Source organism: Nitrospirota bacterium (assembly GCA_040756155.1).
GTDB lineage: Bacteria > Nitrospirota > Thermodesulfovibrionia > JACRGW01 > JBFLZU01 > JBFLZU01.
The window spans coordinates 1-51,236 of the sequence record JBFLZU010000065.1 but is presented as its reverse complement, the minus strand read 5'-3'; the positions used below and the strand labels follow the sequence as shown (position 1 = coordinate 51,236).

Below are 51,236 nucleotides of genomic sequence, written 5' to 3'. Positions count from 1 at the left end.
TCATCTGAAACTCTACCAGGTTAAACATTATCTGGACAACGAGTTAGCCGAAAATTCGGGAAAGATGACAACTCCTTGATTGATAACAATAAAAAGGTATTTTTAGCCGAAAATGTGGGAAAGTCTCGTAATTTTTAATTGACATACTTTAATTACTGACTAACTTATCCCTTATTTTTGATAATCTTACCAGAGAATTTGAATTTTTAGAATAAAAATGATATAAAGAGATAAGATGAAAGTTGAATAGTAGAATATATTCAAATATAGTCAAAGAGGAGGTGTGAGATGCGAACCTTAAAAATTATATTTATCGCAATTGCAATAATTTTGATCTCAATCCTATCCTGGACTGGAAAAACAGAATCCTCTGGATTATATCGTTACCTCATAGTCATATCAGTCAATGACTTTAAAATAACTCTCTGGCAGATAAATGGAAGCCAGAAAGAAATACAATCCTACACAAAAATCAGCTCATATCCCATTGGCGCACCGACTAAAGACTATTATCTCCTACCAATGACTGGAGAAATAGAAAGAATTGAGTTAAATCCATACTGGTACCCGACAGCGAATATCCGTCTTGCTTATCTTCAGGATGGAGAAATACTGCCTTTAGCGATCAAGCCAGGAGATCCCCGCAATGCCATGGGGAAAGTTAAATTTATAATAAAATTTAAGAATTTTAACGAGCCTGTGAGGATTCACGGGACAAACCAAACAGATTCAATCGGTAAACGAAGCAGTTATAAATGTATTAGAATGTTTGATTCTAACGCTATGGAGATTGCTAAAATCATAAAAAATTCCTTAACGAAAATAATCATAAAAGAATAATCCTCTGTAGAGCTGCAACGATTTCAAAAATATCAATTTTATAGTGCCTTGCCAAGAAAAAGTAACAAATTTTTAAAAAATATTTCAATTTGAAATTTTTTTATTGACATTTCGAAAAAGAATTAGTATAATATGAAAACATGATGCTGAGAAAATCTTTTGTTATTAATGGGAAAAGGTTAACCTTGAAGATAAATCATTCATACATTCAAGCCCTCGGGGTCATTGCTAATATGCGTAAGAAAACCCTAAAGAAGATGCTAAAAGAGATTGTCAGTGAGAATGTAGACATTACCAAGCGATATAAAGGGAAGGATATAGAGATTGCTATATTGAATCTAATCAGATTAGAACTTGAGAAACACTCGAAAATGCATAGCGAGTGAAAGCGAAGTGAAGGGAAATACCCCATGAAGGAGTATGTTGAGAGTTATAGAAAGATTGATGATTATCTTTCAATACATGAGAAAAAACCATTAAATCTCCTGACAGAAGAAATAAAATCACTGTACCAGCAATACAATTTACTTCTTTATCGCTCTCGTATAAATCTGGTCGAGTTAGGGATCCGTATTATTGTTGCAAAGAATAAGATGGCGATAGAAGGAGGCAACTTTAAAAGATGGCTTGAGGAAGAGGTTGGTATTACGGTCCAGACAGGCTACAGGATAATGAACGCGGCGGAAAGGTCAATCGAAGAAAATTCAGAGAATATTCTTGAAGAAATCGGTTATACAAGATACTCTCTGCTCGACCATCTTACTGCAGAAGAAAAGAGAATATTCCTGGATAGTGAGCATGTGGTGGTATCGAGTGGCATTGTGAAAAAAGGGAAAGACTTGAACCGAGCAGAACTTAAAGAAGTAATCAAAGAAGGGCAGGGGATGCCCTATAATAGCACGGGAAATGGTCAACATATCAAAGTAAAAGATAATAAGGTAATGAGAGATGATGAAAAAGATAAGAAAATCGAAGAATTAAGCTGGATTATCGCTGAGAGAAACGATGAGGTTAACGGGTATAAAAACGAACTGAAAATAAAAACAGATAAGATTAAAGATTATGAAAAAAATATGGAGGAACAGATAGAGAAACTTGTAGCGGTATTTCAGCGTGAAAAGGATGGTCTTGTTAATCAAATAAGTGAACTTCAAAAAATAATTAATAAAAAAGATGCAGAACTTACAAGAAGGTTAAATGGAACATCGTATCCACCGGACTACGAGAAAGTAAAGAACCACTTGAAGACGGCTATTGAAAGGAATAAATCCCTTGAGATAATAGATAGATACAGGCATATCCATGTATTATTTGATGATGTCCACGATAAACTTTCTAAGGTTAAGTATTTGCTTGGCGAAAAAAAGATAAAGGTAGAAGGATTAAAAAGATTTAAAGACGAGATAAAAAGGATTATTGATTTTTGTACAGATATTGATGTCTCAATCGACTCTCTATTGAAAATACAAAGCGAGCGCATTAGCGAGCGAATTTAAATAAAATAATTTCTTACATTTCAAAGATTTCCTGTAGCTTGCTACGATGAATCTCAATGAATGGATGAAAGATGAATGATGATGCTGATATTATAACATTCTTAAAAGAGAATATTGGGCTTGTCAAGAAAATAGCTAAGTTATATACCCGTAGGGCCAGGTATCTGGATATGGACGACTTCCTGAATGAATCATTTATAGCCTTCAGTAAAGCAAGAGATTACTATAATCTAAATTGCTACGAGATCAATTATAGGGAAAAGAGAGGGTTACTTAAATATAAGGTAAGAAAAGTTAAATTTACTGATATCTTTTACTGGTATCTGCATAAATCATTTTCAGAGATTACAAAAAAAGAAGACAACATTTATGCTTGTGTCAGTCTCGATGATGACAGACTGAATCTCAGGGCTAAAATTGGATCTTTTGGCATAAGGAGTAACGGTGCCAACTACAATACCCTGATATTACTATCTGCACAACAAAGGAGAACTGTCTGCAGGCTATGGGGGATATGTGGCTATGTTGTGGAATCTCCTGATAGGGTTGCTGAGAGTGAAGGCTTAACCGTTGAAGAGGTAATAGAGATTGAGAAAAAGGCATTGAAATTGATAAATGGCGATTTCATAGAAGAATTAATAAAGCCATTACCACTGAGGTCGCAGAACATACTGCGTTTACTCTATAGTTTCAGTTTTGATTACCATAGGGTTGCAGAGGTATATGGATTGACAGTAACGAGGATACGACAGATAGAAAAAGAGGCAATCGAATTTCTCAGAGGGTATTTCTTATGAGAAGTATTGTTTTATCTTTGATATTGGTGTTTAGTTCTGGATGCACTTACCTCCCCTATCTTTTTGAGAACAGAGATCAAGAACATAGGGTCCATTCAATTAATGAAAATGCTCTAAAAGATAAAAAGGCGTTTGTCTGGAAAGAGCCTGTAGTTCAGAATGTGAGATTCCCCAATATGGTTATAGGTGGAGTTATGATTCCGGCACATGAAACCCCTGTTGTTGTATTCCCTGGAGAGATTAAGTTCCAGCACGTTCAAGAAGTTGAAAAGACTTCTCCTTCGAAAGAGGAAAAGAAACCCGAAGAAATTAAAGTGTCTGATAAGGCGGATATACACATGATTGCATACAATACATACACAAAAAAAGACAAAACAGATGTTGTTACCCTCGAATCGGTAAAGCACTTGGTGAAGGGCAGTCCTCACTCGATTATCGCTTTCTCAAATGGTGATATCCTTATTATAAATGACCATGCCTACAAAATCAGAAGGGATTCCACAGATTATATTGTAGAGACTGTGAATGATAAATATATTACAAAACTTGCTGTAAGGAAAGGCGAGGGTATCTTTACAAAAAACGGTCTGATATTTAAGTTTCTGGATGATGGGAAATGAGGAATATCCTGCTATTTTTCATGCTGGTTTTGTTTAGCAGTTTTGCCAACTCGGTCTGGGGTGACGATATTTATAAAAAAATCAGGGAACTTCAGGCTTATTACGAATATCTTTTACTCAGGGTCAACAATATAGAGCATTCACAACAAAAATTGATTGCAAGGCTGGATAATGTTGAAAAGATATCAGTTATTTACAACAATCCAGAGAATATAACAAAAACCAAAGGCATAGTTCCTGTAAAGGAGAATACCATTGTTTCAGTGTTTTTTCCTGAGGCTGGATATTCTTTGAGTGATTACGCAAAGCTGACTATTAAGTATGCGGCTAATAAATATAATCTCAAAAACTCAAAAAATAAAGTTGTAGCAGTTGGATACTCAAGTCCTGATGGATCGGCTCAGAGAAACACTAATTTAAGGACAAAAAGAGCTATGGCAATCGTTAACTATTTGCGTTTTCTTGGAATAAATACACCTATAGATATTGAAGCGAGAGAAAGCAATACTGCAGATAAAGAGAGAGATAGAAGAGCGGAGATAATAATTTATGAGTAGTTATTAAGTTAAGAACGATGAAGTTAAGACCAACTGAAATAATTATATTAATAATCGCTGTTTTTTTATTTACTTCCTGTGCAACAGTTGAGAAAGTTCCACATGAGACATATCAGTCTTCAGCTGAGGCTGTAAAAGACCGTGAATTCTCAGGAGAAAAACCTATTATCATCAAAGAAGAAAAACCAATACGCGTAACAAAAATAGATACACAGAGAAAGGATAAGGATGGAGGGTCGCCAGAGATCGGTGATGTCGGTCTAAACGAAACAGAAGTTTCAGAAAAATCTCGCCATTATGAAGAAAGGATGGTTGATGTAAACTGTGCGTCATGTCCATTAAGAGATATTCTCTCAGCAATAGCATCAGATTACAACATAATTTACGGCGATGGTGTTAATGCTCAAAAGCCTGTTGATGTGAACATAAGAAATCTTCCAGTATCCAGAGCGATAAGGTCAATAGTAGAGAGTGCATCGTATTTTGTGGATATCAATGGTAAGGAAAAAGTCATCACCGTATCAAAATACCTCACAAAGACATCTAAGCTTCCACTTGCAGTTTTTGACCAAAGTGGTGGTTCTGTTAAATACGATGTATCAAACGATGTGATTTCATCATCTTCAGGAGGAACATCCGGTACTACAAGTTCACAGGGAGGCACACAGTCAAACATCAAGGCACTATTTTCTGTATCAAAAGAAGACAAAGAAGATACAAAAAAGACATTTGAGTCAACGGTTAAGATGTTTATCTCTCCTGAGGGCAGGGCTGTCTTTGACTGGATTTCGGGTAACCTGATTGTAACTGATTATCCTTCAAATGTTGCATCTGTTGAATCTTATCTGAAACGATTCAAGGATGAGATGGGGCAATTGCTTTACATAGAGGCAATGATTGTAGAGGTGACACTTTCTGATGCATTTAAATTTGGAATTGATTGGAGCAAGCTGGCTCAGATAGAAGGGGGCAGGCTTACAGCCTCTCAGAGTGGTGCAACGAAGATAACTACTCCTTTTATAACGATTGAATACAAAAGGGATTCGAACCATTTCTCTACGATATTAAAAGCCCTTGAGGAGCAGGGGTTAACAAAGGTTCTTGCTCAACCAAGACAGCTTATTATAAATAACATGCCAGCGTCAATAATGTCCACAAAATCAACTCCTTATGTTTCCAGTGTCCAGCAGACATACAGCACTGCAACTACTGGAACAACGCCTGTTACAACTTCATTCAACATTGAAAGGGCGCAGGAGGGGGTGTCTCTGTGGGTAAGACCTCATGTCGAGGAAGATGGAGAGACCATAGGTCTTACCTTAATACCGATACTTTCAAACATCGAGTCTTTTAAGGAGGTTACTATTGGGAGTAATACAACAGAAAACCCTATTTTAACGCTTAAGCAATCCTATCAGCAGTTAAGAATTAAATCTGGAAGCACTATAGTTATTGGAGGGGTTCAGAAAGAAAGCGCCTCCAGGACAACGCAGGGTGTTCCGATACTTTCAAAGATACCGATATTCGGAGAACTTTTCAAGAGTCATAGTGACTCCATTGTAAAATCAGAACTTGTGATTGCTTTAAGGGTAACAAAACTGACTGAAGGGATACCGTTTAGAAGTGAAAAAAATGAGAAATGAGAAGTGAGAATGGTTCTATCCTTATAATCTTGGTTTATATCTTGTTTTCTGTAGCAGGTGGCGCATTGATATTCGCTCTACTTTATGAACCTAGGGTTATAAAAGAAGACAAGATGGCATATCTGAAAAGTCTTAATGGATATTATGAGAAATACTATAAAGAGAACGCAAGAGAGATTGACAGTCAGGAAGGGGTTGTGAGCCTTCCTGTAGTGCCGTCAAAGAAGTACAGGGTAAGGACTGCTTCGACCGGAAGGCTTAACAGGACAGGTATTTATTATCATAATTTTGTGTTGATACTTCTGGAGGATGATAAAACCACAGTTAACCAATCAACAGGGGAGATATCAACTTCTCAGGATTATGTTCTGGTGGTTGATGGCTTTAAGATACAGAAGGAACTCTATGAGCAGACGAGGAGATATGCAGAGGATATTGCATTTAAACTTGAACAGTATCATAAGGCAAAGTATTTAGCAGACCCATATCATGATTTTACAAAAAACTATTTTAAGAAGAACACATGTAATGGTGCTGGAGAGTTTAATTGCACAGCATTTGCAACCCTTGAAGACACAAATGTTTGCACTGTTCTTAAGATTAACTGCAGGAAGACAGGATGGAATACATCGTATTTCTTTGATAATTTCTCTTCATCTTTAAGTCCTGTTCCACCGTATAACTGCAGGATTGGCTTTGATACTCCATGGGGTGAAAGGGAATGGGTATATGCGGTTCAGGAATATTAAAAATAGTTTAAGCCTGTGGATAATAGCCCATTCAGGCTCAATATGGTAGTAATAAAAAGAAAGGAGGACGGCTAAGCGTAAAGCCGTATATGGGGTATGCTAAAGATAGACATTAAAAAATACAAAAAATATGCTTTTGTTTTTCTTGGTATTATAGGAGTTTCATCGCTTGCAACTATAATCTACATAAATTCCCAGATGAAGAGCGTCCCTGAAAGACCGCCTCTTTTTACAAAAAGCGATAAGGGTTTTCCTGTAAAGGCTGAACCAAAACAGCCATCAATCCCTGAAAGGAAAGAGGAGGCACCACAGACAACAGTAAAAATACCTGTGACCAAGGTATACGACATCTTCAGGAAGGAAGATATAGAAAAACAAGAAAGAAAGGAAAGGATATCTAAGGCGGAGGATGAAGCAAAACTCGAAGCTATAATGACCGAGATAAAGAAAAAGAAAAGAGAGGGTGAACTAACTGAGGTAGAGGCAAAGGTCAAAAAAGGAACACTTGAAAGCAGTCTGATCAAGATTCAAGGCTCTATCGCCCTTCCTGGCTTTGAAATGAAAGAAGAAGATAAAGAGCCTGTCCTTGAGGTATCTGGCATCATAAATACAGGGAAGCGGATGACTGCCATAGCGGTATATGGTAGAAGAAGGTATAACATTATAGATGGTGCTCAGATAGGGACATATAAAATAAAGAGGATTACTTATGATTATGTCCTTGTCGAGAAGGATGGAATGGAAAGGATGATACTTCCCTCTGCATCTATGCGTACTTCAAGTCCTGAGCAGAGGTATGCACCAGACGGTACATACCAGAGGCATCCCCAGAGGGTACAGCCATTTCCATTTCCAATAGAGAAGGGCAGTATTTCTCCTGTGCCATCAACGATGCCATAAGATGCCATAAATAGTGAACAGTGAATAGTGAGATGTATCTTGTAATTAATGAAGAACCTAAGACGATTATCATGTTTGATGGAAAAGATGCAGAAAGTGTAGGAGATATCCCTGAGAGAGCGACTGTTCTTTATTTCTCCGGGGATACATCCTGCACGAGAAATATCTACAAAGATATATCTATCGAGATTGGTGATCTTGTTTATTCTGAAAAGTCAAGTGAGATGTTTGAGGAAGTAAGACAGAAAGAGTGTTTTATAACGAATCCATTGATATTTTTTAAGAGAGAGCCATCTACGCTTACTGGTGTATGGTTTAAGGACATCGAGATACTGCTCATCAGCTATGTAAACTCAGAAGGTGCAATAGATATCACGAGATACATGGTAAATGTGGGAGATTCAATCGAGGGTGAGATCGAAAATACTGTTTCATATCTGAGGCTGGGTAAAATACCAGAGACGCATATATACGGATATAATATACCGTTTGAGCAATTTTCGGATTCAATAAAAAGGGCTGGGAAGGAATATTTTTATAGGAATCCTTATATAGAGAAAAAGAGAAGGATAAAAAGGATAATTTCTGCTGGCATTGCTGGAAATGCCATTTCTTTCCTTGTGCTTTTGAGCCTTCTTATATCCATCTCGAATTTGAGGTCTGCTGAATTGAACCTCCATAGCGATATTTATTCAGAAGAGAACAAACTCGAGAGACTGATAGCTGAAAGAGGTGGTTATATTATTAAAAAGCAGGGTGTATCTTTTAAAGATGTGTTAAAGACCATTGAGTTTTTAAAGACTTGTAAATATGACTCGATAGAGGTTGTTGGCAAAAGGAATAACCTTGAAGTTATTATGAGGTTTAAGGATTCTGCTGATTTCATAGGTGCCTTTAAGGTAGTAAAAAGGGAGGTAAAGAATGCGAATGCCTTCTGGGAAGGGACAAGCAATTCCCTTAAGATTAAGTTTTCGACAAAGACTCATCGCATGGACGATGCTATTTACAGTATTGCTGATAGGTCAATTGCTGGTTATAAGTAATCTGATAAACAGCAAGTACAAACTCAGAGAAGAATCAAGTCTTCTAAGATACCAAATCTCGGAGTATAGAAACCTTAGTGATAAGGTCAGGCAACTTCCTGTTAAACCCGTAGTTCTGTTTGGAAGCGAAAACAGTTATTCTGCTTTTCAGTATGGTGTAAAAAAATTATCGTCGATTTACAGACTCAAGGCCTCACCAAAAAATCAAAAAGTATCAAGTATAAAAATAACTGATATGGCAAGAAGGGATGGTATTGGAACTTTCATTCCATTGCAGTTTGAGGTTGCATACAATACACTTTCAGAACTTGCAAGATTTCTCGAGCTTATCGAAGAGATATTTCCTGTCTCAGTAGACAGAATGGAGGCAAAAGAAGGAAAACTAATATTCGATTTTAAGCTCTATGTGAAGGAAAAAGAAAGGAGGTAAAGCGTTATGTTTATAAGTAAGGATTCGGGATTGAAGATTAAGGATAAAAGAGGTTTTACACTGATTGAATTGATCTTTGTGATAGTAATCATCGCTATTCTTGCAGGAACGATAATTACTCTAATGAACACAAACAGAGCAAATTCGGCTGCTCTTATCACGAAGGCTGAGCAGTATGCAGCGGCAGAAGAGCGGTTCAAGATGGATACAGGAACCTATACATCTGAAGATGATATAAAGGCTCTATGGGATAAGGACGCTGCTCAGAATACCCTTATGGGCGTTGATGTTAGAGATTACTGGAGAGGTCCGTATATAAAAGGCGGAGGAAAACTGATCAGTAACAACCCTGCCACGGGGATTGCAAATGGCTATATATCCTATAAGAGGAGTGTAGACCTCAATGGCAATGGGAATGCCTATGACCACAATATATATGTGACCAATGTTCCATCAGACATTGCAAATGAAATAGATAAAGCCATAGATAAAGAATCCAGCCCATCTACGGGAAGGGTAATAATTGAAGGCACAGGAAATCTTAAGACCGTAAGGTTCATCTTCAATGAGGAATATTAAAGACATGTCTTGAGTGGAGCGAAAGAATGGAACTCATGGGATTCATGGAAGAACTGCAACAGTGGATAAGATAGGTAAGATACTTATCAGGATGGGTGTTCCCGAGCAATTTATAGATGCTGCCCTTTCAAGACAGAGGGTAGCAAGAAAACCCCTTTGTGAGATACTCGTTGAACTGGGGCTTACCGATCCAGAGGTCATTGCTGAGGCTGTCTCAAAGCAATCAGGATACCCTTACTTCTCACCTATAAATATTGTAGATACATCGCTTCTTTCATCATTTCCTGTGGATTCTATAACAAAAATGGGAGTTATCCCCCTTTATGAAGCCTGTAGTGAGCAAAGCGAATCTAATGGAACTGTACACGTAGGATTTACAAATCCTAATGATATAAAATCAATAGATTTTGTAAAAAGATACTTCCAAAATAGACAGATAACTCTTCATGTTGTCTCTACCCTGATGGTTGAGAAATACTCAAAGTGGAAATCCATACCTGTCTCTGAGATTCATCATAAGATAGATACATCAAGGGATGGGCTTGCTATAGGCACGATGATAATCAAAAAGGCTTTTTACGATGGTGCAACAGATATACACTTTAATCCAGGGGTATGGATGGTAAGTTTCAGAATTGATGGGACACTGAGAATCATAATGCATTTTTCAGAAGAGACCTACACGCAGATAATAAATGCGATATTTTTAAGGTCTCACATATCCGAAAATGACAGGGAATTGCCAGGCGACGGTAGCTTCAATGCAGGTGTGCTTGATCCTGACCTCTCAGGAGTCGACTGCAGGGTCTCTGTTTATCCTGTTGCACTTCCAGACAGGCAGGAGAGAGCCCAGTCCATGCATATAAGGCTGCTAAAACGCTCAGTAGTTGGGAGTATATCCTTGGATGCACTTGGTTTTACGCCTGAAGTACAGAAGACATTGATATTCCTTGTTAGAGAGGCTCAGGGGATGATTATAGTTACAGGTCCTACAGGGAGTGGAAAATCAACTACACTTCATTCTATGATGAAATATATAAATACATTCGAGAAGAACCTCATTACAATAGAGGATCCTGTTGAATATAGGGATCCATTCAGGGTGCAGGCTCAGGTAAATGAACTGAAGGGTTTTACCTTTTCAAAGGCATTAAGACATATATTGAGACATGACCCGGATGTGATACTTATAGGTGAGATAAGGGACGAAGAGACCGCAGAGATAGTTATTCAATCAGCAAATACAGGTCATTTAGTTCTTACCACACTCCATTCTAATTCCGCTGCTGAGGCAACAATGAGGCTTAGACATCTTGGTATAGATAAAGAGGATGTCGCATCAGAAGTGAATTCAATCATAGCGCAGAGACTTGTACGGGGACTCTGTTCTCACTGCAAGAAGGAAGACAGAGGAAATCTAAATCTTCTAAAAGATTCAGGCTTCAATACAGAAGTTATTTACAGGAAGAATGAATCAGGCTGTGGATACTGCAATAACATCGGATACAAAGGTAGAAAACCAATAGTTGAGGTATTAATTTTTGACGATGAGGTTGTAGAGGCGATACTTTATAAAGATGTGTTCGCTATAAAGAAGATAATGAAAGAACGGAAGAATATCTTTATGGATGGATTAAGGCTTGTTGCTGAAGGCTATACATCGGTTGATGAGGTGAGAAGCGTAGTAAAGACCAATTAATTTTTTATGATAGAAAAAACTCTCAAGATAAACGACCTTCTTATAATATTTGAGGTTATGGCTGATTCAGCACATAAAGGAGTGCCATGGGAGATAACCTTTGATAATCTTAAAGACATCGTTTCAGCAGATGCATCTTCAGTTATTGAAAAGATAAAAGATGGTAGAGTTAAAGGCTACTCGCTATCAAAATCCCTTAAAGATGCCGGGATATCAGATATACTATGCTCCATTGTTGAGGCAGGGGAGGAGCACGGAAAACTTCCAGAGGCGCTTGATAGATGCAGGGAGATCCTTAAGCATGAGAAAAGCATGAAGGATACAATAAAGAACATTACAATATACCCAAGAATTGTTATGTTCGTGGTTTTCGCAATAGTAATCCCTGTCCTCTTATCTTTCGTATTCCCGAGATTCAGAAAACTTCTTGATGTTGTTCCTCCAGAGGATGTGCCATCAGTACTTTCGTTCATGGTAGGTGTAAGCGAAAAGTTTGCAGATTATATATATGCCACCGTTCCGATTTATCTCACTATATTATTTATCCTCTATAGATTCGCTACATCACCTTTAGCATGGAGACTTTACAGGATGGTGCCTCTTGTTCAGAGGATTGAGCGAGGGAAGGACTATACCCTGTCATTCTTTATGTTCAGCCTGATGCTTGCTACAGGAATAATGGTAGATGAAATAGCAGGTGCGGTATCCAAAATAGTCAGTAATCCTGAGATAAAAAGGAGGTTTGAGAGGATGGTGGTGCTTTTGAGACGGGGTATACCACTGCCCAGAACCGCTAAAGAGGTTGGCTTTGAGGGTCATATTGCATCTCTTCTGTCAACAGGTGAACTTACAGGGAATCTCGAATACTATCTAAATATGATAGCACATATAAAACAGAAAGAGGTGGAGATTCTTACAAATAGATTATTGAATTACTTACAACCTGTGTTGATAGGAGGACTTGTGATTATTATCGGCAGTATCGCAGGTGCGATAATTATTCCTACGATGAAGGCAACGATGGCGATAAGATGAAAAGAGAGAGTGGTTTTACTGCCCTTGAGGTTATTTTTGTCCTCACGGCAATAACTATAATTTTCGCATTTGTGTTACCTGACCTATCAGAGTTTTATCGCTGGCAGAAAAGAAAGGAGAATGAAAAGCAGGTAGAGAAAATAAGATCTGCCATTGAGCGTATATACGACATGTATGCCTATGATGTTGACTCTTACGATGGGCAGGAGTTTAGATTTGGCTCTAACACAATAACGTCAGGGACGACAGGGACAAGTTTTTACTCTGTATCTTCCTATGCTGGTATGTCACAGAAGGCAGTTGGTCGTGATGTATATAACATGGAGTATACCGCTTATGTAAGTAACAGGCTTGCCAGCACAACAAGCCCGCAGGTCCAGTATCATGTCATAGCCTTTGTATCAAAATCCACAGATTCTAAACTATCCTCTTTGTTCGATGCGAGTGAAGGAAAGCTTACCTGCGGCAGTGATGATATCTGTGCAGAGGTAAGTGGTCTTGAGATACAGGTTTCAAAATACAAAGAGACACTGAAAAAGATGGACGACACAGGGAATACCTTCCAGTCTTATTTCACCACCCTGTATCTTGCCGATCCAAACCATGATGTGAATGTTGACAGATTTGCAAAGACTGATAGAAATGGGGCATCTGTTCCTACAAAGTGGGATACTAACAGTCATCTTCTTAACTCATGCACGGTAGCAGATGACTGTATCGCTACTCTTAATGATATAAATGCCATATCCACCCTCAAATTTAATCCTGAACAGATAAAGGATGCATGGGGGAATGAATTCAGGGTGGATAATGGGTCATCCTCTACGAGAAATCCGGATAATGGAGAAACATCACCTTATTCAATTAGGATTTTGACAACCACACCGTGGGGTGAAACAATAGTGAAAACTGTCTTCGGGGTTTATTAGAGAAAAGGAAGGGATCGGATTTTAACTCCAGAGTAATATATAGTAGTAGAAGATATAAATAGAGGATTTTATGAGAAAGAAGTGGTTTATGTTTGCAGTTGTGGTTTTATTTGTATCTGTGTCTGATGCTGCTGAACTTCCAAGAAGCAGACAATTTCTTTATATTTTTGAACTTGAGGGGATTGAATCACAATACGATGCTACTATAAGAAAAGGACTTGTAAACGATATAACTGAGATAATCTCAGGATACGGCAAAGATACGGCAGATTTTAACTATAAAATTAGCTCTCCACCATCAACAGATTATTCCTCTGCTACATTAGCACTAAACACCATAGATTCTTTCGTAAAAGGGAAAGTACCTGATATAGTCCCGATGGCAAAGGACTATATGGAAAATAAATCCCTCGATTATACCAGTATAGATTACTACTTTTCTTTTACCGAAAATGGATCTATTACAGATAAATGGATATACATGCCTGTAAAGATAGACAAATCAGGAAACATTACATATCCCGGAGCAAGGATTATAGTAAAACCAAGGTATTCCTTTGCTTACTACAGGTATATAACAAAGAAAATAGACTCTGTGCTTCCATCTACCTGGTCTATTTCTGGGGCAGGCATACTTTTAAGATATTTCCTTGACCTTAATGGCAACGTCGCTGTTCAGAACTCTTTTGATGTTGGTGGTAGATATGATGCCCCTGAATCTCAAGACGATGTGGTTATTGATAAAGAGTCGGGGTTAAAAGTTCTTATAGATGAACGGATAAAAGTGGATTTATCTAATGAAGGAATCCCTTACGCTCTCCTTGATTATGCCTATGCTACCGAGCCTTTATGGGAGACGCAGAGTGATGGAAGTCTTGTGCCTGTGATAGGGGTTAGTACTGTAATTAGAAAGTTTACTCGGTTTGTAACAAATGTATGTTCATCTTCTACTTCAACAGTCTACACTACTACCCAATTTTGGGAATACGAGTGTAGGGAATATAATACGCCTTATACTGGTGAGCATTGCAATAGAATGGGATGCTCATACGGATATTGGAATTGGAGGTGGACTACCTGTCCTACTGGTGATGGTTCTGAGATATCAGGATATAGTGGAGTTACATGTTATAACTGCCCTCAAACTACAACTACTTATACATGTTCATCACAGAAAGATCCTAATAACGGTACCTATTACAACAAACACGAGATAGGCTGGATGCTCTCTATGGATTTTAACCGTTACTACATAACCCCAAGCGGTAGCTACAGTCCCATAGACCAGTCAAATGTAAGTGGTATATCACCTACAGAGATAAAGGGGAAAACTGTGACCGTTTCCGATACATCATATGCCACTCTTTCGACAAAGATAATAGACCCATTCAATACAACGACAATTTATGATGTCAATAATGATGCTGTAAATAATCTACCAGCAAATAGATATACATATCTTGCGCCGATTGAGGTAGAGTGAAAGAGTGAGTGTGGAGTTGGAGTCCACAGAATTATCGCTGTCATAAAGATGGGCAATCCGAGCTTACGTCGACAAAAAGAGGATGGTTCTTGCCTATGAGGTATTAATGAATACCCTGCCTGTGCATCAGGTGCTGACAGGTAAAGGGAAGGATATGGCAGCAATCCTTTCAGGGATAAACAATTACATCGAGTCAGGCTCAGAATATGGAATGGTATCGATGAGACAGTGTATTGAGAGACTCAAGATGGATAAAAGGATTTAACCTCAAATAGTGCTAAAGAGCTGAAGGCATGGATGGTAATGTTTAAGGTGGTAATATTTACAGTTTTGTTTTTGTTTTTCTCTGCAGGTCAACTTTTCTCAAGTGAGACAATAAAGTTTATCTCTGAGGATTTGCTTTCACTTCCTTTTGGTGAACGCATAGAAACATTCATTCTATTTAAGTATATCACAATGGTGAACCCAAAACAGGACATCATGCTCTCCTATGCTGTCGCCAGGAGCATAGTTCGTGAATCAAAGGAATTTCCTTTTCCATTGGAACTGATTGTTGGTATAAGCAGGATTGAAAGTGGTTTTAATCCCTTTGCAAGAAGCCACAAAGATGCAAGAGGTCTTATGCAGGTGCATTATCCGACATGGAAAAGATATTTTGACGGGCAAAGACTGCTTAAAGATCCCTTCTACAATACTAAAGCAGGGCTGAAAGTTTTAAATTACTATTATAAGGTTAACAACGAGAATCTCAAGCATGCAATATACGATTATTACGGTGCAAAGAGTAAATCATATCTAAGAGCTGTTTTGAGAGAGACGGAGAGGTATAAAAAATTCAGAAGAGGACCACGATAATGGGTTATTTCTTTAAATAATTTACCCCGTTAGAAAGTCCCGACCTTTGTGCGAGGATGGAACCTCTACAAATTTGATAGCGAAGGCGAGGTCTAATGCCCCATCCAAATTTTCTAACGGGGTTTACAGAAACAGCAGACTCTTTATATAATAGCCCTATCAAGAAAGACTGTTTCAATAACAAAAGGGCTTTTAATGTTATGATTAAAAAAACAAGATGACAGGGAGGGATAGCAATGAAAAAGACAGATATATTGATAGGGCTTTTTATACTTATAGCGAGTATGATAGCTACCACAGATATTCTGGCAGAGCAGTATAGTCCAGATGATTACGGTAATGTTGCCATAGACTTCTGGATAAAACAGATAGAAAAACGGGCAGGAAAACCAATCTCTTTAAAAAGGGATATTTTCTCAGTAACAAGCGTAACAGATTTTAAAGAGATTCCTAACTTCAAGGCAGTCCGACTTACAGTCGACCAGGGAATGATGAAAATTCCTTTAGTGCTCTATATTTCAAATGACAAGAAGGTCTTGATATCTGGTGAGATCTTTAGAGACGGTGAAAATATTACACAGAGGCTTGCAGGTGATGTTGAGTTCAAGAAGATCGATATCAAGTTGAGAGAGAAGGACAGGATTGTCTACAACCCTGAAGGTAAAAAAACCATATTTATGTTCTCTGACCCTGATTGTCCAGCATCAAAGCGGGCATTAGAAGCAATAAAGGCGTATAGAGGCAAAGATTACAGGGTGGTGATAAAGCACTATCCCCTTGAATCTATACATCCAGAGGCAAAGAAAAGGGCTATTGAAGAGCAATGTAGATGGCTTTCAAAGAATAAACCTGTCCTGAGCAAAGCCGAAGGAAAAGAAAGATGTAACAGCGAACTGAGGAAGATAGCCACAAAGATGGTTACAGAAGATATAGAAGAAGGCAGGAAGATAGGGGTAACAGGAACACCAACATTCATTATGGACGGAACAGTCATTCCTACTCTTCCATGGGTGATAGGTGAGCAGGAAGGTGGTTGAAAATAATAACAGGCACAGGGTGCCTTGGGGGTGTAAAGATGAGAGGATTAATAGTATTATTTTTAATGATATGTATTGTTTTTATCTTTGTCACGAAGGTGGCAGCTGAAGGTGAACTTGCGAGGCTCGATGCATCCGCCCAAAAGATTACAGATAACATAAAGGAGATTACTAAGGGTAAGGTTGGCTTCATGATATTTCTTGTTGCCTGCGTTTCAGGAGTCATCGCCCTGCTGACAAGGCATCCCAAGATTGCCCTATTTGCCTTTGTTGGAGGGTTTCTGCTTGCCTCAATCTATGAGATAGCCCAGTTTCTCTGGCAGTCATTCGGAGGAACCATCCATAAGTGAACTGGGCACCAAGATTTATAGACAGACCTGTAGAGATATTCTTTACACTCGATGAATGGATTGTGATAATACTGACATTTTTCTTCACAGGAGCGATATCCATATTGATTGGACTCCCGGTTATCCTCTCCCTGATGCCACCCTTAATAGCAGGTATAAAACTACGGACTATAAGAAGAAAAAAGGGAAGGGGCTATATACTCCAGAATATTGTTTACAGGATTCTCTTTATGCATAATTTCTTCCCATTGGTTGTAAAAGAGCCTCATAAAAACAGGAGGTTTTCTCCTTGAAGTTCTGGGATTATGGAGAAGACCTGAAGGTAATAAACAGGAGGCTTTCCATCATTGCTATTGGTGAGGCAGGATTGATAGTGATCCTTATAATTGCGATACTCGTTATGACCTTCAGGATAAATATCACTTACATAGATGTTGATAAAGTTGTAGGAGAGACAGTGGTTGGACATATTCCTGCTGGCGTGCCATCTATCTTCGTAAGGTATTATTTTTATCAAAAGAAGAATGTGAATCCTGGAACTGTTGATGGGCAATACGCGCTGGCATACAGACTTATGACATCTCGCTATGCCTCTGAGCAGAAGCCAACACTTCTTTCAGAAATAAACAGGATAAAAGAATCTCAGCTTGCATATACATTCACACCAGATGGAGAACCTGATGTGGCTGAGAGTAGCAACGGATATGAGATTACGATAAAGGGTGACCAGAGGACTTATATCGGGGGGAAGGAGTCAGGGATAAAGAATATTTTATGCAAGGTTAAAGTAGTCAGAGGGCGATATAAAACGCCATTGAATCCTTTTGGGCTGGAGATTGATGATGAAAACTGCAGGGAGATACGATAGGCAGATTTCAGATTTTAGATTTGAGATGTCAGGTTTAAAATTATTCTGTCCAATCCTGCTCTTAGCCCTTAGTTCCATGATCTTAGCTTTATACTCAATTGTGACTGCAACTGAGATTATCGAGTATAAAGGGATACAGACTATAAGGCTCTCTGTAGGGCAGGCTACCTCTATTGAGATGCCATCAGAGATAACAACATTTATAACAGGGATTGACCAGAATCTGCTGTCCATGGAGTATTCAGGAAAGAGGGTTTATTTGCAACCGCTCTCACTTATCTCAGGAGACCTGTATGTAGTTACCAGAGATAACAGACAGTATGTTTTCAGCCTGATTATCGTGCCACCTGAACAGAGGCATAAAGAGATAAGGCTCGTGAGCCATGTTATTGGGGCAAAAGAGCGTATTGAAAAGTTAAGGGCGCTCACGCCACTCGGATTGATTAAATCAATGACGAATAACGAGGTTCCTGAAGGGGTAGAGGTCTCGGAAGGTGGATTTATCTTATATAAGGATGAGGATTTTACCGTAAAAGCCCTCAAGGTCTATAACGCAATGAGCCTGCAGGGACTTGTTATAGAGATAGTAAGGAAAGAGGGTTCAATAAAACCATTTCCGATAAAGGATTATTACCTCGAAGGTATTATAGCGATTTCCCTTAAGGATAAATTTCTTAAAGGTGGAGCCACACATGGCTACATTGTTAGATACAATCAATAAATTAACAGACTTCATAAAAAAGCACCCCACGATACTTATAGCCCTCACACTGATTATTGCTCTCCTCTTTTTTGTAACTCCCGGTAAGACCCCCAAGAAAACAGAAAAGATAATAGATGACGCAAAACAGCAACAGAAGGGGAATGTAAATCCTGTAGATGAACTTAAAAGCCAGATACATACCCTTAACACAGCACTTCAGGAGATAAAGAAAGAAGTTAATGGAATAAAAGAAATGAAGAGGACAGAAGTGAGACATACGGATGAGGTGTCAAAAAAGGATGAAAAGACCCTGTATGAACTCGAAAATGAGATAAAGAAGAAAAAAGATAGGATATCTGCCGTCGAAGAAGGTGCCGCTGAACAAGAGAAACCTGTCCTGAGCGGAGCCGAAGGAAAGGTATCCATGACTCCAAGGATAAAAAAGATTGAATTGCCTCCTGTTGATAATTCCTCTCCACCCCAGTCAAAGAAGGCAGATCCATACCTCCCTTCAGCATCCTTTACGGATGCTACCCTTCTTTCAGGGGCTTATGCCCCACACAACGGAGAGCCCATGCCTGTGAGTTTGAGTATAGATAAGGCGTTCTCAGGTCCGATGGGCTCTCCTGTGCCCCTTAAGGGATGTCTTGCAGTAGCAAAGGCTGTTGGTGACATTGGAACAGGGAGGGCAAAGATTCAAGTTGAGAAAATGTCATGCAGATGGCAGGATGGAGGTTTCTTTGACGAAAAGGTAAATGGTTATCTCACAGACGAAGATAACATTTTCGGGATAAAAGGGGATGTTAAAAGATACACAGGTGAATTCTTAAAGACTACAGGGATAAGCGCATTCCTTCAGGGGCTTTCTCAGGCATTAGCCACAGCACAGACCACAACACTGGCAGTGGCAGGAGGCACAGGAGGTGTAGCCACAGCAACGAATATTACCGGTGATGTGGCGACATATACATTTGCTGAGGCATCAAGACAGATTGCGTCTAAGTCAGGAGAGTTTTACGCTAAACAGGCAGATGTGCTTATTCCTGTTGTCGAGGTGAAAGCCGGCAAGAAGGTTCATCTCTATATAGTTGATGGAGTTACCCTGAAAGGAGGCGGCAGTAGATTTGAGAGTAAAATCCCTTATATTGACCCTATCAATCTCTCTAATAATTATTAGTGGTTGTGCATCCCTCGGCATAAATAATAATAAGTCAGGGACTCTACCACCGCAGGAGATATATGCGAAGGCACAGGGGAAGACAGATGGTTTGAAGGCTCAGATAGCTCCTGTTATCACTGAGAGAGCAGACATACCTTTCTTCCCTGTTGTTACACCTCCTGAGGTACTTGAGGTATGGGTCTATGACCATATCACCCCTACGAACGACCTTGTAATGGGGCATACTGTGTTTATCTGGCTAAAGGATGCAAGGTGGTTTCTTCAGGACTTCAGAGGAACAATAAGCATGCCTAAGCCCGCAGTGAGCGGAGCGAATCTGAAGGATATTCCAATCAAGAAAATAGAACTCGGCAAAGACCCTCTCAGTAAGAATGGCAAACCTTGACATATAAACAGTGAGGTGATACATTACAAGAGAAATACTCATTGAAGAATCAAGGATAACAAGAAAGGTTACAAAGTGAAAGAGGCATTAAGATATTTAAACAATGCAAAAGAGATATTAAAGTCTGTCCCTATAGAGGATAACATATATACAGATATAAAGTCTGTAAGGGAAGCTCTTGGAACAGCATATCTTGCAGTTTTAGAGGCTATAAATGAATATCTCAAGACTAAAAAAGGTCTTACAAAAAAAGAACTTCCAAAATCAGTTGATGCGTACAGGAAGGCACTACAGAAGTATATAGCAGTTCATAATGGTAAGCTTATGAGGGAATTTGAGATGCTTTATGATGCTCTTCACATTGCGGGTTATTACAGAGGCCTCATCTACGATGTAGATATGGTCAAAGATGCCCTTAAGGCTGCAAGGTCATTTATGGAGAAGATTAGATAGAAAATTTAGTTTTTACAGAGTCATAGGCGACCCATCACTTTCCCCCCGATGACTTTCCTTTATTTTTGGAAATATTAGAAGATTTTTTGTTTTTAACTCAAATGTAATATATGAGTAAGAAGAACAAAAGAGCAAGCATGTATTATAAGACAGGCATATACTTCAGAATAATCTCAGCAGTGGTAGCATTTGTTTTCTTTGTCTTTGAGACGGCAGTATCATTTGCTGGCTCTGTAGGATATCTTAGAGACGGAAGTCCTGATTCTCTTACCTCATGGGCGCGTGTGGCTGGAAGGGAGAATGTAGTCATGCTAAAGATACCCTCACGGGAGATTACAGGGCAGATCCAGTCTTTGAGGCTTCCAAGAGAGGCACCTGTGATGATACTTGGGAAATATTCCCCCTCTTTAGGCATGGGCTATATAGCAAAGATGCACCTTGCCTACGGGCTTGATGAGGTCTCGTTGGTTCTTGAGCCTATAAAGCCATCAACAGATACTCTTTATATTTCTCAGGGATGGGATTCAGGGGATGTAGAATTCAAGAATATCTCCATGCCTGAGTTCATGTGGATTATGGCAGCTGAGATGAAAAAGAACTTCTCTACAATTGCCATCCTTGCAGAGGAAGGGATAAAGCAGGACCACTTCCAGAAATGTTCCCGAAGTGGCTTGAAAAAGAAATGCACCTCAACTGTCCAGGTTTACCTTTATCCAAAGGACTACTACATGGCTATCCCTATGGATATGGGTCCAAGATTTGTTTCAGATGCTGCAGGGATATATGAAGTTGGAGGTGTCAGATGGATAAAGACCATGCCAGGCCATAATTTCTCTCAGGAGGCGATAAAGATATATGAGAAATCAGTGGAGATGAAGGGCTGGCTTGGCTGGGTGGTTGTTACCTTCGCTGCACTTATGGCGATTGCAGCATCGTATGCTATTGGAGCTATACTTGGTCAAATAGGTGTAACCAGTGCAATTACAGGAACATTGACTGCAGAGGCAGGGTCTTCAACTCTCTTCGGTGCAATAGTTGAAGTGGTCACAGGGGTGGCGATTCCCCGTGGTATTGAATTGGGAATCACCGCTGCAACTGGTGCAGGCTCTGCTATTGCAGGTGGAGTGGATAATTTTAATGCCCCATATAAAAAACTTCTTGATCCGGCTACGCTTTCACCTGTACCTTTTTACCCTGAGAGTTATTACCCAAAGATAACATCTCCAGATGCTGGCTCATCTCCTGTCCATGGAGCGATAAAGAACTGGGTTACCTCTGAGCCAGGGATAGAGGGTGGAGGGGCTGCAAATACCTTTAACAAAGAAAACTACGGAAGAAGACTCCTCGGCGGAAGAACAAGGGTAACCGGTAACGATGCCTATAGAATTAAGAGAGAGACCCAAAGATCCCCGTCAGAATCCCTTATGGAAGGGGAAGACCCTATTAGATGGCAGGAGCCAACAATGCCAACTGTCATCTGGGGAACAGGTAAATAAACAAATAAGAGACGAAGGGTGTGCTATCCCTTCTTCTCTTTTATCGTGCCCTTTTTAATAAGGAGTTTGTAGATTTCCTTAACAAGTTTTTCAGAGGCATTTTTGTAAGAAGCCCATGCACTATCTTCAGGCCAGCCCCCATAAGTCCCCCATGCCCTTACCTTTAGTTTTTCGCTCCAGTTGTTGTTTATATCCGTGACTGTGACATAATATGTGACATGAGACGTATTAGCAGGCCATGGGAAGTATCGCATTTTTGTTTTAGCTTCTACCTCATCTATCCAGATTTTTACCACAGCAGGTGCATGTATTCTTTCTTCTGTGTTGGTATCTAATGTTTTGATATTATAATCCTTGAATTTCTCTATAAGGGCGTTTCTAATGGGTACGCCCGTATCTCCAACGTACGTCAGAGATATAATATTCTTATTAAATGGATTACGAACAATCTTGTTAATTACATACGGCGGCACGATAAAAACAATCTCTGGATTCTGATGATTTGGTAGTGTCAGAGCCTTTTCGCTGAAATTGACAATCTGTGGTTTTGTTGTGCAGCCCACAAAAACTGTAGATGCTATGATTGATAGGGTTATAATAATTATGGTGACTTTTAAACTTCTGTTCATATCTATTCCACCCATCATAAAATTTAAATTTTAATCAAATCAATATTTCTTTCCAAAATCCTGCCTTGTAAACACCCTCTGGTTACTCTGTAAGAAAACCTATACGCTTTTTGGGTTTTTCGGGTGGTTCTAATAGATGTTTTTGAGGTGCCAAAATGGAACCTCAAGCTATTAAATTCTTCCTTTGATAGCTGAAACATAAAATCCTCGCCCTTAATAATTCTTCGATATGGACGACTCTGCCTTCCCTTTGAAGTTCTTTTATGTTTGCAAATTTCATATTCACACCTCGTATATTTTTTGTATATACAAAAAAATTAATTTGCGAGATAAGTCAACACCTTTTCTGCTGTTATTCCACTTCTTACTTCTCTCCAAGAGTTGCAGCACTAAAGCCCCGTCCTACAATGGTTTTTGAGATTGACACATTTTTGGACTTAATTTTACCCCGCACCACGCCAGAATGCCCCGCCTTTTAAGGCGGGGATGAATGGGATAAAAGTTTTCCTCTTGCAAGGGCGGGGTCTAAAGCCCCGCCCGCGCAGTCCCCGCAGCCCGCGTGGGCGGGGTGCGGGGTTTACTCTAAAAGTAATATTCCATAAAGAAGAAAATATGAGTATAACCCTTAAGACATGGAAGGCGTTTTTTGATACAGGGGAATCATTTACTTCCCTTTTCACCCCTGTTGATTATGAGGATGGGAGATTCATCCTCAGGGATGGCTCAATAGGGCAGGTCTGGGAGGTGGGTGGATTTCCTGTTGATGGAAGATCAACCTCTGAACTTGAAGGGTATTCTTTTAAATTGAAAAATTTTCTAAATTCCCTGCCTGAAGGGTTTCTCTATCAAGTGATAACTGTTGGATTCAGGGGGAATGAGCGTATAAAGAAAGAGATAAGAGACACCCTGAAACCGGATAATCCTGCGATGAAAGAACTTCTTGATTTTAATCTCGAGATGTATGAGAAATCTTTATACAGGGGATTCTTCTCTTATAATGAGATTAACTTTTATCCAAAAACGATAACTACACTTTTCACTGTAAGATACTTCCCCTTCAGGGATAATGGCACATCAAGAATATCTGTGCAGAGCAGGGTTGATGAAAAGATAGAGTCCACATTTACGATGAACAATATCTCCCATAGAAAATTCTATCCTCAAGATATGATAAATCTCCATTACCGGTTATTAAATCCAAGAACAACATTTAAAAGACCTCCACCTCTGGATAACCATCTGCCTCCAATCTGTAACAAGTTCTTATTCAATTCGCCTGAACTGAAGAACTGCGAATGGGTCTTTGAGGGGATAAGGACGAGGGTGATAACATTTAAAGAGCCTCCAGTGGGGGCAAGACAGAGAGAGGAAGCAGGTGAATTCAGAACCGTTTTTGTGACAGAGCCCAATATGCTTTTTGAGGAAAAACCAGACGGGATAAGCCTTTATGACATCACAGATAATTTTATCTTTGCTGTAAATTTTTTCAAACCTTCTCAGACTCAGATGGAATCTTACATGAAGAGAAGAAAGGCGTTTGCATGGCTTCACAGCGCAGGACTGATGGGCGATGTTGCTGTTGAGAAAGATATAATCAAGAAAGAGTGCGATAGCCTGATTGATAAGACCTATTCATCAGGTGATAAGTATTTTAAGGCATCTTTTATCTTTGTAATCCTTGGAGATGATGAAGAGATAGATGCAAAATCTACAAAATTTGTAAGCTTCCTTGAGTCTGCTGGCACAATCCCTATTGTGGAGGATATGAATTCTCCTGCGATGTTCCTTCAAGCATTACCGCTTAGTTATGACCCAGAACTGCCATCAGAAAAAGATGTCCTTAAGAAGACATTTACATTTCTTGGTTCAAACATAGCAGATCTGCTTCCACTGTACAGGAATTCATCTGGCTCAAAATCGGTAACAGATTTCTACTATAACCGAAGGGGTGAGATAATCTATCTTGATCTGTTTGATAGCTTCACATCATCCACCGCCCCTCATTGCCTTGTAACAGGGATGACAGGGGGAGGAAAGAGCGTTACCATGTCAAAACACATCATGATGGCACTTGCAAGGGGCGGTATAGTCTTTGTCATTGATAAGAAAGACACATACGAAAGACTCACAAGATTTGCAGGTGGTCAGCATATAAGATTTGAGGGGGAGATAGACTTTATACTCGACCCTTTCAGGGGTGATAGGGATGATGACCACAGAGTGTTTCTCACGCATCTCCTCTCCATGATGGCTACAGGAGGGACTGAGGCAATTACAAGGGAGGAAGTGGCGGTATTGAGTGAGTCTGTCCTTGAGTGCTTCCGTTCATCAGAGAGTCCGTCTATAGAGACAGTTGCAGAGATACTTAAAAGGAAGGATGATATCGGGCTCAAGCTTTCAAGAAAGATAAAACCGTTCTACGGCGATGGTCAATATGCACGGTTTTACAGTGGGGATAAGCCACCGCTTGACTTCAAGGGGAACAGGCTTATAAGTTTTCAGCTCGGCGATATTGACCTCTACAAAGATTTCTTTGCAGTGAATGTGATGCTTCTTATCTATTACATCAAGCAGTTTGTCAAAAAGAATCCTGGCGTAATGAAATACCTCATAATAGATGAGGCATGGCAACTCTTCAATGACCCTATCACCCTCATGTTTCTTGTTGAGGTTGTAAAAACTTTTAGAAGTTTTGGATGTGCTGTTATCTTTGTTACTCAACAGCTCGATGACTTCAAAGGTGTAGCTGAGGTGCTTAAGGATAACTGCCCTAATAAGATACTCCTTACGCAGAATGTAGACACTATTGAGAGAAACAGGGAAGCACTCGGTCTTTCAGATGGGGTTTTGTCGTATTACAGGACGCTAACGAAACAGAGGAACTTCAACGAGATACTTATAAAGACGGAAGGATGGTGCACAATTGTGAGGGTTCTGCTTGACCCATTCAGTTACTGGGTAACCACATCAAGAGACCAGGATAAGGCGTATCTCAGCAGGCTTGAGAAGGAATACGGGCTAAGAGATGCAATAATGACCGCTGCAAGAGAGAATCCATATGGGGTGTCATACTGATTAGATAAATTGAGTGATTTTTATCCCCTTTCCCTAACCCTTCCCGCAAGGAGAGGGGAATTGTATAGAGATTCCTCCCCTTGACGGCGGAGGGTAAGGGTGGGGGTGAATACATTGCAATTTAAGAAGAAAATAGCCGAGGCATCCTGCCTCGGATGTCAGGCAAGATGCCTGACCTATTTTTCTTTTTGGTTCAGTCAAAAATGTTCCTTGAGATAATTAGAAGATTTAATGTTGTATTTATAACTCTAATATTTACCATACCTTTTGATGTTATTGACATCGGCACTGAAGGGTTTACCTGCAGGGTTAATAATATCCCAGATCTCAGAACTCAGATTACAGATGCCAGATTTCAGATAACAATAAAGTCTGTACAATTACGCTCTTTATCGCTTCCTCAGGCAATAAAATCCAATATTAGAAAGATTCCTCTCTCCCACGAAGTTCCCCTCACTGGCAAGTTTCTGTTTTTCTCTAAGAAAGAAATTTCATCACTCAAATCTAAAATCTCAAATCGTTCGACTGAGCGCTCACGACGAAGTCTCAAATCTCATTTATGGTATGGCTACTGCGTTGACTGTGGACTGAGACCTGACATTGTCTCTCTTGAAATTCCCGTGCAACCAGCTACTATAGAAATTCTTAAGATGTATGGAGTAACACACACCCCCTCCCTTGTAGAGGTAACAGGCAAGGAGTTGATTATTTATGAGAAGGATTTTGATTAACCTCAGAACGCAAGCTCTGAAGGCTGAAGTGCTAAAGTCCTTAGTGTGCTTCGGCACTGTAGTTCTTCAAATCTTCAGCACTTCTTCTGCCTATGCGGTTGATATAACTTCTTTAGCATCAGCACTTAATGTAAAGAGTTGCCTTGAGTATAAGGTGGCTGGACCATGCTGGCTTGATAAGAAGAAACTCTTACCTGGTATAAATATGTGCTACTGGTCTCCTGTATTACTTATCGAGACACCGAGGCAGCCATTCAGCAGTTCCCTTTCCATTGTTAATACCCTTTTAGAACCTTTAAAAGAAGCATCATCTCTTTTTGGTGGAGCAGGTGGGGCGAGTTCATTCTATCAGACGAATTCCTTCTACCATGAAGCCCATGTTGTGACTTTTTCATTTCTCGGATATATAAAAAATCCTGTTCAGGCAATATTCGGACTGTGCAAAAAAGACCTCACACTTCCTTATGCTGTAAATTATCTCTCAGAGGTAGATATTGTTAACTGGAGGACTGGTGCTGCTGATTATTTTACATTTAAATGGCTTGCATCTGCTACCGCAGGTGCTTCTCAGATTTGTTCTCTAAGCGGGATTCCATTAATTGGAGACGCTATATCAGTTGAAGATGCATGCATGGGGACATGGGGTGCGACATATCCGAGAACTGGACTTATGATTGCCAATAGCAGTGCAGTTGCAAGTGCTGCAACCTGTTTCAGGGCTGTAAGTGTTGCATCAAAACCCTTTGTTACAGGTAGAGTAGGGTTCATTCCCCTTCACTTCCAGCCCACCCAAGATGATAAATTGCAGATGGTCTTTCCACGATCTTCTGGGTGTATAAAGATAGGACAGAGCCCTGCATCGTGGGATTTTGCCACAGCATTACCACCAGAGGTAGGAGGTTATATATGGGTTTACTGGCGAAAGGTCTGTTGCTGTGTTACGCCTGGCTCTTTTACTGGTGTGCCTTTACTATAGATATTACACATGCGGATATCTTTACTAATCCTTTAGTAAAAAGTCAGAAGTCAGAAGTTAAAAGCAAGAAATCTCAAATCTCAAATCGTTCGGCTGAGCGCTCACGACGAAGTCTCAAATCTGATTCTCAGGTATCTCCACAACAAGAGGTTGATAATCTTATAAAAGATGCCCAAAGGGAGTTTCTGAAAAGGGAAATTCAGGAGAAGAAGATACTCTATGTATTCGTTGGTGATTGTCCTTACAGCATTGGTGCTATAAAGACAGCAAATGAATTTTCAAAGAGTCATCCTGATTACGATGTGAAGATATTCTCAACGGTGTTTGATGGGAAACGATTTATGGAACTTAAGAAACAATGGGGTGATGATATGGTTATTCATATCCCTGGGGAGGAGATCGAGATGTTTAAGATTGAAAAGATTCCAGCCTTTGTATTTGTCAGAGATGGTAAGTTTCATAAGGTTTATGGACAACCGAAACTTGGAAGGTATCTTCCATAAAGGACAGTTACTCTAGTGATGTCCTAACCAGTATGACTCTTTTTACATAGCTATGGCAAAGATACTTGATATTCCATTACCCCCCGATCTCTAAAGTTAACTGCACAATAACTTGAAGACCTCCTTACTCCGAGCAATTCCTCCTACATAAGCCAATTATTCTTCCTTTACATCTTTAATTTTGTGAGTATAATTATAGCAATAAAAGGAGAACTTACAAGAGTTTCATACAACCTTTAGGTTATACAAAATGGCGATGCTTATATAAGATGTAGAGAAAGGTTATTAGCATGGAACCTGAGGAGAAAGCACGGCGACATATCGACCAACTGCTTGAGATGGCAGGCTGGAGGGTTCAGGACTTACAGGAATTAAATCTTGGTGCTTCTCTTGGCGTGGCTCTCCGTGAATTCCCACTTGAATCGGGACTCGCAGATTATCTGCTTTTTGTGGATAGAAGAGCTGTTGGAGTTATGGAGGCAAAGCCTGAAGGTACCACATTAAGCGGTGTTGCTGAGCAATCTGAAGCCTATCTGTATGGTCTTCCTAAAGATTTACCACATGTTCACGAACCCCTTCCCTTTGCCTATGAGAGCACAGGTATAGAAACCTTTTTCAGGGATTTGAGAGACCCTACCCCACGCTCTCGAAGGGTATTTGCCTTTCATAAGCCTGAAACACTTAACGAATGGCTTTCACAGGGCAACACCCTGAGAGCAAGGCTTACGAACATGCCTATTTTGATAACTGAAGGCTTAAGGGATTGTCAGATTGAGGCAATTCAGAACCTTGAAAAATCCTTTGCAGAGGCAAGACAGAGGGCGCTCATCCAGATGGCATCAGGCGGAGGAAAGACTTATACTGCTGTAAGTTTCATTTACAGGTTAATAAAATTTGCGAATGCAAAAAGAGTGCTTTTCTTAGTTGACCGAAACAATCTCGGTCGCCAGACGAGAAAGGAATTCCAGCAGTATATAACCCCTGATGACGGCAGAAAGTTTACAGAGCTTTATAATGTTCAGCACCTCACCACAAACACACTCGACCCTGTAAGCCGGGTGTGCATTACAACCATTCAAAGGCTTTATTCCATGCTCAAAGGGGAACCTGAATTTGACGCCGAACTTGAAGAGCGATCAATATTTGAATACGATAGGGATGTGGTCAGCCCGCCCCTACAGGTTTTATACAATCCTCAGATTCCAATTGAAACCTTTGATTTTATCATTACTGATGAATGCCACCGTTCTATCTATAACTTATGGAGACAGGTTCTTGAGTATTTTGATGCCTTTATTATAGGACTTACTGCGACTCCTTCAAAACAAACCCTTGGGTTTTTCAATCAGAACCTTGTAATGGATTAAAAATGTAGGGGCAACCCTTGCGGTTGCCCAAAATAATGAAATAACAAATAAAAGGGCAGGGGCAAGCCCTGCCCCTACATTAGGAAATATCGTTGGTGTATTTAAATCAATGGTTTCAACCGAATATTTAAAATGGATAAATCAAAATAATGTGGAACGGTCGGCTATACTCTGGCAACGCAATTATTACGAACACATAATTCGCAATGAAAATGAATTAAATTCTATCCGTGAATACATCAGATATAATCCCTTGAAATGGGATGAAGATGAGGAGAATCCGAACAGAAAGAAATAATCTAAGGGCGTATGGCAATACGCCCATTGAAATGGCAGGACAAACGGATGTAAGGGCGAACGGCCATTCGCCCTTACGAAAGAAAAATATAAGGGGGAATAAAACTTCTGCTATAATATGAAAAGATAAAAGGAGGTTACCATGCCTAATATATTGGAAATAGACAAAGATATATACAATGCCCTCGTAGAATCCTTTGGTGAAAATGCGCTGAAGGAAAAAATAGATGATATTCTTCTCTCTGCAATAGAGAACAGGATAGAGCACTATACCCGTGAGATACTGAGATTTGAAGAGAAATATGGTGTCTCTTTTAAGGAATTCGAAAAGATGTGGGATGAAGATAAGATTGAGAATAGGCACGGTCATGAGGTAGAAGGAGATTTTATAGATTGGGAAATGTTAGAGATGGAGAAAAGGGAGTTATTATCAGCACTGGCAAAACTTAAAGGCTTTAAGAAAAAATGAAGAGCCTTAATGTTGATGCCTTCCTTTCAGAAATAACAACTTCTCTCAAAAAACATTTCGTAGAGTATAAGATCGAATTCCTTTTAAGAACCCACAGATCTCTTAAATGTAATATCCATTTTGGTGAAAACCTTTTCCTTGCAGTGCGATATAATGCAAGAAACGAGCGCATGGATTTTGCATTGATACAGAATGATCAAAGAATCTTCGGATATGATAATTTGAAGGAATGGCACTATCATCCATATGAAAATCCCTCAGGACATATCCCCTGTAAAGAGCCTTCAATAGATAAAATCATATCCGACATTAGAGCAATTTACGCTACGATCAAAACTGGTAGAGGACATCATGCCTAATGAATCTTCAACAATAGTTCAAAGACTCTGGAATTACTGCAATGTCCTCCGTGATGACGGGGTAAGCTATGGCGACTATGTGGAACAGCTCACATATCTCTTGTTCCTCAAGATGGCCGATGAGCAGACGAGGCCGCCCTTTAACAAACCCCCAACAATCCCGAAGGGTCTTGACTGGCAGAGCCTTCTTGAAAAAGATGGGGATGTCCTCGAAGTCCATTACAGACATATCCTTGAGTCTCTCGGTAAAGAAAAGGGCATGCTTGGGGTTATCTTCCAGAAAGTCGCAGAATAAGATTCAAGACCCTGCAAAACTCAAGAGATTGATAATGCTCATTAATGATGAGACATGGGTAGGGATAGATATTGATGTAAAGGGAGAGATATACGAAGGGCTTTTGCAGAAGAATACTCTGGATATACGATTTAAGAACAAACAAGCACTTTACTCTCAAGACGAACCCATTGCGATACGAAGACCTCCAGGATTTTATCAGATGCTATAACCAGGATAACCGCTTTAACAGAAAAGAGACGGAACGATTCAGAGCATTCACTTATAACGAATTGATCCAACGGGATAAGGTAAGTTTTGATATTTTCTGGCTGAAGGATGAAAGCCTCGAAGATTCTGAAAACCTTCCAGATCCGGACTTGCTTGCGAGAGATATTGCTGAAAATCTTGAATCTGCTCTTGATCAATTTAGTAGTATTTACCAGGACTTAGAAAAGAAATAAACCTTTTTCCTGCGCTCTAACATACCACCTTTTTCTTCCATGCAAAAGTAATATCATATATGTGAACAGAAAAATACTTATAACCTTAATATTGCTGTTATACCCGAGTTCCATTTTTGCAGAAGATAGAGGGGTATCCTTCTTTGACTGTAAAAAGATTGTCTTTTTTTCTGAGTGCAAGGAAGAAACTAAGAAAGCACCAGCACCATCCTCAAATATGAAATCTCAAATCTCAAATCTCAAGTCTCAAAAGGAGAGCCTCTGGATTGAACCTGTTATATCTCCTGATGGCTCCATAAGATACTATGTACCTCCAAAAATAGTCCTTGATTTCCTTGAGGATCCTACAGAAGAGAATGCAAAGAGGTATCTTGAGTGGAACAAAGAGAAACTCAGAAAGATAAATGCAGCACAGGAAGTCTTAAACCAGATTGCAGTTCAAGAGGATGTTGTTAAACAAACTAATTCAGAGAAGTAATATTTTAATTAAATGGGTAAATTATGCGTAAACTGATTGCTCATATAATAGGTTTTCTCCTTTCAATAAGTTATGTATCCTCAGTCTCTGGAGACCTGTTTGAAGACTCAAGGGATAAGGCATTTGAGACCTACAATGATTATTCAAGGAGTGATAAAAGTTTTTCTTACAGCGGTGGTATCAGGGCATTTCCAAATAAGTCGTCAGGAGGAGATATGCTTCGATTTCAACTTGATGCTGAGAGAAGAGGCTGCAGTGCCCTTGACCTTGCAGGAAATATAAAGGCTATGTTCAATCAGGAGGCTTTAGAAAGTTTTGCAAAAGGACTGGCAGGAACCGCTATTGCTGCAGCACCTCTTGTCCTTATGTGCTATGCTTCGCAACAACTCTGCGATGCATACAAACATTTCAAGGCGATGACAAATATGATGTTGACGCTGAGAAATGCCCAGTGTGCTCAGTTGGAAGAGGGTGCAATGAATATCGGTATGATGCTTCAGCACAAAGGTCTTTATGAATGTATAAATCAGAAAGTGTCTACGGGTATGGACCTCAATTTAGCTATGGATAAATGCAGGAGTGAAAAAAACATTAAAGATCCATGGGGAGGATTCACAGAAGGTGAGATCGATCTGATTGATAAAGCCCTCAAGCATGCCGGAGCATCTCCTGCTACAGAGAATATCGCAAAGTTGCTGATTGGAGATATGAGGTATAGTGGTGCTGGAAGAGCGGGGGCAACAAAGATTGGTATGAATGCGGTTGAAAACCTCCATGCGGATTTAAAAGAGGACTATGCGAAAAACTTGAACTCCCTTATGGACAGATACCTGAAGGGTGAGAATATTTCGATTGATGACATAAAGAAGGTATCCACACCTGAATGGCAGGTGACCATCGAGATACTCAAGACACTTCATATGATGGATTCGGCTACGAGGACGGTGGTGATAGACCATATATCCACTATCCAGTCAATAATCAAACTACAGTATAAGATTATAGAAGTTCACAATATACTTGAAGCAGAAGAGTCGAACCCGAGACTCAGCAAAGGTGAGATTGCTGAACTCGAGAGAAAAAGAAAAAGGCTTCTGAACCAGTATAACTTTCTTATAGAGAAGGCAAAGATTCAGAAAGAACTTATAGCTCCACTCTTTGAAAGGCTCATAAAATACAATCCTGATGTAAGACTTCCTGTTCTATCTGATGAACAGATTGGAGGGATACTTTTTAAATCCAGGGATATCAAAAGGAGATGATTCATGTTTAAGGAATATCCCTATGATGTGATGATGCTTGAGATGTTGAAATCAGTAAAGGATTCTATATTTATTCCACCTGTGACACTGCTTCTCTTTGTAATAGTTGTGTTAATTGGTGTTACGAAATATTTCTCTGCGATAAAAGGAAGCGAATCTCCTTACTTGTATGCGGGTGAATATATTCTCACATCTGTCCTGATATTCTCGATATTTTCAACAACAAGCGTCTGGGTAAGATGCACAGACTTTATTAACTCCCTCGCATTCAAGATTAGCGAGATTGCAGTGCCAGACTACAAGGTGGATGCGATATGGATTACTGCCAAAGAGGGTGAGCTCGGGATGGCTGCAATAGAGCAAACCTATCAGAACCTGAGTTCAAATGATAGGTCTGATATAAGAAATTTTTATAACATCTGTTACAAAGAGGCGAATGTTATAGGAGAAAGAAAAGGTAAGACTGTAATTCCAAGTAAGATGGATTACAGGACAGAAAGCGAAGAAGGAGTTATATATTTCCAGAGAGGAATCCTGGGTGGTGAGGATCTCTCATGCGATGAAAAGAAAAGGATACTCATCGAGAAGGTTGGTAATGCATACAGACATGCATACGCAGGATTACAGGGCCATGCGTTAAAGGGTATCAGAGATTTAACTCTGAATGAAAGACAGAAGAAAATAATAGAGGAATACAGAAGGAGATTTAACAGTGATGGCTGGAGGGATGAAGTATTTGATGCCCTGATCTTAAATGAAAAAATTAGAGAAGATAAACTCAGAGGTGGGAGAACAGAAAATGAAGGGTTCTGGGAATCCGTCTGGAGAAAGGTTGGTGGTTTTGCAGGGTCAGTTGTAAATCTTCCTTCGAGGTTTTTGTTACTTCAGATGTTATCAGCGATATTCTGGTTTATCAGAGACCATCTTCACGATTTTATTGGTTCAGCCAAGGTCATACTCTCAGCATCATATCCTCTTACTGTTCTTTACGCAACGATATTCGGATTCTCAATCCTGGTAAGATACTTCGGGATGTGGATGTGGCTGAATTCATTGTATATCGTAGAGGCAATATCCAGTACGATAAGGGATAGAATATTGGGAACTACCGATACTGTTGCAGAATCTGCCATGACTGCATTTTCCCTGTTTACAGGGATTCAGACAGATGCAATCCACGCTGATGTCTCTACACTCTTCATCTTTCTTGGCATAACCATATTTACTACATGGTTTACATGGTATGGTATCAGCGGTCTCAGTATGTGGATGACAAGCAGGTGGAGGTTTGTAACCTTTAAGAGAAAATAACATGTTTGAGACAAAGAATATTTCCGTTATCCTGGCGATAATGTTTATCCTTATCTCTTACACTGTATATAAACTCTATACAACTGCAAGAAAAACAAAGTCCAACATAGACACTGGCAGATGGGCGACACGGAGGGAGATCTTAAGGTTCTATGGAACCGTTACCCCTCTTGTGAGACGTGTTTCGTTTTCAGCAATGGTTTCCTTTATGATTGTCATTCTTGCATATTTCTATGGCAGAGCAGGCATGATGAATGTTGCAGCAGGATTCAGTGTTATAGGCGTCTTTATATACGGTTCTATCTCCATATGTTCCAAGAGGTATGAAAGATTAAGAAGGTTTTTAGGTGACAAGGAAAATTTTTACCATCTCGGTAGATATAGAGGCAGAAGGATATCACTTCCCCGTGAACAGAGATTTATGCACACACTGATAGTTGGACCCACAGGTATTGGAAAGACTTCATCACTTATAATTCCTCAGCTCCTGTATGACGCTTATGGGAATATAAGTGCAGTTGTTATAGATGCAAAATCTCCCGAACTATACAATAAAGTTGCAGGTGCATGGATGGAGAATGGCAAGAAGGTTATCCTTTTTGATCCATGGCATCCTGACTGCTGGGGATTCAATCCACTTTTAGAGGCAACAGACGATGAGATACAGACAATCGTAAATGCCTTTCTTGGGGATCAAAGGAGGGTGCAAAAGAGAGATGAATTCTTTGAGGGAAGGTCACACGATTTTCTCGAATCTCTGCTCAAACTAATCAGGGAGGAGTTTAAAGACAGCGAATGCAGTCTCTCTATCGCATATCAGTTGATAAGGTCCCACAAGGTGCTGAATCAATTTATCCAGTGTTGCAGGAATCTTGAGATAATAACTGGATTTGATGACTGGATGAAGAGGACTAATGAGTCGCAGATGGATATACTCTCATCTGTTCGCAAGAAACTCTCTATATTTAAAGAACCACAGGTTCAGGCTGCCTTCTCCAGATCCGATTTTACTCTGGAGATTCTCTTCAGGGAAGAAGAACCAGCACTTTTGATCATAGGTGTTCCAGTTGACAAAAAAGAGGTTGGTATGCAGATAGCATCCCTTATGACGAGACTCGTTATGCGAAGGGCATTTGAGGAGAAACGCATCCAGAGGCAAAGGGCATCAAAAGGTGAGATATTTTTTAGATCAAATGACCTTGCGCTTTATCTCGATGAATTTGAAAATTTGAATATTGTTGATATGCCTGAGTATATATCCATAGCGAGGGATACAAATACGCAGTGCATCCTCAGTACCACAAATATAGACTTCTTTGAGAACTACGGGGATAGATTTGGTGCTATTATGACGAATCTAAGGACACAGATATACCTCAGCGGGATAAACCTTAAGACCTCAAAGTATGTTTCTGAGATGCTTGGAAAACAGAGGACATTAATGACAAGGTATTTTACCGAACCGATAATACCATGGCTCAATAAGAAACAGATAGCATGGGAGCCTGATGTCCTTATGAGTGATGACAGCATAAGAAATATGGCTAAGAAAAAGGCGATATGCTTTACACCTGATACAAGGCCGTTCATTCTTGATCTGGAGAGATATTATGAGTCACGGTTAATAAAAGGTCTCATAAAGCCCCTGCCACAGAATATTGATGAATACAAGAAAAGATGGGGAATAGATACTTCACCGCTGAAGGTACCCGTATTATCACGGAATGGATATTTAAAGACCCATAGTGACACCAAGATGGTTAAAGGCGACAGGATTGATGATATAGGTATTTACCAACACATCGAAAAGAACATCGATGAAAGAGGTATATCGAAAAAACCTACCTTTGATCCGTATGATTTGTCTGCTTACGAAGATGACGGGATGTCGGGATTGATATTATGAAGGGTTATGTAAGCATTACAGACAGGGATATAGATATATTCAAAACCCTGTCAGCAGGACCTGCAACATTGGAACAGTTATACCGATACCACTGGAAGAAAAACAGAAATGAGTTTTTACATAAGGAAAATCTGAGGAAAAGACTCAGTAAACTTGTAAATGCAGGTTTTCTGTATAAACAGAGATATAATCGCACACGCATCACTTCTGGTATTCTCTACTATCTGACAAGGCTCTCTGTGGAATATCTCACTGTATACTGTAACTATGCGGCTGAGAATATCCGTATGTCTATTGTGTCTCAGGAAGATATGTTTAAAGAACTCATCATTACAGAGGTTGTCAGGGTTGTCAAGAGTGATATGATGAAACGACAGATGAAATATCTGATAAGGGATAGCAGATGGTTTTTATCTAACACAGAAAATGGAGATGGTATCTCCCCTGATCTTTATATCAGGATAAAGGATTCAAATACAGAGAGGAAATACTTTGTTGTTGTTGATATTGGCTCTGAGGTAATCAGGGATGTTATCAACAGGGTACAAGCAATTAGAGGGGTGGTATTAATAATAACCCTCAATAAAATGAGGTTCGATATATTGAAAAAGACTCTCCTGCAGGTTGATGACCATGCCCTTTATATAAAGACATGCTTTATACTTTTGAGCGAGTTGAGTTCAAAAGGTTTCTTCTCCTGCAGTTGGGAAAAGGCAGACGGAAGCCCAACGGATATTATTTGACAGTTATATAGTGTCATATTTATAATTTAAAATTAAAACAGATAAAAATGAGCAGTATACACGAATGAAAGAATCATTAAGATACTTACAAAATGCGAGAGAGATACTTAAGTCTGTTCCTATAGAGGATGACACTTATACGAATGTCAAGCCTGTCAGGGAGGCATTTGGAACCGCCTATCTTGCTGTCTTGGAAGCTATTAATGAGGCTCTTATAAAGAAAGGTTTAACCAAGAAAGAACTTCCAAAGTCTGTAGATGCTTATAGAAGGGCATTGCAGAAGTATATAGCTGTTCATGATGGAAAACTCTTGAGAGAGTTTGAAAAACTTTATGATTTACTCCATATAGCAGGATATTATCGAGGATTGCTATATGATGTTAATATAGTTAAAGATGCCATAAAAGCTACCAGGGCTTTTATAGAAAAGTTAGATTGACAACTCTACCCTTCCTTTGTTGATTCCAAACCAGCTGTTTTTGCTCCATTATCCGTAGTGTTACCCCGAAAAGAGTCAACCTTTTCGTCTATGGCTGAGGTAGTTGGTAAGTAATGATATCAGAATTTTTAGTAACAGATTTTCTTACTCATCGTTTATTCTCCATCATGTTGAACGAGACTAATCTTTTAATCATCAAATAAGTTTATTAACAAGTTGCTTAAAGCTCGTGATTTTCTCCCAGCCATCCTGTTTAACCGCAATTTCACCATGCCAATAATAATAAACATTTCCATCTATCTCCGAAGTATTTCTAATGCCATCATAGTCAATAAAGTATCTATGAATCTTATCTTTTAAATTTTCTTCGTCCTTTGCATAAAATACCTTTTCAAAGATTTGTCCATATTCACCGCTGATGAACTCAAAGGTTGCGAGATAAAGCTTTTTGCCGTTAGGGATTATTACATTTTTCTCACACATAGCAATCCTCCAATATATAGTTAATCAATGATCTCGCTATAATCCACTTCAATACCATTCTTAATCTTTTTGTAATAAATAAGCTTAACAGTTATGTCTTCTCTTAAAGACTTTTTAATCTTGTAAGTCTCTGGCTTTATTGAGACAGGAATGTTTCCAATATATCCATCAATTCCTTTTGATTCATCAGTTTTTTCTGCCAGCCTATAATCAACACCTTTAATCTCAGCACCTTTCTTTATAATTGCCTCTTGAAATTGAAGTCCAATAAATGTTTGTACAATAACAAGGTCCCTTACCCATTCATTGACCATATCGTAATTAATTTTTTGTGTCGTCTCTTTGAGGTTCTCAACCATTCCCAGAATTTTTTCATTAGCGGTCTTTATAGCATTAGGATACCTTTGCAAATACCACTGTTCCCATTCATCCAGGGTTCTGCCAGAAAACTTTTGTATTAAATCAGTAAGTTGACCAACAACTCTTGGTCTTGTCCCCTGTGCATTCTGGTTAGCGAGATTGATTATCTGTGAGACATATTTTGGAAATGAAGTCGATGGAATCTCTAAGGATTTTCTGATTTCTTCATTTGTAAGCTTTATCTTCACCTAAAGACTTTCCTCTTTTTATTTTTGCATGGAAAGAAATTTATTTTTGTATTTAAAGTTCAGAGAAGAATCTACCTGGGCCAGTTTATTTTTAATAAGATGTGCATTTATAAAGGTTTTATTTTTAAGGTAAAGATAGCATAATAGATTACCCTCGTCGTCATATTTTATGGTATCGAATTTAAGAAATACCTTCTGTCCCTTTACCTTCACCTTTAGAAATTGAAGCACCTGTCCATTTATCTCTTTTTTTCCTTTAATTCCGAGCAATCTGACTTTCAAATCATTATCCAGAACCAATATCTCAGGACTTATTATTTCTTTAACTGAATAGTATGTTTCTCTATGATGGGCTGAATTATTATCTATCTTTGAGCCGAATCTTAATTTTTTGGGATCGATTTTTTTATCGAACCTGACAGGGTCTTTAAAGACATAGGGAAGTTTTTTGGTCTCATCCTTAAAATTTATTTTAAGTTTTTCTTGGTGAATTATTTCTATATCAGAGTTCTTTAATTTTGTCTTTATTATTGGCAAAAAATCTTTACTAATCTCATATCCGATGGAGTCTCTACCGAGATTCTTTGCAGCAAGACAGGTTGTACCGCTTCCAAGGAATGGGTCAAGAACTGTATCTCCGACAAAACTGAACATTTTTATCAATCTCCTTGGCAATTCTTCTGGAAACATAGCAAGGTGTTTGTCTTGCTTTTCCCCAGGGAAATTCCAGTGCCCGGAGAAATATTCGTTCCATTCCTCAATAGTGAGCTTTGATTTTTCTTTTACTTCTCTGCTGACCTTCGGAGGATCACCGAGCTTCTTGAAAATTAAAATGAATTCATAGTCGAGCTTAATGATACCATTCCGGGGATAAGGGAAAGAACCCATAATTGTGGCTCCACCTGTCGTATTGCATGTGGTAACCTTCTGCCAGATAATAGCTCCCATGTAATCAAACCCAATAGTCTCGCAAAACTTAATTATTTCTTCTCTTATAGGAATGATCTTATATCGGCCATAATACACGGACCGTGCAAACTGATCGCCAATATTCACGCACAAACGACAGCCTTTGTGTAGGACTCTGTAGCATTCAGTCCAGACAAGATTGAGATTGTTAATATAGTCCTCATAACTGTCATTAAACCCTATCTGGCTCCCATTTCCATAGTCCTTTAATTGCCAGTAAGGGGGAGATGTGATGATGAGGTGAACAGATTCATCCTTTATCTCCTTCATCCTCCGACTATCGCCGATGATTATGGTGGTGTTAGATCTCATAATTTTAAGTTATCCTTCAAAACTGAAATTTTTAAAATAGTCATTCTCAACAGCGAAATCACTGCATAGTTTTTCGAGCTTCTCGATAAATTCTTCGGGCCTGTTGGTAACAATTGCGAAGTACTTAATACGCACATTCGTTTCTGTCATTTCTTTCTTTTTCTTCTTAATAAGTTTTTTACTTTTCATCGCCTAACCTCCATAAATCTTGACTCACTCTATCCTTATCTGATAATGAAACAATTCTTCTAAAAACTCTTGTTTTTTCTTTTCATCGGCAATGATGTCAATCAAATTGAAATACGTATCAATTTCTCGATCTGTTTTTAATTGGGATAAAACAGCTTCGGTAAAGCAACTTGCTAAATAAATAGTTAAGCAATGCGCATTTTCAGATTTGCCTTTTGCAAATGATTTCTTGGCCTCGCCTAAGCGTGTCTGTGCGCCAGCTTTATCCATACTGCCTTTGATTTCGATAGCGACCTTTAACTTATCCTTATTATCTCTGATTGCAATGTCGGGTTCGCTTGAGAAAATAATGCGCCAATTATTCTTCAAAATAAGATGTATTTGTTTCTGTTTTTTACCCTTTATGGTTATATCTTTTTTCTCAGTTGATGAAATGAACTCCTTCTCTTGAGCATATTCTTGTATTATTTCTTCAACAGCCTTTGCTGCTCCCTGCCCAATAATATTTACCCAAGTGCCTTGTATCTCTGAGCCTATTTCTGCGATTAATGCATCCTTTGCAAGGGAGAAAGAGAAACCTTCGGTATCAATAATGACACTTGAAATAACTTTGTTTAAAGTCGCAGAAATTAATCGAAAACGTTCTTTATTATCTCCTTTGCGAGCTTTTGGTAATTTGCCAGATAGAATTTGACTGAGGCCTTTCTGTGATAAGGCAGTTAAACTTCTATAATATTCAACAAGATTTGGACATTTATTTAAAATCTCTGGATGGCAAAAAATCATATGAGGCGGGATGGAAGCCTTTTTAGTAACGATGAACGCCTCTTTAGAAATACCTAATTTTTCGATATCCCACGGAATGCCCTTTATTGAACATTTTTCAACTTGTGCAAATAGTTTCTCGATATCTTTACTTTTCAAAACTGAATAAAAAAGCTTTGCTCTTGCAACGTATGACTTTATAAGTGCTTCATTGAGACTCGATTCTATTCTTTTCATAGAGACTTCCTCCAGAAAACTATGGTTTCTCTCACAGGAAGCTTCCCGTAACGGGCCATCTGCTGTGAACTATTGCCTTTATAGCGTGTTATCCATATTCTTTCAGTTTTGAGACCGTTCAATTCGGCAAGTTCAGATAGAATCAAATCTGTAGGAACCATTTCTCCTTCGAATCGTGCATTTGCTACAACGAGGGCTACAATGCCTCCTGGTTTGAGATAACGTGAGAGTTGTTTTATAACAAGGTTCATATCCTCAAAATATCCTTTTATCATTATTGGAATTCTATCATTATTCAAATCTTTTTCATTGAGATTTTTTAATATTTCATCTATAGCTGAAATGGAAAGCTCTTTGCCATTATGTATTTTTGACTCAATATGAGACCTTAATAAACTATGTCTGATTTCGCTGAGGTTACTCGAATTTAAAGTGCAGAGTTCAAGCGCATAGGTTCTGGAATAGTCATATCTATTCAAATAAGGTGGAGATGTAATAACTGCTCCTATCTTCCCCCAATATTTTTTTGGAAGATCAGGTTCCCTTGCATCTCCTTCTATAATTTCAACCTTTGCATTTCCATCTTTAAAGAGTGCACTCTGTTGTATGCGTAGGTCTTCAATCATATTTGTAAGTTGTCTTCCGAGAGCTTCTTTCACAGAAGGGATGTGCTTATCAACTATTCTAAGAAACTGACCGTCTTTAGACGTATAGCTTACATTTTCAAGAATACTGAGGAGGCCGAGCATTAAAAAGTCCTGAACTGGCTTTTTAAATTGAAGAATACGTTCCTTATAAAAGAGAATTTCTTCTTGTGTATGTTTCGGAAATGCCTTATCAATAATAGAAGCTTCAGGGAAAGAAAGTTTAGGCTTATGAAATTTCTCTTTCATGAGTATTTGAATAGCTTTTTCTAAAACCTTAAGGTTAGGCCAGTCCTGTAGCTTAACTCTTGCAACAAAAATTGCTACTGGTAAAATATCGAGTCCAACTGCCTTGTATCCGAATTCCTTGCAAGCAAGAAGTGTGGTTCCACAGCCTGCAAAAGGGTCAAAGACAATATCTTTCTTGCTTATCTTCCATTCTTTTAAGATGCTATAAACAAGCTGTCTCGAAAATCCTTCCTTGTATTTAAACCAGTTATATACAGGCAGTTTCTTATTAGGGACGTAGGTTACAAGTTGTCTGTAATCCAGACGGTTTTCAAAATATCTGGAATATTTTGCTTCTAAGCGGTCACGTTCAATTGTTGAGTTATCAGTTCTGTGTTCAATTATAGTTGATACTGCTGTTCTCATAAGTTATCCTTCGTTGCCGATGATTATTGTAGTTTTAGGTTTCATGTTCTATTATTTATATCGGGCAATGAAAGTTGTTCACTTTTAGGTATCAACCGTGATGCTTCTTGGAAAAGTCCTTCTGGATCAGGACAGGAAGTAATGCGGTTAAGAAGTTCGTTTAACTCCTCCTTACATACGACAGCAATACCATGTTTACCAGCCTCTTCAAGATGCCCAGTAACTTCAGTCCTCGGAAGTTTTGATACAATTATTGGTTGAATTGAAAAATGTCCAAATCCTGCACTTTTGAGTTTTTCCTTAATAAGAACTGTTCTTTGAATTAGTTTTGCTAATTTGTCTTCTTTATCGAGTAGCCCTATAGTACATTCAATAACTGCAATATTCCCCATGGGTGTAAATGCAATAATATCCGGACCATCTTTTAATTTTGGAATTTGACCGTAATGAAAAATAGAAAAACCTAACGTGTTAAGTAGTAAAGCAACCCCATCTTCAAAATTCTCCGAAGTATATCCAGCTTGCAATAAGAACTTTTGAAGAATATCGTGTTTTTCATCAAACAGATTATGAATCGAGTAACGAGGATTTGTTTGCTTCTGTGGATCACTTACATACCAACTATGTAAAGCTAAGCCCTCATAGCTTAAAAAAGCTTGAAGCCAAGAAGCATCTTCAACTGTGTGATTATACTCTCCTATTAGAGAATCTTTATTGTCAGTCCACCTTATTTTTTCACCGTTTACAGAAAATCGCTTAATACCATCTTTGTTAAAAACTTTACAGCCAACCTTTATTTTAGTCGCATCTAAATCCTGAGATACATTTACAATTATTGTTGAATTGTTGTTATTGATTATAGATTTATCAGAAATATTTGTGGGAGTTCGAGCAACAATTTCCAATGTGGCAAAATCTCCCATCTGCGACAACACAGGGAAACCCATATAGGCAAGTAAATCTTCAATACTATCAAACGGCTGGTCGGCAGATCTTAGTTCCCAATCAAGCAATCGTAAATTCATTGTCAAAATAGCATGTCTTTCTCTTTCTCGAATAATTAGACTCGGAAGTCTTGGGCCATAAGAAATAGCGGGATGATAGATTGGATAACATGTAAAGTCTGGCAGCTCTCCTGATTTATTTTTTAAATTGAACGCATGCTTGGAATATGTTGCTAAACCCTCTTTTGCTTCAAGCAGTCGTTTATCGATATTATTTGGTTCTGCGCTTAATATTTCATGCTGAGCAATAATACTTTGTGTTTCAAGATAAAAATCTGTAATACTATCCTTATAAAGGCTTGTTTCTAATATGATGCGCCCAAATACTAATTTGGGGCCTGTTGGAGATTTGATAGCTACATAAGAACAATTCTGCCATTTATAAACATCTATCCAATGCGATAAAATATCACTAAATTCATCAACAGCATTTTTATCTAAATAGTCATTCATAGAAATATTTTTCTCATCCCTGCCATACTATATACTGTCTTCTGCCCGACACTTTAGAGACTAATTCAAATACGATGCTTGTGATGACAAACCACTTTATGGCAAGAAATTTTCCTATAAGCCACGTCAATAACGAAAAACCTTTAACCATGGGCATCACCTCCTTATTCAGCTTGCCCAAATATCGTCTCCCTTTAGTCGGTATCCAAAATATTGGGCACAAAACAGTATGATAGATATTTACTTTTCTTTCCTCACCCCTTTAAACGGTTCTTTATCCGCTTTTTGATCAATAAATCTTCCTGTGGCTATATCTCTCTTAATCCATCGCTCATTATGTGGATTGTGAACTTGTGAACGGTCTCTAACTGCGCCTTGCCTGTGATTATCTCCATAAGGTGCATTCTTAGCCATAGCTACCTCCTGAACATTAATTCTTCAACTGATTCAATTGAATCATAAATTAAGGCTTTTGTCAAGCAAATTTTCGAGGTGACTCGGATAGGTAGGTATTACCTTCTAAAAAGTTAACCCACAAGTTCGGTATGACAGATTCTCTTTATCGAAGCTCTCCTGCAGCAGGGGACTCCAGCAAGCTGCAGGGGATCTTCGAAATGTAAGGAATTATTTCATTTTATATTTGCTTGCTTACCCCGCAGCAAGCTGCGGGGAATTCGCTCGCTTTGCATTTTCAAGTCTTTCAGGGGAGCATTAAGATTTCAGCAATATTTTTATAAGCGATACCCATTGAATCTGCCAGTGTCTTATGAACAACCTCACCCCTGTAAGTGTTAAGAGCGCTTTTGATGGTGGGGTCTTCCTTGATTGCTCTTTCGATGCCTTTGTTAGCTATAGTTTTGATATATGTGAGTGTTGCATTAGTCAGTGCAAGGGTTGATGTCCTTGGATATGCACCGGGCATATTTGCAACTGTATAATGAATTATGCCATCAACCTCATAAACAGGATTATCATGTGTGGTGGGTCTTGATGTCTCCACACATCCACCCTGATCCACAGATACATCTATTATTACAGTGCCTTTTTTCATGGTCTTAAGCATCTCTCTGCTTATCAGTATCGGGGTTCTTCCACCGGGGACAAGAACTGCTCCAATTACAATATCTGCATCCCTTATCTCTTCCTTTATATTATGTTCTGTAAGGGGTAAGGTCTTTACTCTTCCCAGAAATATTTCATCGATCTTCTGCAATCTTTCTGACCCTCTATTTATTACAACAGTATCCATTCCAAGCCCGATACAGACACGGGCAGCATTGGTGCCAACAATACCTGCACCGAGTATCAATGCCTTTGCAGGTTTGACTCCGCCTGCCCCTGTAGAGAGAATCCCTTCGCCTCCATTAATCTTCTGAAGGTAGTATGAACCCATGATGGGTGCCATTCTGCCAGCAATCTCACTCATCGGAGCAAGTAAAGGAAGGGTTCCATCTTTCTGGAGGGTTTCATATCCGAGAGCAATCACCTTTTTATTCAGGAGTAGTTCTGTAAGTTCACGGTTTGGTGCCAGATGGAGGTATGTGAAGATTGCCTGCCTCTCTCTGAGCAAATCGTACTCAGAGGGGGAAGGCTCCTTTACCTTGACGATGAGTTCTGCCTTTTTGAATAGAATTTCCCTGTCAACAATATCAGCATCTACCTTCAAATATTCATCGTCAGAAAAGCCACTACCTTCACCAGCGCCAGTCTCTATAAGGATTGTATGACCATCCCTTTTGAGTTCTTCAACACCAAAGGGTGTAATTCCAACCCTGTATTCCTCTTTCTTTATCTCTTTTGGAACACCTATTATCACGCTACAATCCTCAAACAGATGGCGATTATTATATGAGGTATTTTATATGCTTGCAACAAATTTATGTTGTATTAAAAATTTGTAACTGTTCGGATTAAGGTTTAAAATTAATTTATGGAAAAAGAGGCGTATCTGTACACAGGGCTTGCTGATGGAAAGGTCATATGCCTTACCTGCCAGAGAAGGTGTGTTATCTCAGAAGGCAAAAAGGGCTGGTGTCATACAAGGATGAATAAAGGCGAAATGCTCTATAGCCTGATATATGGAGAAGTATCATCTTTATCAATAAACCCCATCGAGAAAAAACCTGTCTTTCATTTCTACCCTGGCTCAAGGTGGCTTTCTCTTGGCAGTGTTGGCTGTAACTTCAGATGCCCCGGCTGCCAGAACTGGGATATATCACACTGGAAAGTAGGAACGATGTATACAGAATATCTGCCTCCAGAAGAATTGGTCTTAAAGGCAAAGTCTACAGGGTGTATTGGCATCTCCTGGACATTCAATGAGCCAGCACTATGGTTCGAATATACCCTTGATGGTGCAAGGCTTGCCAGAGCTCAAGGACTTTATACAAATTATGTGACCAATGGATTTATTACAGGAGAAGCTTTGGAGGCGATTGCACCATTCCTTGATGTTTACAGGGTTGATATAAAAGCATTTTCTGACAGGACATATCTTAGAACCTGTCATATAGAAGGGTTTGAAGGAATCCTCGAAATAACTAAAAAGGCGAAGGAATATGGAATGCATGTAGAGTGCGTCACAAATGTTACTCCAGGATTTAATGATAATAAGACAGAACTCCGGGATATTGCATCATGGATAAAAATTAGCCTCGGTCCTGAGACCCCATGGCATGTAACGAGGTTTTATCCCCATCACAAACTCAGTCATCTATCATCAACACCTATCTCAGACCTTGAAAGGGCACGGATGATCGGAAAAGAGGAAGGGCTATGGTATGTGTATCTTGGCAATGTTCCAGGCCACAGGTGGGAAAATACATATTGCCACGAATGCGGAGAGTTGTTGATAGAAAGGTATATTTTTGAGATTATCAGGAATAAGGTTGAAAAAGGTAGATGTCCGAAATGCGGTACCTTGATTCCTGGAAGGTTTGAAGCAAATAATGGCAAGGAAAAATAAATGAGATTCCATTTACCATTTTAGCCTTCTTTGGCGAATATAAGCTCAAAGATGTTCCCAGTCCAGATGTAGATCAAATGCTTGAGGCTTATCAGGCAGCAAAAGAAGCTGGATTAAAGAATATCAGATTGGGAAATCTCGGTGTATTTGTGAAAAGTGAAAAGGATTATGAAATTCTTTTAAAATCAGTTAAAGAGGCGATTTAAAAAGAAAGATCTGAAAGATGTCCTACTATGAAAAACAAAAAATTGCTTATTGATGGAGACTCGGTGTGAATTCTGAGGTAAGGTAATGAGCCCTGTAACGCATTTCTTTATAGGTTGGCTTGTTGCAAATACGGCTAAGTTAGACAAGCGCGATAGGGCACTTGTAACCGTTGCAGGTATTATCTCTGATGCAGATAGTCTTGTGATTGTTGCCGATTTATTGGCGGGAAAGAGTGAACCTTTTCGATGGTATGGGGAATTTCATCACGTCTTGACTCATAACATAGGGTTTGCTTTCTTGGTAACACTTTTAGGTTTTATGCTCGCGAAACGAAGGTGGATTACTACGTTCCTTGTATTTATCAGCTTCCATCTCCACCTGCTGGGAGATATAGCCGGTTCTCGTGGCCCTGATGATTATCAGTGGCCTATCCCCTACCTGTGGCCCTTTTCAAATTCTTTTCAATTAGTATGGGAAGGACAATGGAAACTCAATGCATGGCAAAATGTAGTGATTACCGGAATTGTCATCGTTCTTACCTTATTTTTCGCATGGAAGAGAGGCTATTCTCCACTTGAGATGATTTCTGCAAAAGCAGACGCTATTTTTGTGCGAACTCTCAGACAGCGTTTTGGTAATCCTTAATCCAGCCTTTATTTAATTGTTACTTCTTAGATCTTCTAAAAAGTTAATATTTGTAGGTGAAAGAAATAACCCAACCTGACCCCTCTTAACTCCCCTTCGTAGAATCCTATTGAAATCCCTTGATATACCTTATCCTCTCCAGTATAGGAGGATGTGAATAGTATAAGGTAACATAGAGTGGATGTGGATAGAGATTTGAGAGGTTTTCTTTTAAGAGTTTTATAAAGGCACTCACCATGCTCTCTACATCCTTTGTGAGATCATACGATGCCCTATCAGCCTGCCTTTCATGCCTTCTTAAAAAGAAATTCACGAATGGTTTCAAAGGCAATAAAAGAATACTAACAAGGAATGAAAGGATAATAAATTTTGCAAAAATAGTGTTTGTGCTTATATTGAAAAGCGTTAAAATAAAATCACCTTGAATGAGTCTGTGTGTGAGATAAAGGACAATAAGTGAAAACATCCCAAATGCAGCAAGGGCTTTCAATAAATGCTTCTTTTTCCAATGCCCTATCTCATGTGCAAGAACAGAGAGTATCTCGTTATGATTCATCCCTTCAAGTAGGGTATCATAAAGCACTATTCTCTTTGTTTTCCCGACGCCAGTGAAATAGGCATTAGTATGTCTGCTCCTCTTTGATGCATCCATCTGGAATATCCTGCCTGCGTGAATATTGGCTTTTTCCACTAATTTTAAAATTTTCTCTTTTAATGATTCATCTTCGATGGGTGTGAATTTATTAAAAAGAGGCTCAACGACATAAGGAGATATATACATTATAAAAATGCTGAAAATAAAGAGAAAGCCCCATACCCATAACCACCAGAGATTTGGGTCCAATCGAATAAGCCAAAGTCCTGCAAATATAATCAGAGACATTATGACAGTAGAAATTAAAAGCGATTTTATAAAATCTGATATCCATAGTCTGAAGGTCATGGTGTTGAATCCATACTTGTTTTCTATCTTAAAGATATTGTAGAGATTAAAAGGCACTGAGAGGATTTCTCCAGCATAAAATAAGAACATAAAAAAGAACCAACCTGAGATAATAAAGGAGAGGTTCAAAGATGCTATCCATGTATTGTATATGTTCAGCAGGCCACCGAAGATAAATACGATGGTGACAATATTACCAAATAGTGATGAAACAAAGCCAAAGCGGGTTTTGTCTGCTTCATATTCCTGAGTCTTTTTCAGCAATGCTTCATCTATCTTCCCCTCAAATTCAGGTGGTATTGTCGCACCTGCCTTTCTCATGTGCCTGAGATTGAGGTACTGAATCATATATTCAAAAACCTCTTTAATGATGTAAAGACAGAGGATAAAATACACCCTTTACTTCCTTCAATATCTCTTTATGAATTACTGGGTTTCCTGCGACAATATTGCCTGTAGACAAATACTCAGTCCCTCCGCTAAAATCAGTAACGATCCCTCCTGCCTCTTTTATTATGAGGCTTCCTGCTGCCACATCCCAGGGGCTGAGGCCAAGCTCAAAAAATGCCTCACATCTTCCGCAGGCAACATATGCGAGGTCAAGTGCAGCAGCACCAGCCCTTCTCAGGTCGCTCACTTTATGGAGGATATTTTTGAAGAGCTTTAAGTATTCATCAATTAGATTTTTCTTTCTAAAAGGGAAGCCTGTTGTAATGAGGCTATTTTGCAAAGCAGTGACAGCAGATACCTTTATCGGTTGTCCATTTAAGAATGCCCCTTTCCCTTTCTCAGCAGTAAAGAGTTCATTCTTCAAGGGATCGAAAATAACCCCAGTGATTATTTCATCTTTATGTTGAAGTGCCACAGAAACAGCAAAGACTGGGAATCCATGGATATAATTTGTGGTGCCGTCAAGTGGATCAATTATCCACAGGTATGTACCTGTGTCAGTATCCCTGCTGGATTCTTCTGCGAGGAAATAGTGATCAGGAAACTTTTCTTTAATTATCCTTATGATAGCATATTCCGATTCCTTATCAATACGTGTAACGAAGTCTGATGCTTGCTTTAAACCAATGTCATTTTTCGAAATCTTACCGAGATTACTTAGAATGATATTGCCTGCAACTTTTGCTGCTTTAATAGCAGTACTCAGAAAATCGGCTCTTTTGCTATTGGTAATCACAAAGATACTCTCTGATCGTTAAGACTCAAGAATCTTGAAGGCTACCGCCGAGAGGAATCCAGCCAGCGTGCTCAAACCAACGATGTTGGGACCACCCAGATGCACTGCTTCGGGAATCATTGTCTGTGCGATCATCGTCAGCATGGCACCTGCAGCGACTCCCTCGATGCCCGCTATAACAATGTGACCTACTTCGGCACCGACGGAGTAGCCCACAACCGAGCCTAAGGCTGCCATTACCATCAACGATACCCACAATGCAAGAATCTTTGGCGCCTTCCAGTCCTGATTCTTCATACCTATACTGCTCGACATCGCCTCAGGAAAATTCGACAGAAACACGCCGACAATAAGCATATAGGGAATAACCTCCACGAAACTCGGCATGCCGTGAGCCATCTTAGCGGTTAATATCGCCAGAAAACCAGCACCGATGACGAAGCTCTCAGCGGCGCCGTCTAGCAAGCTGCCCAACCAGATCGCTAACGGGGCACCTTTGTGCTCGCTTGCGGCGAGTCTTATCTCATGGGGAGTTGGCAGAGAGGTGCTCTGGCGCAGAGCGTTGGATGCCTTCTCTGCCCAATCAGCGGCGGCATGGGCAGCGACTTCTTGGTGATGTCGCAGTTCGTCGAGACGCTGACTTGCCAGTCGCGTGGTTGCTTCCTCGAGTTCTGGTAATGTCTTACGGATCCTGTCGAAGTCTTCCTTAAGTAGAACAAAGGCGACGGTGTGACTATGGGCTACCGCCTCTGCCGTCCGTGGCGCTCCTGTCAGCAGGGCGATCTCGCCTAAGATATCACCGGTGCCTAAGGCTTTAAACTCTTTACCGTCCAGCAACAGCGTAATTTTGCCTTGCTCAAGAAAGTACATCCGATCTCCCCGATCTCCTTGTCTGAATAGTCTCTCACCCGCCTCAAAAGTTACGGGTCGCAAATATTCCACCAACATCTGCACATGTTCGGGTGGGATGTTCCGAAAGAACTCAATTTGGCCCAGTCGGTGTAGCATCCGTTCGGTTCGTCGCTTCCGGCGTTGGCTGAGGTAAGTGATAGTAGTAGCCGTTTTGCGCAGGTATCCACCTTTTGCATTCAGGAGTTGATCCAGTACAATAAATAGGATACCTCCGACAATACTCCCGACCAGCAAGGCAAACAGGGCAACCAGTGCACTACCCCCGTGGACTTCAACATTGGAACCACTCGCTCCCTGTCCCATCACAGCCAGTGCAGTAGGGGCTACCAATTCCACACTCAAGGCTGCCAGAAGGGCTCCTGCGCCAAAGGCTGTCAGGGCTGCTGTCACCCATGCTTTGGGTTTCCAGAGTACTCCAAGCATCGCTCCCATTGGCAGTGATACAGCGCTTAGACCCCCTAACAGAAGTGCCCACAGGGCATGCTCGATAGTGAAACTGGGCATAATTTCTCCTTACTACTTATTGTCAAGTATCAGCTTTATTCCCCACCCCGGTATCAGATTTATTCCCCACTTTTTCCAGGTTAAATTATAAAACTCGTCCTGAAGCTTTGTCCATAATTATCACAAAATAATTTCACCCCCTTCTT

Annotated in this window: 56 protein-coding genes and 2 pseudogenes; 44 read left to right on the top strand and 14 right to left on the bottom strand. The window is 39.5% G+C overall.

Annotated elements, in window-relative coordinates; translation table 11 throughout:
• The first annotated feature begins 288 nt into the window (after positions 1-288).
• The 27 genes from AB1488_06710 to AB1488_06580 all read left to right on the top strand — a co-directional run bounded on the left by AB1488_06710 (position 289) and on the right by AB1488_06580 (position 22,127).
• Positions 289-840, top strand: coding sequence for a L,D-transpeptidase (locus tag AB1488_06710; protein ID MEW6409787.1), 552 nt, complete (start codon positions 289-291; stop codon positions 838-840).
• Positions 841-980: 140 nt separating this feature from the next.
• Positions 981-1,226 (top strand): hypothetical protein, encoded by a 246-nt coding sequence (locus tag AB1488_06705; protein MEW6409786.1) that lies wholly within the window; start codon positions 981-983, stop codon positions 1,224-1,226.
• Between the two features lie 24 nt (positions 1,227-1,250).
• Positions 1,251-2,336 (top strand): hypothetical protein, encoded by a 1,086-nt coding sequence (locus tag AB1488_06700; GenBank protein ID MEW6409785.1) that lies wholly within the window; start codon positions 1,251-1,253, stop codon positions 2,334-2,336.
• A gap of 71 nt (positions 2,337-2,407) precedes the next feature.
• Positions 2,408-3,133 carry a sigma-70 family RNA polymerase sigma factor gene (locus AB1488_06695; protein MEW6409784.1) on the top strand — a complete coding sequence of 242 codons (726 nt, stop codon included), beginning with the start codon at positions 2,408-2,410 and terminating at the stop codon, positions 3,131-3,133.
• Positions 3,130-3,753 (top strand): hypothetical protein, encoded by a 624-nt coding sequence (locus tag AB1488_06690; protein MEW6409783.1) that lies wholly within the window; start codon positions 3,130-3,132, stop codon positions 3,751-3,753. The genes AB1488_06695 and AB1488_06690 overlap by 4 nt, the downstream gene beginning before the upstream one ends.
• On the top strand, positions 3,750-4,310 hold the full coding sequence (locus AB1488_06685; protein MEW6409782.1) for a hypothetical protein: 561 nt from the start codon (positions 3,750-3,752) through the stop codon (positions 4,308-4,310). Before AB1488_06690 ends, AB1488_06685 begins: the two co-directional genes overlap by 4 nt.
• Positions 4,311-4,327: 17 nt before the next feature.
• Entirely contained in the window at positions 4,328-5,953 is a 1,626-nt protein-coding gene (locus AB1488_06680; protein MEW6409781.1) for a hypothetical protein, read from the top strand.
• Positions 5,950-6,702, top strand: a complete 753-nt coding sequence (locus tag AB1488_06675; protein MEW6409780.1) for a hypothetical protein — start codon at positions 5,950-5,952, stop codon at positions 6,700-6,702. Before AB1488_06680 ends, AB1488_06675 begins: the two co-directional genes overlap by 4 nt.
• 96 nt (positions 6,703-6,798) lie before the next feature.
• Positions 6,799-7,602, top strand: a complete 804-nt coding sequence (locus tag AB1488_06670) for a hypothetical protein (protein MEW6409779.1) — start codon at positions 6,799-6,801, stop codon at positions 7,600-7,602.
• A gap of 20 nt (positions 7,603-7,622) precedes the next feature.
• Positions 7,623-8,645, top strand: coding sequence for a hypothetical protein (locus AB1488_06665; protein ID MEW6409778.1), 1,023 nt, complete (start codon positions 7,623-7,625; stop codon positions 8,643-8,645).
• Entirely contained in the window at positions 8,599-9,075 is a 477-nt protein-coding gene (locus AB1488_06660; GenBank protein MEW6409777.1) for a hypothetical protein, read from the top strand. The genes AB1488_06665 and AB1488_06660 overlap by 47 nt, the downstream gene beginning before the upstream one ends.
• A 6-nt stretch (positions 9,076-9,081) precedes the next feature.
• Positions 9,082-9,654: a prepilin-type N-terminal cleavage/methylation domain-containing protein gene (locus AB1488_06655; GenBank protein ID MEW6409776.1), complete on the top strand. Its 573-nt coding sequence runs from the start codon at positions 9,082-9,084 to the stop codon at positions 9,652-9,654.
• 13 nt (positions 9,655-9,667) lie between these two features.
• Positions 9,668-11,353: a type II/IV secretion system protein gene (locus AB1488_06650; protein MEW6409775.1), complete on the top strand. Its 1,686-nt coding sequence runs from the start codon at positions 9,668-9,670 to the stop codon at positions 11,351-11,353.
• 6 nt (positions 11,354-11,359) lie between these two features.
• Complete coding sequence (locus tag AB1488_06645) at positions 11,360-12,388, top strand: type II secretion system F family protein (protein MEW6409774.1); 1,029 nt, start codon at positions 11,360-11,362, stop codon at positions 12,386-12,388.
• A complete protein-coding gene (locus AB1488_06640; protein ID MEW6409773.1) occupies positions 12,385-13,317 on the top strand; it encodes a type II secretion system protein in 933 nt (310 codons plus the stop codon). The genes AB1488_06645 and AB1488_06640 overlap by 4 nt, the downstream gene beginning before the upstream one ends.
• Positions 13,318-13,387: 70 nt before the next feature.
• Positions 13,388-14,800, top strand: coding sequence for a hypothetical protein (locus AB1488_06635; protein ID MEW6409772.1), 1,413 nt, complete (start codon positions 13,388-13,390; stop codon positions 14,798-14,800).
• A 106-nt stretch (positions 14,801-14,906) separates the two neighbouring features.
• Positions 14,907-15,065, top strand: a complete 159-nt coding sequence (locus AB1488_06630) for a hypothetical protein (protein MEW6409771.1) — start codon at positions 14,907-14,909, stop codon at positions 15,063-15,065.
• Positions 15,066-15,103: 38 nt separating this feature from the next.
• Entirely contained in the window at positions 15,104-15,655 is a 552-nt protein-coding gene (locus AB1488_06625; GenBank protein MEW6409770.1) for a lytic transglycosylase domain-containing protein, read from the top strand.
• 236 nt (positions 15,656-15,891) lie between these two features.
• On the top strand, positions 15,892-16,692 hold the full coding sequence (locus tag AB1488_06620) for a thioredoxin fold domain-containing protein (GenBank protein MEW6409769.1): 801 nt from the start codon (positions 15,892-15,894) through the stop codon (positions 16,690-16,692).
• A 38-nt stretch (positions 16,693-16,730) separates the two neighbouring features.
• Positions 16,731-17,042, top strand: a complete 312-nt coding sequence (locus AB1488_06615) for a hypothetical protein (protein ID MEW6409768.1) — start codon at positions 16,731-16,733, stop codon at positions 17,040-17,042.
• A complete protein-coding gene (locus AB1488_06610; protein ID MEW6409767.1) occupies positions 17,039-17,335 on the top strand; it encodes a hypothetical protein in 297 nt (98 codons plus the stop codon). The genes AB1488_06615 and AB1488_06610 overlap by 4 nt, the downstream gene beginning before the upstream one ends.
• Positions 17,332-17,910: a TraE/TraK family type IV conjugative transfer system protein gene (locus AB1488_06605; GenBank protein ID MEW6409766.1), complete on the top strand. Its 579-nt coding sequence runs from the start codon at positions 17,332-17,334 to the stop codon at positions 17,908-17,910. Before AB1488_06610 ends, AB1488_06605 begins: the two co-directional genes overlap by 4 nt.
• Positions 17,882-18,631 carry a type-F conjugative transfer system secretin TraK gene (locus AB1488_06600; protein MEW6409765.1) on the top strand — a complete coding sequence of 250 codons (750 nt, stop codon included), beginning with the start codon at positions 17,882-17,884 and terminating at the stop codon, positions 18,629-18,631. The genes AB1488_06605 and AB1488_06600 overlap by 29 nt, the downstream gene beginning before the upstream one ends.
• Positions 18,603-19,790 (top strand): TrbI/VirB10 family protein, encoded by a 1,188-nt coding sequence (locus AB1488_06595; GenBank protein ID MEW6409764.1) that lies wholly within the window; start codon positions 18,603-18,605, stop codon positions 19,788-19,790. The genes AB1488_06600 and AB1488_06595 overlap by 29 nt, the downstream gene beginning before the upstream one ends.
• Positions 19,738-20,178: a TraV family lipoprotein gene (locus AB1488_06590; protein ID MEW6409763.1), complete on the top strand. Its 441-nt coding sequence runs from the start codon at positions 19,738-19,740 to the stop codon at positions 20,176-20,178. The genes AB1488_06595 and AB1488_06590 overlap by 53 nt, the downstream gene beginning before the upstream one ends.
• Before the next feature lie 75 nt (positions 20,179-20,253).
• Positions 20,254-20,631 (top strand): DUF5618 family protein, encoded by a 378-nt coding sequence (locus tag AB1488_06585; GenBank protein MEW6409762.1) that lies wholly within the window; start codon positions 20,254-20,256, stop codon positions 20,629-20,631.
• A gap of 137 nt (positions 20,632-20,768) precedes the next feature.
• Positions 20,769-22,127, top strand: coding sequence for a hypothetical protein (locus tag AB1488_06580; protein ID MEW6409761.1), 1,359 nt, complete (start codon positions 20,769-20,771; stop codon positions 22,125-22,127).
• A 23-nt stretch (positions 22,128-22,150) separates the two neighbouring features.
• On the opposite strand, the gene AB1488_06575 is transcribed toward AB1488_06580, so the two are convergent.
• Complete coding sequence (locus AB1488_06575; protein ID MEW6409760.1) at positions 22,151-22,756, bottom strand: hypothetical protein; 606 nt, start codon at positions 22,754-22,756, stop codon at positions 22,151-22,153.
• Between the two features lie 612 nt (positions 22,757-23,368).
• Between AB1488_06575 and AB1488_06570 the strand changes: the two genes are divergently transcribed.
• From AB1488_06570 to AB1488_06505, 14 genes and pseudogenes are all read left to right on the top strand, one after another.
• On the top strand, positions 23,369-25,831 hold the full coding sequence (locus AB1488_06570) for an ATP-binding protein (protein MEW6409759.1): 2,463 nt from the start codon (positions 23,369-23,371) through the stop codon (positions 25,829-25,831).
• A 203-nt stretch (positions 25,832-26,034) separates the two neighbouring features.
• Positions 26,035-26,562: a hypothetical protein gene (locus AB1488_06565; protein MEW6409758.1), complete on the top strand. Its 528-nt coding sequence runs from the start codon at positions 26,035-26,037 to the stop codon at positions 26,560-26,562.
• A complete protein-coding gene (locus tag AB1488_06560) occupies positions 26,543-27,538 on the top strand; it encodes a TraU family protein (protein MEW6409757.1) in 996 nt (331 codons plus the stop codon). Before AB1488_06565 ends, AB1488_06560 begins: the two co-directional genes overlap by 20 nt.
• Positions 27,469-28,041: a hypothetical protein gene (locus AB1488_06555; GenBank protein ID MEW6409756.1), complete on the top strand. Its 573-nt coding sequence runs from the start codon at positions 27,469-27,471 to the stop codon at positions 28,039-28,041. The genes AB1488_06560 and AB1488_06555 overlap by 70 nt, the downstream gene beginning before the upstream one ends.
• A gap of 290 nt (positions 28,042-28,331) precedes the next feature.
• A pseudogene (locus AB1488_06550) lies at positions 28,332-29,405 on the top strand (DEAD/DEAH box helicase family protein).
• A gap of 442 nt (positions 29,406-29,847) precedes the next feature.
• Positions 29,848-30,174 carry a hypothetical protein gene (locus tag AB1488_06545; protein MEW6409755.1) on the top strand — a complete coding sequence of 109 codons (327 nt, stop codon included), beginning with the start codon at positions 29,848-29,850 and terminating at the stop codon, positions 30,172-30,174.
• Positions 30,171-30,533 carry a hypothetical protein gene (locus tag AB1488_06540; GenBank protein ID MEW6409754.1) on the top strand — a complete coding sequence of 121 codons (363 nt, stop codon included), beginning with the start codon at positions 30,171-30,173 and terminating at the stop codon, positions 30,531-30,533. Before AB1488_06545 ends, AB1488_06540 begins: the two co-directional genes overlap by 4 nt.
• Positions 30,526-31,271, top strand: a pseudogene (locus AB1488_06535) (type I restriction-modification system subunit M N-terminal domain-containing protein). The gene AB1488_06540 and the pseudogene AB1488_06535 overlap by 8 nt, the downstream one beginning before the upstream one ends.
• Positions 31,272-31,332: 61 nt before the next feature.
• Positions 31,333-31,749 (top strand): hypothetical protein, encoded by a 417-nt coding sequence (locus tag AB1488_06530; GenBank protein ID MEW6409753.1) that lies wholly within the window; start codon positions 31,333-31,335, stop codon positions 31,747-31,749.
• 23 nt (positions 31,750-31,772) lie between these two features.
• Positions 31,773-33,011, top strand: a complete 1,239-nt coding sequence (locus AB1488_06525) for a hypothetical protein (protein MEW6409752.1) — start codon at positions 31,773-31,775, stop codon at positions 33,009-33,011.
• Between the two features lie 3 nt (positions 33,012-33,014).
• Positions 33,015-34,322: a hypothetical protein gene (locus AB1488_06520; protein ID MEW6409751.1), complete on the top strand. Its 1,308-nt coding sequence runs from the start codon at positions 33,015-33,017 to the stop codon at positions 34,320-34,322.
• A gap of 1 nt (position 34,323) precedes the next feature.
• A complete protein-coding gene (locus AB1488_06515) occupies positions 34,324-36,228 on the top strand; it encodes a type IV secretory system conjugative DNA transfer family protein (GenBank protein ID MEW6409750.1) in 1,905 nt (634 codons plus the stop codon).
• A complete protein-coding gene (locus AB1488_06510; GenBank protein MEW6409749.1) occupies positions 36,225-36,971 on the top strand; it encodes a hypothetical protein in 747 nt (248 codons plus the stop codon). The genes AB1488_06515 and AB1488_06510 overlap by 4 nt, the downstream gene beginning before the upstream one ends.
• 64 nt (positions 36,972-37,035) lie before the next feature.
• On the top strand, positions 37,036-37,410 hold the full coding sequence (locus tag AB1488_06505) for a DUF5618 family protein (protein ID MEW6409748.1): 375 nt from the start codon (positions 37,036-37,038) through the stop codon (positions 37,408-37,410).
• Between the two features lie 195 nt (positions 37,411-37,605).
• Here the strand turns inward: AB1488_06505 and AB1488_06500 are convergent, their stop codons facing one another.
• The 10 genes from AB1488_06500 to ald form a co-directional block, all read right to left on the bottom strand.
• The gene (locus AB1488_06500) at positions 37,606-37,893 is read right to left on the bottom strand and encodes a hypothetical protein (GenBank protein ID MEW6409747.1); all 288 of its coding nucleotides are present in this window, start codon (positions 37,891-37,893) and stop codon (positions 37,606-37,608) included.
• Positions 37,894-37,913: 20 nt separating this feature from the next.
• The gene (locus tag AB1488_06495; GenBank protein ID MEW6409746.1) at positions 37,914-38,501 is read right to left on the bottom strand and encodes an MjaI family restriction endonuclease; all 588 of its coding nucleotides are present in this window, start codon (positions 38,499-38,501) and stop codon (positions 37,914-37,916) included.
• A gap of 18 nt (positions 38,502-38,519) precedes the next feature.
• On the bottom strand, positions 38,520-39,782 hold the full coding sequence (locus AB1488_06490) for a DNA methyltransferase (protein ID MEW6409745.1): 1,263 nt from the start codon (positions 39,780-39,782) through the stop codon (positions 38,520-38,522).
• Between the two features lie 9 nt (positions 39,783-39,791).
• Entirely contained in the window at positions 39,792-39,971 is a 180-nt protein-coding gene (locus AB1488_06485; GenBank protein ID MEW6409744.1) for a hypothetical protein, read from the bottom strand.
• Positions 39,972-39,995: 24 nt separating this feature from the next.
• The gene (locus tag AB1488_06480; GenBank protein MEW6409743.1) at positions 39,996-40,973 is read right to left on the bottom strand and encodes an XcyI family restriction endonuclease; all 978 of its coding nucleotides are present in this window, start codon (positions 40,971-40,973) and stop codon (positions 39,996-39,998) included.
• Positions 40,970-42,271, bottom strand: coding sequence for a DNA methyltransferase (locus AB1488_06475; GenBank protein MEW6409742.1), 1,302 nt, complete (start codon positions 42,269-42,271; stop codon positions 40,970-40,972). Before AB1488_06475 ends, AB1488_06480 begins: the two co-directional genes overlap by 4 nt.
• Before the next feature lie 41 nt (positions 42,272-42,312).
• On the bottom strand, positions 42,313-43,728 hold the full coding sequence (locus AB1488_06470; GenBank protein ID MEW6409741.1) for a hypothetical protein: 1,416 nt from the start codon (positions 43,726-43,728) through the stop codon (positions 42,313-42,315).
• Positions 43,729-43,741: 13 nt separating this feature from the next.
• Positions 43,742-43,879, bottom strand: a complete 138-nt coding sequence (locus AB1488_06465; protein ID MEW6409740.1) for a hypothetical protein — start codon at positions 43,877-43,879, stop codon at positions 43,742-43,744.
• An 89-nt stretch (positions 43,880-43,968) separates the two neighbouring features.
• A complete protein-coding gene (locus tag AB1488_06460; GenBank protein MEW6409739.1) occupies positions 43,969-44,142 on the bottom strand; it encodes a hypothetical protein in 174 nt (57 codons plus the stop codon).
• Positions 44,143-44,428: 286 nt separating this feature from the next.
• Positions 44,429-45,544, bottom strand: coding sequence for an alanine dehydrogenase (gene ald / locus AB1488_06455; GenBank protein ID MEW6409738.1), 1,116 nt, complete (start codon positions 45,542-45,544; stop codon positions 44,429-44,431).
• Between the two features lie 114 nt (positions 45,545-45,658).
• On the opposite strand from ald, the gene amrS reads away from it, so the two are divergent.
• The 3 genes from amrS (at position 45,659) to AB1488_06440 (ending at position 47,545) form a co-directional block, all read left to right on the top strand.
• Positions 45,659-46,693 carry an AmmeMemoRadiSam system radical SAM enzyme gene (gene amrS, locus AB1488_06450; protein ID MEW6409737.1) on the top strand — a complete coding sequence of 345 codons (1,035 nt, stop codon included), beginning with the start codon at positions 45,659-45,661 and terminating at the stop codon, positions 46,691-46,693.
• A 77-nt stretch (positions 46,694-46,770) separates the two neighbouring features.
• The gene (locus AB1488_06445; protein ID MEW6409736.1) at positions 46,771-46,899 is read left to right on the top strand and encodes a hypothetical protein; all 129 of its coding nucleotides are present in this window, start codon (positions 46,771-46,773) and stop codon (positions 46,897-46,899) included.
• Positions 46,900-46,984: 85 nt separating this feature from the next.
• Positions 46,985-47,545 (top strand): metal-dependent hydrolase, encoded by a 561-nt coding sequence (locus AB1488_06440; protein MEW6409735.1) that lies wholly within the window; start codon positions 46,985-46,987, stop codon positions 47,543-47,545.
• Between the two features lie 106 nt (positions 47,546-47,651).
• On the opposite strand, the gene AB1488_06435 is transcribed toward AB1488_06440, so the two are convergent.
• The 3 genes from AB1488_06435 to AB1488_06425 are packed head-to-tail and all read right to left on the bottom strand — an operon-like array spanning position 47,652 to position 51,090.
• Positions 47,652-48,836 (bottom strand): M48 family metallopeptidase, encoded by a 1,185-nt coding sequence (locus tag AB1488_06435; protein ID MEW6409734.1) that lies wholly within the window; start codon positions 48,834-48,836, stop codon positions 47,652-47,654.
• Between the two features lie 16 nt (positions 48,837-48,852).
• Entirely contained in the window at positions 48,853-49,674 is an 822-nt protein-coding gene (locus AB1488_06430) for an inositol monophosphatase family protein (protein ID MEW6409733.1), read from the bottom strand.
• An 18-nt stretch (positions 49,675-49,692) separates the two neighbouring features.
• Positions 49,693-51,090 carry a cyclic nucleotide-binding domain-containing protein gene (locus tag AB1488_06425; protein MEW6409732.1) on the bottom strand — a complete coding sequence of 466 codons (1,398 nt, stop codon included), beginning with the start codon at positions 51,088-51,090 and terminating at the stop codon, positions 49,693-49,695.
• Positions 51,091-51,236: the final 146 nt, after the last annotated feature.

Excerpts from the sequence above, each read along its gene's own strand:
- AB1488_06470 (MEW6409741.1), bottom strand. The coding sequence starts at position 43,728 with ATGAATGACTATTTAGATAAAAATGCTGTTGATGAATTTAGTGATATT.
- AB1488_06500 (MEW6409747.1), bottom strand. The coding sequence starts at position 37,893 with ATGTGTGAGAAAAATGTAATAATCCCTAACGGCAAAAAGCTTTATCTC.
- AB1488_06685 (MEW6409782.1), top strand. The coding sequence starts at position 3,750 with ATGAGGAATATCCTGCTATTTTTCATGCTGGTTTTGTTTAGCAGTTTT.
- AB1488_06505 (MEW6409748.1), top strand. The coding sequence starts at position 37,036 with ATGAAAGAATCATTAAGATACTTACAAAATGCGAGAGAGATACTTAAG.
- AB1488_06465 (MEW6409740.1), bottom strand. The coding sequence starts at position 43,879 with ATGGTTAAAGGTTTTTCGTTATTGACGTGGCTTATAGGAAAATTTCTT.
- AB1488_06680 (MEW6409781.1), top strand. The coding sequence starts at position 4,328 with ATGAAGTTAAGACCAACTGAAATAATTATATTAATAATCGCTGTTTTT.
- AB1488_06640 (MEW6409773.1), top strand. The coding sequence starts at position 12,385 with ATGAAAAGAGAGAGTGGTTTTACTGCCCTTGAGGTTATTTTTGTCCTC.
- AB1488_06615 (MEW6409768.1), top strand. The coding sequence starts at position 16,731 with ATGAGAGGATTAATAGTATTATTTTTAATGATATGTATTGTTTTTATC.
- AB1488_06525 (MEW6409752.1), top strand. The coding sequence starts at position 31,773 with ATGCGTAAACTGATTGCTCATATAATAGGTTTTCTCCTTTCAATAAGT.
- AB1488_06675 (MEW6409780.1), top strand. The coding sequence starts at position 5,950 with ATGAGAAGTGAGAATGGTTCTATCCTTATAATCTTGGTTTATATCTTG.
- AB1488_06620 (MEW6409769.1), top strand. The coding sequence starts at position 15,892 with ATGAAAAAGACAGATATATTGATAGGGCTTTTTATACTTATAGCGAGT.
- AB1488_06555 (MEW6409756.1), top strand. The coding sequence starts at position 27,469 with ATGGGTTTACTGGCGAAAGGTCTGTTGCTGTGTTACGCCTGGCTCTTT.
- AB1488_06625 (MEW6409770.1), top strand. The coding sequence starts at position 15,104 with ATGTTTAAGGTGGTAATATTTACAGTTTTGTTTTTGTTTTTCTCTGCA.
- AB1488_06445 (MEW6409736.1), top strand. The coding sequence starts at position 46,771 with ATGCTTGAGGCTTATCAGGCAGCAAAAGAAGCTGGATTAAAGAATATC.
- AB1488_06700 (MEW6409785.1), top strand. The coding sequence starts at position 1,251 with ATGAAGGAGTATGTTGAGAGTTATAGAAAGATTGATGATTATCTTTCA.
- AB1488_06485 (MEW6409744.1), bottom strand. The coding sequence starts at position 39,971 with ATGAAAAGTAAAAAACTTATTAAGAAGAAAAAGAAAGAAATGACAGAA.
- AB1488_06570 (MEW6409759.1), top strand. The coding sequence starts at position 23,369 with ATGAGTATAACCCTTAAGACATGGAAGGCGTTTTTTGATACAGGGGAA.
- AB1488_06705 (MEW6409786.1), top strand. The coding sequence starts at position 981 with ATGATGCTGAGAAAATCTTTTGTTATTAATGGGAAAAGGTTAACCTTG.
- AB1488_06560 (MEW6409757.1), top strand. The coding sequence starts at position 26,543 with ATGAGAAGGATTTTGATTAACCTCAGAACGCAAGCTCTGAAGGCTGAA.
- AB1488_06690 (MEW6409783.1), top strand. The coding sequence starts at position 3,130 with ATGAGAAGTATTGTTTTATCTTTGATATTGGTGTTTAGTTCTGGATGC.
- AB1488_06645 (MEW6409774.1), top strand. The coding sequence starts at position 11,360 with ATGATAGAAAAAACTCTCAAGATAAACGACCTTCTTATAATATTTGAG.
- AB1488_06580 (MEW6409761.1), top strand. The coding sequence starts at position 20,769 with ATGTATTATAAGACAGGCATATACTTCAGAATAATCTCAGCAGTGGTA.
- AB1488_06575 (MEW6409760.1), bottom strand. The coding sequence starts at position 22,756 with ATGAACAGAAGTTTAAAAGTCACCATAATTATTATAACCCTATCAATC.
- AB1488_06440 (MEW6409735.1), top strand. The coding sequence starts at position 46,985 with ATGAGCCCTGTAACGCATTTCTTTATAGGTTGGCTTGTTGCAAATACG.
- AB1488_06520 (MEW6409751.1), top strand. The coding sequence starts at position 33,015 with ATGTTTAAGGAATATCCCTATGATGTGATGATGCTTGAGATGTTGAAA.
- AB1488_06565 (MEW6409758.1), top strand. The coding sequence starts at position 26,035 with ATGTTCCTTGAGATAATTAGAAGATTTAATGTTGTATTTATAACTCTA.
- AB1488_06510 (MEW6409749.1), top strand. The coding sequence starts at position 36,225 with ATGAAGGGTTATGTAAGCATTACAGACAGGGATATAGATATATTCAAA.
- AB1488_06545 (MEW6409755.1), top strand. The coding sequence starts at position 29,848 with ATGCCTAATATATTGGAAATAGACAAAGATATATACAATGCCCTCGTA.
- AB1488_06660 (MEW6409777.1), top strand. The coding sequence starts at position 8,599 with ATGCTATTTACAGTATTGCTGATAGGTCAATTGCTGGTTATAAGTAAT.
- AB1488_06630 (MEW6409771.1), top strand. The coding sequence starts at position 14,907 with ATGAATACCCTGCCTGTGCATCAGGTGCTGACAGGTAAAGGGAAGGAT.
- AB1488_06460 (MEW6409739.1), bottom strand. The coding sequence starts at position 44,142 with ATGGCTAAGAATGCACCTTATGGAGATAATCACAGGCAAGGCGCAGTT.
- AB1488_06515 (MEW6409750.1), top strand. The coding sequence starts at position 34,324 with ATGTTTGAGACAAAGAATATTTCCGTTATCCTGGCGATAATGTTTATC.
- AB1488_06435 (MEW6409734.1), bottom strand. The coding sequence starts at position 48,836 with ATGATTCAGTACCTCAATCTCAGGCACATGAGAAAGGCAGGTGCGACA.
- AB1488_06695 (MEW6409784.1), top strand. The coding sequence starts at position 2,408 with ATGAATGATGATGCTGATATTATAACATTCTTAAAAGAGAATATTGGG.
- AB1488_06635 (MEW6409772.1), top strand. The coding sequence starts at position 13,388 with ATGAGAAAGAAGTGGTTTATGTTTGCAGTTGTGGTTTTATTTGTATCT.
- amrS (MEW6409737.1), top strand. The coding sequence starts at position 45,659 with ATGGAAAAAGAGGCGTATCTGTACACAGGGCTTGCTGATGGAAAGGTC.
- AB1488_06475 (MEW6409742.1), bottom strand. The coding sequence starts at position 42,271 with ATGAGAACAGCAGTATCAACTATAATTGAACACAGAACTGATAACTCA.
- AB1488_06600 (MEW6409765.1), top strand. The coding sequence starts at position 17,882 with ATGATGAAAACTGCAGGGAGATACGATAGGCAGATTTCAGATTTTAGA.
- AB1488_06425 (MEW6409732.1), bottom strand. The coding sequence starts at position 51,090 with ATGCCCAGTTTCACTATCGAGCATGCCCTGTGGGCACTTCTGTTAGGG.
- AB1488_06490 (MEW6409745.1), bottom strand. The coding sequence starts at position 39,782 with ATGAGATCTAACACCACCATAATCATCGGCGATAGTCGGAGGATGAAG.
- AB1488_06540 (MEW6409754.1), top strand. The coding sequence starts at position 30,171 with ATGAAGAGCCTTAATGTTGATGCCTTCCTTTCAGAAATAACAACTTCT.
- AB1488_06480 (MEW6409743.1), bottom strand. The coding sequence starts at position 40,973 with ATGAAAAGAATAGAATCGAGTCTCAATGAAGCACTTATAAAGTCATAC.
- AB1488_06595 (MEW6409764.1), top strand. The coding sequence starts at position 18,603 with ATGGCTACATTGTTAGATACAATCAATAAATTAACAGACTTCATAAAA.
- AB1488_06655 (MEW6409776.1), top strand. The coding sequence starts at position 9,082 with ATGTTTATAAGTAAGGATTCGGGATTGAAGATTAAGGATAAAAGAGGT.
- AB1488_06670 (MEW6409779.1), top strand. The coding sequence starts at position 6,799 with ATGCTAAAGATAGACATTAAAAAATACAAAAAATATGCTTTTGTTTTT.
- AB1488_06710 (MEW6409787.1), top strand. The coding sequence starts at position 289 with ATGCGAACCTTAAAAATTATATTTATCGCAATTGCAATAATTTTGATC.